This window comes from Cetobacterium sp., assembly GCF_977044495.1.
In genome coordinates this window covers 1-57671 of the sequence record NZ_CDRRQU010000006.1, presented here as the reverse complement: position 1 = coordinate 57671, position 57671 = coordinate 1, and the positions used below count along the sequence as shown (strand labels likewise).

The following is a 57671-nucleotide window of genomic DNA, read 5'->3' as shown; positions in this document are numbered from 1 at the left end:
CCTTCAAACTATAAAATATCAATTCATTTAAGAACTCTAAAATGTCCTCTTTACTGGACTTTGTTTCACTAAATTCTCTTATTTCAAAAACTTCTCTTTTAAAGTAAATATTTTCTCCCATAAATCATCTCCTTTCAATTTTTAAAACTTTAAATTGAACCTTATTATCTGCTGTAGAAACTTTTACATACTTAATTAAAACTCGATTCTTATATGTTGTTGTAATCAGCACAACAGTAAAAATTATGGCTATTATAGGATAATTTTTTAATCTCATTACTCCTCCATCCATCCAACTCTATTTTGTCCATCCTGTGAATAATGGTACTTTAATATATTGTCATAATTAATCTCTTTTACAGCTCTATTTAGATATATATTTATCTTTAAAACCTTCTCTTTTTGAAATGTGTAAAATGCAACTCTATTTTCAACCTGACCTGTATATCCAAATATATACATAGTAAAAGCTTTACTTAAATTTCCATTTTTTGTTGTATCAACTTTAAAATTTTGATTTCTTCTATTGTCATAAATTATTTCGTACTTTAATTTTTCAGGTAGATACACCTTCTCTATAACGTCTGTATTCAATTTTTTTACAGTCAAATTTTTATCCAGCATATTAATTTCTAACTGATATTTATTTTTCTCATATAGAGATCGTACAGTATATTTTATAAAAAATGCCTGAATAATACGTCTACTTCTTTCTAAATCCATTTTTTCATTATATTTTATTTTTTTATAAAATAAAAAAGAGCTAACTATAAAAATAATAGCGACACACGCTATTGTCTCTAAAAAAGTTAGCCCTTTGTTCTTATTATTTTTGTTCATACTCACCTTCTCTTAAAGAAATTTATTTTATTTTTTTAAAAGATACATCAAGTTGATCAAAAGATGAAATATATTTTACTCCTATACTTTCTAAAAAATCATATGCTTTTTTAAAATCTTTTCCTAAATCTGATGCTTTATGTGAATCTGAACCTATTGTTATGATTTCTCCTCCAAGTTTGAAATAACGTTTTATTATGTCATCACATGGATAGAATCTATTTTCATTGTATCTTACCCCAGAAGTGTTGATTTCAATCCCTTTTCCTTTAGAAATAATGTTTTTTAAAATCTCATCAATCACCTCTTGATACCTTATATAATCTATAAAACCTTTTTTGTCAATACCTCCATATCGTGTAATATAATCAAAATGACCTTGAACACTAAATTCATTAAAATTTTTCACACTTTCCAATATTTCTAAAAAATATTTATCATGTGCTTCTTCCCTCGTTTTATCTTTCCAAAACTCTTTCTGATCCAAAAGTAATCCATCTACACTATGAACAGAAGAAATTATAAAATCAAATGGATATTTTCTTATAATTTCATCTCCTTTTTTACCTAAGTGTTTCTGTATCCCAAATTCCATTCCCAATTTTATATCTAAATCACTTTTATACTGGTCTTTCAATCTTAAAATAGTTGGAACATATTCATCTAAATTTAAGACAAAATCGCTACTATTAGATGTCCCCTCCACATCTAAATCCATATGGTCCGTTATTGCTATCTCTTTAATTCCCAGTTCTTTAGCTTTCTTACAGATTCTATCTAAATCCTCCACAGAATCTCCTGAAAAACTACTATGTATATGGTAATCACTAATAATCATTGTTTTCTCCTCCTAAATTTATTTTACAGTTATAAGTATAACAAAAAAAACTGCAAATACAAGTTATTTAACCTCCTATTTACAGTTTTTATTATTGTTCGTAGTACTATTTTTTTTTCAGAGTTGCTAAAAGTAATGCTATATCATTTCCTGTTACCCCACTTATTCTTGAGGCTTCCCCAATCGAAAGGGGCTTTATCTCTTTTAATCCCGCTTTGGCTATATTTGAAATACCAATTACAGTATCAAAATCAAAATCTTCAGGAATACCTAAAGCCTCTAATCTTTTAAATCTTTCTATCTGCTCTCTTTCTCTTTCAATAAACACTTCATATTTTATCATTGTTTCAATTTGATTTTTTACAAACTCTGGATATTCAGCAATATGTAATAAATGTGCCAAATCGTCATATGAAATCTCTTTAAATTTAAGAAGCTCATTAGCTTGAACTCCCTTGGTCAACCTTTGCTCCGCTCCCTTTTTTTCCAACAATTCATTGGCATCTTTCATAGAAACTTTTGCTTCTTTTATTCTTTCTACCTCTTTGTACACATCATCCCTACATTTTTTTAAATACTCAATTTTTTCTCTTGGAACAATTCCAATCTCCTCTGCTTTATCTAATAACCTCATAAAGCCATTATCAAATCTAAGTGTCAATCTATACTCTGATCTTGATGGTAACACTCTATAAGGCTCTGGAGTCTTTTTGTGAATAATATCATCAATCAATACACCTATATATCCTTCACTTCTATCAAAAATTACAGGAGCTTTATTCAAAGTTTTTCTTGCGGCATTAACTCCTGCAATAAATCCTTGTGTAGCTGCCTCTTCATAACCTGATGTCCCGTTTATTTGACCTGCAAAATATAATCCTTTTATTTTTTTACTTTCCAAACTTGGATACAGTTGTGATGCGGGTGCATAATCATATTCCACAGCATAACCATATCTCATTATTTTAGCATTTTCTAAACCTTTGATAGATTTTAACATGGCTTCTTGAGCAAATGGTGGCATTGCTGTTGTTAACCCATTCACGTAGAGTTCATTTGATTCACTTGATTCTAACTCCAAAAATATCTGATGATCATACTTATCTGGAAAATTTAAAACCTTTCTATCCAAAGATGGACAATGCCTTGGTCCATGTGTTTCAATTATTCCTGAAACTATTGGCGAATATTTTAACATCTTTTTTGTTACATTTAAAGTCTCCTCTGAAGTATGAGTTAACCATGTGGGAACTATATTATTTTTTTCTTTTTGTGTATATATAGAAAAGTATCTGGGATGCTCTTCCCCATAAAGTGGTTTCATAACAGAAAAATCCACTGTTCTCTTATCTATTCTTGGTGGTGTTGCAGTTTGATATCTCTCTAAATGTATTCCATTTTTTTGTAAACTATCCGATAACTTTTCAGCCGAATTCTCTCCCATTCTACCAGCAGGATATTTTACATCCCCTATAACTATTCTTCCTTTTAAAAAAGTTCCTGTAGCTAATATAACTACTCTAGAAAAATACTCTATTCCTAAAGCTGTTCTGACACCTTTTATATTTCCATCTTCCACCAAAATTTCATCTACACTATCTTGCATAATATCTAAATTCTCTGTTTCTTCAAGTAGTGCTTTCATCTTAGTTCTATATAAAAATTTATCTGCTTGCCCTCTTGTTATTCTAGCAGCAGGACCTTTACTTGTGTTTAAATGCTTTAACTGAAGATTGTATTGATCTGTATGTCTCCCCATCTCTCCACCTAAAACATCTATCTCTGCAACTAGATTACTTTTTCCAGGTCCACCTATCGACGGATTACAGGACATCATTCCTATATTATCTAATGCCAGAGTAAAAAGTAGTGTCCTTCTATTCAACCTTGCACTTGCTAGGGCAGCCTCTACTCCCGCATGACCTCCCCCAACAACAATCACATCATATTTAAAAGTCATATACTTCTCCTTTTATTTTTGTTCATATACATAAATAAATTAAAAAAATTATAGCCACAGATTTATTGTCTGTGGCTAATATCTTTTATTTTCCTACACAGAAATTACTAAAGATATGATCTAAAAGATCTTCATTACTAATCTCTCCCGTTACCTCTGACAATGAATCCAAAGCCTCTTTCAAATCTACAGCAATTAAATCCATTGGTAATCCCATCTCTATTGTTTCAAATATATTCTCTACCGCCTGTTTAGTTTTTTCCAGTGCTGACTTGTGTCTAACATTGGTAATAACTAATTTTTGTGAACTGTCTTCAATTTGACCAGAAATAACATAACTGTATATCTCTTTTTCCATTGAATCTATTCCTATTTTCTCCAGGGCAGAAATTTTTATCCACTTTTTTATTTTTGTTAATGGTGTTACATCCAGTTTAGATTCAATATCTGTTTTATTTATAAGACCAATAACTTTATCTGCATTAATTCTATCGTGAATTCTTAAATCCTCTTCATCTAATTCTCTTGAATTATCAACCACAAATAAAACCAAATCTGCCTTTTCGATAAGCTCTTTCGATTTTTCTACACCTATATTTTCTACTAAATCATCTGTTTTTCTTATTCCAGCAGTATCCACTAGCACTAAAGGGATTCCATTCAAGTTTACAACCTCTTCTATAACATCTCTAGTAGTTCCAGCTACATGGGTAACAATAGCTCTTTCTTCCCTTAAAACGGAATTTAATAGACTTGACTTTCCAACATTTGGTTTTCCAACAATAGCTGTTTTTATTCCCTCTTTAATCATTTTCCCTTTATTATATGATTTGATTAAAGCATCAGTTGTATTAACGACATTGTGTAAATTATCTACCAAATCATGTGGTAATGGATCGTCTATTCCCTCTTCAGGATAATCTAAAACTACATTGACGTGTGCTGATACATCTAAAAGTTGTTTCTTCAATACATCAATTTGTTCTCTTAAATCTCCTCTAAGTTGATTTAAAGATAGAGATATACTTTTATCAGTTTTTCCATGTATTAAATCTATAACAGCCTCGGCTTGAGTTAAATCTAGTCTTCCATTCAAAAAAGCTCTTCTTGTAAACTCACCTAATTCAGCTATTCTAGCTCCATTTTTTAAAACTAATTCTAAAACTTTTTCTGTGATTAAGAAACCACCATGACAATTAATCTCTACGATATCCTCTTTTGTATAAGTATTTGGTCCTTTCATTATTGAAACTAATACTTCATCTACAAGTTCCTCTTCATCATAAAGATGACCATAGTTAATACTAAAATTTCTAAGTTCACCAACTTCTTTTTTGGATATAGGTTTAAATATTTTTGTTAGTATACATAAGGAATCGCTTCCTGACATTCTAACAATACCTATTCCGCCTTCTCCTCTTGGAGTTGAGATGGCAGCGATAGTGTCAAACATATAACTCACCCCTATTTCTTTCTTCTAATAACAATATATCTTTTAGGGTCTTTTCCTTCGCTATAAGTATCTAATTCTAAATATTTATTAACAACTTCATGTATAATTTTTCTTTCTCTTGGTGGCATTGGATTTAATTTTATAGGTTTAGTAGTTTTCATGGCTTTTTCTGCCATTTTTCTAGCCAAATCTCTCAATGTTACATTTCTTTTTTCTTTAAATCCTTCTACATCAACATCTATTCTAACATCCTTTATTAGAGTGTTCAATAGATATTCATAGCTATTTAATGTCTTTCCTTTTTTTCCAATAATTATTCCATTATCTTCACCATAAAGGTTTATAACACAATTTCTACCCTCTAATCTTAAAATTTCAACTTCTAATTCAAGTCCCATTTTATTCAATAGCTCTTGAGATGCCTCTATTATCTCTTTTTCTCTATTTTCTTTTACTTCTTTTTTTATCTCTATTTTCTCTTGCTCTGCTTCTACATCAATTTCTGATATTGGAGTAGTTTTTGCTACTTCATCTTTTTGTAAATCTGAAATCTTATTCTCTTCAGCTTCCACTTCTCTACTAATTTCAACTCTATATAATCCATCTTTAGCAAAAAAACCAAAGAACGATTTAGGCTTCTCTAATTCAGTAACTTGAACTACTTGATCAGCAGTAACCTCCAATATTTTTATAGCTCTAGCAATAGCAACTTCTCTACTACTCGCTTTGATTTCAATTATATTTTCCATAACTCTAGTCTTAGTCTCCTTTTTTCATTATGAAATATTGTTGTACTATTCCCATAAAACTTGATGTTAACCAATAAACTTGTAATCCAGCTGGCATTTTATAAGAAATAAATACCATCATCACTGGAAATATATACATCATTTGTTTCATTTGTGGATTACTATCTGTTCCTGTTAATTTTTGTTGAATGAATGCAACAACACCATTTAAAACAGGTAATATATAATAAGGATCCGGTTGTAACAGATTCATCCATAGGAATGACTCAGAAGGAACGATACCTCTTTCAGCTCTCAAAACACCAAACAGTGCCCATAAGATAGGTAGTTGAATCAATAGTGGTAAACATCCTCCAGCCGGATTTACATTTTTTTCTTTGTAAAGTTCCATTGTTTTCTGGTTTAGTAAATTTTTATCATGACCATATTTTTCTTTGTATTGCTCCAATATTGGTTGTAGCTCTTTCATTTTTTTCATTGACTTATCTTGTTTCAATGTCAGTGGTAATAATACTATTTTTATTAATATTGTTAATCCTATTATGGCTAAACCAAAGTTTCCTGTAATTCCATTTATAAATAGCAATATTTGTTCAAATATTTTGTATAAAAATTCCATTTTATTTTTTTCCTCCGTATTTTTTAACTGGTGGCACAGGGTCATATCCCCCTTTAGAATATGGATGACACCTTAAGATTCTTAATATTCCCAAATACACTCCTTTAAAAACTCCATGCATCTCTATTGCATCATACATGTATTTTGAACAAGAAGGTTGAAATATACAGTTTCTCCCCAAAAATATTGAAATATATTTTTGATAAAATCTTATAAAATTTAAGATTGTTTTTTTCAAGATATATACTAAGCTATTTTTTATATAGTTTAGAATTTTTAAGAACACGGTCAAGATCTTTTTTCATCTCCTCAAAACTTAAAGTTTTAAATTTTTCTCCTGCTGTTCTTTTAGCAACAAAAATTATGTCATAACCTGTTATTAGATTTTTTTCATTTAAACGACAATACTCTCTAAATAATCTTTTTAATCTATTTCTACAAACTGCATTTCCAGTTTTTTTACTTACGACAAAACCAAATTTATTTTCATTTGTTTCATTTGCTTTAAAAAAAATAAGAGAGTAATATCCAAATGATTTTTTTCCGTAATTATAAACATTTTGAAACTCCCTATTTTTTTTTAAATTAATCATAATTTTTAACTCCCTAAAATAGTCCTTAAATCTTTAAAAACCCGGTGTTTTGAATCACCGGGTTTTATGCTGATAATACTTTTCTTCCTCTTGCTCTTCTTCTTTTTAATACTTTTCTTCCGTTTTTAGTTGCCATTCTAGCTCTAAATCCATGATCTTTCTTGTATTTTCTGTTATTTGGCTGATAAGTTCTTTTCATTTTTTCACCTCCTAAAAATATCTATATTTCAGATAAATATTTTAGAAGAAATTTTGAGTTTTGTCAAGTAAATTCTGATAAATAAAAAATTAATAATTAAATTTAAAGAAAAATATTAAGGATGATAAATTTAGATGCTTATAGTTGTTTTTTGTTTTTTGTATAATGTTATATGTACAGACTAAGTTACAAAAAATATATAGCTTAGAGTATTGATTTTAAAGAGTTTATGTTAAAAAAAATATTATTGATGATATACAAATCTATAAAGGTTGATTTTGTTGAATATGTAGACTAAAAAAATAATATAAGTTCAATTAAATCAATGAGTTTCGAATATTATTGATAATATACACAAAGAAAAGTCTCAAATTTAAAGGGATTATAAATTTTTTACTCTTTGGAACTTTAGTTAAATCAATGGTTTTATATAAAAAATAAATATTATTGACTATATACATGAAAGAAAGTCTTATTTTACTTAAAGAGAGGTAATCAAAAAAAGAGAAGAACTCAATAAAAATCAAGTGTTCAGTAGATTGAAAAAATATTATTGTAGATATACATAAAATAAAGTGTTTATTTATAGGCATTTTATAGCTACATAAAAATAGAGATTACTCATTTTATGGGAAGATTAAAAAACAAAAAAATATTATTGTTAATATACAGAAAAAATGGTATATTATGTTACGCTAGATATATTTATTATTGTTAATATACATATTTAGTATTATAAAATGATGGAGAGGTTTTTAATGGAAAAGAAGGTGAAAAAAGAAACAGATAATATTGTGGAGAATTTTAATATAACATCTACAGGATCATTATTAACAGATATAACAAAGATCGATATAAGACTAAATCAATTACCAGATATTGAAGTCAGAGAAGTTATAATAAAAGAAACTGGAAATTTTTTAAATTTGAAAGATAATGTAATAAATATACCTGTCGAAATGATTGTTTTTCCATTTTTTACTCCTCAGAAACAAAATAAAAGAGTAAACTTTCAATATTCTTTCGAAGATTTAGGGGTTACTATGTATTGTACATTGGTAGCTAAAGATTCACGAGATAAAGTGTTTCAACCCTCAATTTTTGAAGAAAAAATATATACATATTTAATTTCTACCTATGAAGCTAAAAAAGATTTGAATGATGAGTATGAGTACATAGAATTTGAAATTTCAGATTTTATAGTTCATTTTTTAGGGAATAAAATGAATAGAACTTATTATACGAAAGTTGAACAGGCATTAAAAAATTTAAAAAATACAGAATATCAATTTGTTGTTTCTAATCATACTAAATTAGGGAAATATAAATTTGAAGATGAAGAGTTTAAACTTTTAACTTATCAAAAATTAAAAAAAGGTAAAAAAATATATTATAGAGTTACTCTTAATAAGAATATACGAAAAAAAATTAGTGATAAGAGATATATAAAATATAATTCCAAAGCTTTGATGGAGATTTTGGCAAAAGATCCTATAGCTGGAAGAATTTATAAATATATTAGTAAGATTAGATATGAAAAGCAAGAAGATAGGATAAATCTTAGGACAATTGCAGCAATTATTCCATTAAAAACAGAACAAACAACTGAAAGAGTAAACAAAAATGGAGACACAAAAACTTATGTTCTTTGTAGAATGAAACAGGTTTTAAAAAGAGTTGAAAAAGCTTATGATGTGCTGGTTGAACTGGGCTATGTGGAGTATTATAAGGCGTATCAAGACAAAAATGAGGACACATATTACATAGTTTATAAGTTTAATAGTAAAAAGGATGGAGAGTGCCACGTATCATCATTTATAGAGAGTTCAAAATCAAATAAAGTTAAGGAGATTGTTTACTCGAAGGAAAAAGAACAGTATACTGAGAAACCTAGTTTTAATTCCGAGGAAATAGAGGAAGCCGAAATTGTTGAAGTCACTGAGACAAGTTCTCAAGAAGAAATGAAGATAAAAGTGGAGAATAAAAAAGAAGTAAAAAAAGCTCCAATAAAAAAGATTGAAAAAAATAATGAGTTTATTTATCCTGATGAAGTGATAAAAAATATTCAAAAAGCTAAGAAAAATATATATGTTTCGAGGTCTTGGGATAAAAGAACAGATACTAAAGTAAAGAAGATATTTATAGAAGAGGGAGAAATTGTTTTAATTGAGGTTTTAAAAATAATATACAAAAATCTAAACTCCAATATAAAAACAACTTTAGTGCAATATATAAATGGTGTTTTAAAAAATCTTTTAAGTCAGGAGAAAGATGTTTCAAAACAAAACTTGACTTTATTTAACAATATAGTTAAAGAAAAAGGTTTGATAAGTAAAAAGAAAATTAATCAAGCGAGAAGAACGGTGAAAAAACCAGTTATAAATAGTTTGAAAGATTTAATAGATGAAACTGATATATCCGTAGATATTTTAAAGGTTTTTGATGAATATGATGAATATGAAAAATTGAAAATAGAGGAGCAGGCAATCAAACTTTGTTCTCTTGAAGAAAATATTGATGTAAATTTCTTACTGACTATGAAAAGAAAATCAAAAAAAATCTATTTTAATACAATAAAAAAATATATTGAAAGAGTTATTAATGAGTAGATTTAACAAAAAGTTAAATATGTTAAATCAGGGTGAATAAAAGAAATGATATAGAGGAAAAAGTGTGGTAAAAGACTTAAAAATGAACGTTTTATGACAAAAAAACAATTCAAAATAAAAATTGACAAAATTTTGAAAATTAAGTATTCTATATTAGAATGATAGATTTAAACTTTATGTTTTTATATAATAATAAACAATAAATGTAGAAAGGTGAGTAGGATTATGGTAAGTAAAACAGTTGAAATTAAAAATGAAACAGGACTACATACAAGACCTGGTAATGAATTTGTAAGTTTAGCAAAAACATTTACATCTCAAATTGAATTAGAAAATGAAGAAGGAAAAAAAGTAAAGGGAACATCTTTATTAAAATTACTTTCTTTAGGAATTAAAAAAGGTGCAAAAATAACAGTTCATGCTGCAGGAGAAGACGAAAATGAAGCAGTTGAGAAGTTAGCTCACCTACTTGAAAATCTAAAGGACTAAGAATAGGACGATAGTTTGAAGTGTGAGAAGGATGGGGGTAACTCTATCCTTTTTTTTGTCAAAAAATAAAAGTATTGGGAGCGATAAAATTATGAGAAAATTTGTAAAAGGTATAGACGCATCTCCAGGGGTAGCAGTAGGAAGAGTATTTTTATATAAAGAAGAGGAGCTTTTTATAGATAAAAGTGAGTGTTCAAACATTGAAGTTCAAAAAGAGAAGTTAATTGAAGGAAGAGAAAAAACTAAGGAACAACTATTAAAGATTAGAGAAAAAACAGCTAGACAATTAGGAGAAGATAAAGCCGCGATATTTGATGGACATATAACTCTACTAGAGGATGAGGATTTGTTTGATGAAGTTATAGAGCTGATTGAAGATGAAAAAATAACGGCAGAAAATGCCTTAGAGCAAGGTATTAGTGGTTATTGTGATATGTTAGCAAATTTGGAAGATGAGTATCTAAGGGAAAGAGCGGCTGACTTGAGAGATATAGCTAAGAGATGGCTGTATAATATCGTGGGGATAGATATTGTTGATTTGTCTTCACTTCCTGCAAATTCAGTTGTAGTGGCAAGAGATTTGACACCATCAGATACGGCTCAATTGGATTTAAAAAATGTTGTAGCATTTATAACTGATATTGGAGGAAAGACAGCACACTCATCTATTATGGCTAGATCACTAGAGATACCAGCAGTGGTTGGAACAGGAAATATAACTGAATTAGTGACAAATGAAGCTCCAATAGTAGTGGACGCTTTAACTGGTGATGTCATAATAAATCCAACAGATGAAGATATTGAAAAATACTCTAAAAAAAGAGAAAAATATTTAGAAGAAAAGGAATTATTAAAGCAATTAAAAGATAAAACAGCAACATCAAAAGATGGAATAACTGTTGGAGCTTGGGCAAATATAGGATCTCCAAAAGATGTAGCAGGTGTTTTAAGAAATGGTGCTAATGGAATAGGACTTTATAGAACGGAGTTTCTATTTATGGCAAATGACAGATTCCCAACAGAGGATGAGCAATTTGAAGCTTATAAATTTGTTGCTGAAGCAATGAAAGATAAAAATGGAAATCCATACCCAGTGACAATTAGAACAATGGACATAGGTGGAGATAAGTCACTACCGTATATGGAGCTACCACATGAGGAGAATCCGTTTTTAGGATGGAGAGCTTTAAGAATATGTTTAGATAGACCAGAAATCTTAAAAACACAGTTTAGAGCACTTTTAAGAGCATCAGCATTTGGATACATTAAAATAATGTTACCTATGGTAATTTCAATAGAGGAGTGTAGAAAATCAAAAGCTTTATTAGAAGAGTGTAAAGCTGAATTAAGAGCTGAAGGAATAAAGTTTGATGAGGATATTCAATTAGGAATTATGATTGAAACTCCAGCTACAGCATTTAGAGCTAAATGGTTTGCACAAGAAGTTGATTTCTTCTCGATAGGAACAAATGATTTAACTCAATATACATTGGCAGTAGATAGAGGAAATGAGAGAATATCTCACTTATATGATACGTATAACCCAGGAGTTTTGGCAGCTATTAAAGCGGCAATAGATGGAGCTCATGAGGGTGGAATATCGATATCTATGTGTGGTGAATTCGCTGGAGAAGCTAGAGCAACAGCTTTACTATTTGGAATGGGATTGGACGCTTTCTCAATGTCGGCTATTTCGGTTGCAAGAGTAAAGAAAAATATAATGGCAATAGATAAAGTTTCAGCAGAGGCTCTAGTTGAAAGAGTGATGTCAATGAGTACAACAGAAGAGGTATTAGCAGAGATAGATAGATATAACGAAGAGATGTTAGGATAATATTTTTTAAAAAGGTGAAACAAAATTTCACCTTTTTTCATTTTTAGAGTATACTATTCTAAAAAAAGTAATAGAGAGGTTGTTATGGGGTTAAAAGATTTTAAAATAAAAGTTTCAAAAGAAAACATTTTACATAACTATCACTATTTAAAAAAATTCAGAAATAAAGATATAATTGCCGTGGTGAAAGCCAATGCTTATGGTCATGGGATAGAGAATATAGTTAAATTTTTATCAGAAAATGGATGTGAATATTTTGCAGTAGCTAGAGAGTGCGAAGCCGAAAAGATATTGAGTTTAAAAATAAAAGATATAAAGATTATTATTTTAGAAACCGTAGATGAATTAGAAATTTTAAAAAATAACGAAAATATTCATATGGTGGTAAATAGTTTTAATGATCTTTTAAACCTTTTAGATAAAGGGGTTTCAACGGAACAGTTACATATAAAGTTGGACTTTGGATTTGGAAGAAATGGAATTTTAGAAAAAGATTTTTTTAAATTAAAAGAGCTGATAGAGAATAGAAATTTAAAATTTAAAGGTCTTTGTACTCATGTATTTGCTGCGGATTATGATGATTTAATTTCAATAGAAGAGAGATTTTCTAAAATATTAAAAGAATTAGGAAAAGATAGGTTTGAGATTGTTCATATGCAAAATAGTGCAGGGGTTATGTCAGTAGAAGGAAAATTTTGTACTCATATAAGATGTGGAACAGTTTTATTTGGACTGCAGGAGATAGGATATTACATTCCGTCTATAAAAAGATCTTTTAGACTAGATGGTAAAATATTAGACGTAAAAAGTATAGATGACTTAAAGTATATAGGATATGAAAAAAAAGAAAACTTAAATATAGGAAAATATAAGAAAGTAGCAAAAATTAGGTTAGGTTACGGAGATGGATTTTCAAAAAGAAGTGAAGGGATTATGTCTATAATCAATAATAAAAAATTTAAAATAATTCATATAAGTATGGATAGCTCGTTCATTCTTGTAGATGATTCGGTGAAGGTTGGAGATGAGGTAGAGATATTTCATGACTTAGAGGAGAGTATAAATCATTTAAAAGTTCCTCATTATGAGTTTTTATCATGTATAAATGATAGGATAAAGAGAGAGCTTATATGACTACGAACAAAAATAATTTTTGTGGATATAAAACTCATTTTTTTATTTTAAAAACAGCTCTTTTCTTAGTTACAAATAAATGATATAATAAGTTATTTCTTATTACAAAAGTAAAGAATTATTTTTGATAATATACATATATAAACAACATGAAATAAAGGGAGTATAATGAAGACAGATTTATTAGTGATAAAGGATGAGTTAAAAAAATATGCAAAAACAATATCTAAGTTATTCGCGATGGATGTTGGAATTTGCGATAAAAATCTTGTAAGAATAACAGGAAGTGGACCTCAAAAAATAGGTGAAAAAATAAAGGGAAGAGCTAATAAAAAAACGTTAGAAACCAAAGAAACAACAGTTATTTTAAACCCGAGAGAGGATGAAATTTGTAATGGTTGTTCAGAGAAAGAATGTTGTTTAGAAGTACTTGAAATATCAACTCCAATAATGTATGAGAGGAAACTGATAGGTTTAATAAGTTTAGTATCTTTTGATGAAAGTCAAAAGAAGAGAATTCTAGAAAATTTAAAAAACTATTTGGATTTCGTTGAACAGATGGCTGAATTAATAAGTATAAGATTTGTTGAACACAATGAAAGTTTAGAAAAAACAGAAAGAGAAAATGTTCTTACAACAATATTAAATACAATTCAAAAAGGTGTTTTAAGATTTAACAGTGAGGGAGTAATAACAAGTATTAATAATTTTGCTTTAAAAAAAATAGAAGTGGACACAAAAATAATTGGAAAAGAGATACACCTAACTTCACAGAATGATTTTCTGATGGAAGAGGAGATATATAGGTTAAAGGTTCAAAATAAAGAGTTAACTGTTCTTGGAAAAATATTGCCTTTTGAAGCATTTGGAAAGAATGAAAAAATTTTTATTTTTGATGATATGAATAAAGTAAATGACGGTATCAGAGGGCTTGTTGAGACATCAAATAGCGTTTCGTTGGGAAATATAATAGGGGATTCCCAATTCACTAAGTTATTGAAAGAAAGAATAAAGCATGTTGCACCTTCAAAGTCAACAGTGCTAATAACAGGGGAAAGTGGAACTGGAAAAGAGTTAGTGGCAAGAGCCTTACATTATCATAGCTCGAGAAGAAATGCTCCTTTCGTTGTTATAAATTGTGCGGCGATTCCTGAATCACTTTTAGAGAGTGAACTATTTGGATATGTGAGAGGAGCATTTACAGGGGCTGATAAAAATGGGCGTATGGGGAAGTTTGAGTTAGCAAATGGAGGTGTTATATTTTTGGATGAAATTGGAGATATGCCTTTATATTTGCAAGCTAAAATATTAAGGGTTCTTCAAGAAAGAAAAGTGACAAGAGTAGGTTCAAATAGAGATATAGAGTTGGATATTAGAATTATTGCAGCAACAAATGTAGATTTGGAAAAAAAGATTCTTGAGAAAAAATTTAGGGAAGATCTTTATTATAGATTGAAAGTTATTCCTTTCGAGGTAGCTCCTTTGAGGGAGAGAAGAGAGGATATTTTACCAATAACTAAAAATCTTATAAAAAAGTATAATAGAATAACTGAGAAATATGTAAGTTTTATTGATATTGAAGTTGAAAAATTATTTTTAAACTATTCATGGCCGGGAAATATAAGAGAGTTGGAAAATGTAGTAGAGTTTATGTTTAATCTTTCGGATAATAGTGATATTTTAAGCTTATCTACAGTTCCTGAAAAATTATTAGAGAATAAAAGAGTGGACAGTAAAGTTGATGTGGAGAGAATAGAGTTAAAAAATATATCTCATATAGAGGATTTTCAAGTAGTAGAAAAAAACTATATTGAAAAAGCATTCAAAATTTTTGGAAAGGATACAGAGGGAAAGAAAAAAATAGCAAAAAAAATGGGAATAGGATTGACGACTTTATATAGAAAAATACAAAGATATAATATTTAATTTTCAAAATGAAAAAATAAATTTTCAAAATGAGAAATTTTTCAAAATGAAAATTTGTGAAATTGAATTTTTGTAAAAAATGTTAAATTATATTTGAAAAATGTAGAAAATAACACAAAAAAATATAAAAAAATACAAAAAAATAAAAAAATATCTATTGGAATGAAAATTGCTTATTATATACTTGTATATTATAAAAAATCGAGTATTAAGTGGAGGAATTGAAAAGTTATGATAGATAAAATTTTAAATATTTTGAATGAAGAAATAGTCCCAGCAGAAGGGTGTACAGAGCCGATAGCTTTGGCGTATATAGGAAGTAAGTTGACATCAATATTGGGTGGCGTTCCAGAGAAAGTAGATATTGCTCTATCTGGAAATTTAATAAAAAATGTCAAAAATGTTAAAATACCAAATTCAGAAGGTATGGTAGGGATAGAAGCAGCGGTAGCTCTTGGAACAATTTTGGGAGATTCTAGAAAAGAGCTAATGGTTATATCAAATGTGGATAAATCAAGGTTGCATGAGGTTAGAGAATATCTTGATAATAAGAGAGTTGTAGCTACTAAAATAGAGGGAGATGTAAAGCTTCATATGAGAGCTACAGGAGTTTTGGGAGAAGATAGTGCTACAATAGAGATTAAAGATTATCATACAAATATTGTTAAAATAGAAAAAAATGGTGTGATCGTAAAGGGAGCATCTTGTGATGAAGTTGTTTCTGGAGATGCAATGACAGATAAAAGTTTTTTAACTGTTGAATTGATTCATGATTTGGCTAAAACTATAGATTTATCTTTAATAGCGCCAATTTTTGAAAAAGTTATATCCTATAACTCAGCCATAGCTAATGAAGGATTAAAAAATGATTACGGAATAGGTATGGGTAAAAGTTTGTATGAAGGGATGCAAGAGGGTGTTTACGGAAAAGATTTAAAAAATAAAATTGTCAGTTTTGCAAGTGCCGGAAGTGATGCGAGAATGAATGGGTGTTCTATGCCTGTAATGACAACAAGTGGAAGCGGAAATCAAGGAATGTCAGCATCTTTGCCAGTTATAAAGTATTGTGAAGAAAAGGGACTAACACATGAGCAACTAATAAGAGGATTATTTTTCTCACATCTGACAACAATTCATATAAAATCAAATGTTGGAAGATTGTCGGCTTACTGTGGAGTAGTTTGTTCGGGTGGAGGAGTAGCTGGTGCATTAGCATTTTTAGATGGATTACCTCTAGATAGAATAGATGCGGCGATTGAAACAACTTTAGCGACATTATCAGGAATGTTGTGTGATGGGGCAAAAAGTTCTTGTGCAACAAAAATAGCAAGTTCTATAGCTATGGCATTTGATTCATACTACTTATCTAAAAAGAAAAGGAATTTTGAATACGGTGAAGGAATCGTAGGAAAAGATGTGGAAGCGACTTTAGCTAATGTAAAAGTATTAGCTCATGAAGGTTTAAGGCAAACAGACGAAGTTGTTTTAGAGATAATGTTAAATAACTAGTTTTAATATATAGTTTTAGGAGGAGAGATGAAAATAGTAATTATTGGTGGAGTTGCGGCAGGAATGTCAGCTGCAGCTAAAGCAAGTAGGCTCAACAAAGAGGCGGAGTTAGTGATTTATGAAAAAACAGAGATTGTTTCATGGGGAGCTTGTGGTCTTCCATATTATGTTGGAAACTTTTTTGAGAGTCCAAATAATATGATAGCTAGACCTGTGGAGAAATTTATAGAAGCTGGAATGAATATAAAAATAAAACATGAAGTTATCGGTATTGATGTAAATAAAAAGGAGATAACTGTAAAAAATTTGGTAACAGGGGAAACTTTTATAGATAAATATGATAGATTGATGGTGGCGACAGGAGCTCATGCAATTATGCCACCAATCAAAAATTTATCAACTAAAGGTGTATACACTTTAAAGGAATATGCAGACGGTATTATTTTAAAAGAAGAGATGTTAAAAGATGAGAACCAAGATATAGTTATAGTTGGAGCTGGATATATTGGTCTTGAAGTAGCTGAGGCCGCTAAACATTTGGGAAAAAGAAGTATTAGAATAATACAGTTAGGTGATAGGGTTCTTTTAGAAAGTTTTGACAAAGAGATAACTGATGTTATGGAAGAGGAAATAAGAGCTCATGAGGGTGTGGAATTACATCTAGAGGAGATTGTGCAAGAGATTGTAGAAAAAAATGGAAAAGTTGTAGGGGTAAAGACTAATAAGGGAGAATATCCAGCAGATGTTGTAGTTATTTCAACAGGAGTGAGACCAAATACTGCTTTTTTAAAGGAAACAGGGATTGAGATGTTAGGAAACGGAGCTCTAGTAATAGATACTCATGGAAGAACAAGTATTGATTCGATATATTCGGCGGGAGATTGTGCAACGGTACCTCATTTAGTGAGAAAAGAGAATGTGTATATTCCCCTTGCAACAACTGCTAATAAGATTGGTAGAATAGTTGGAGAAAATTTGGCTGGGGTAGAGACTGAGTTTCAAGGAACATTGGGATCAGCTGCAGTAAAAGTTATGGATATAGAAGCTGGAAGAACTGGAATAACAGAAGCGGAAGCAATAAAAATGGGAATAAATTATAAAACTGTGTTTGTAAAGGACAAAAATCAGACGAATTACTATCCGGGTAGAGAGGATATATTTGTAAAATTAATCTATGATGCGGATACAAGGGTTCTTTTGGGAGGTCAGATTGCAGGTAAAAAGGGTGCAGTTTTAAGAGTGGACGCATTAGCAACGGCAATATACGCAAAATTAACGGTGGATGAGATTGGGATGATGGATTTTTGTTATGCTCCACCATTTGCTAGAACTTGGGATGTAATGAACGTGGCTGGAAATGTAGCAAAATAAGATAGGCTTCAAAAAAAATAAAATATAGAAACGGGAGAAAAAAAACAATGAATAGTGTATTTTTTGAACAATTTTTAATGATTAGCAATTTGAAAACTGTAGGATTTTTGGTAGCTTTATTAGTAATTTTATTTCTAATAAATATGTTACCAAAGAAAAAATTTAACTTTTCAGCAAAGGTTATGTTTGCAACAGTCGTAGGTTTAATTTTGGGATTAGCAATTCAATTTGCAGCTGGATTTCCTGAAAATCCAATGAATGTAACGTTTGTAAAAGAAACAACGATATGGTATAGCTTACTTGGTGGAGGATTTATCTCTTTAATTAGAATGTTGGTTATTCCGTTGGTTATGGTATCCATTATACACGTTATTATCAATATGAAAGAGGATGCTAATTTAGGTGATTTGGTAAAGAAAAGTTTAATTATTATTTTGGTAATGGTTGCTATTTCTGTAGGTGTAGGATTACTTTTAGGGAATTTATTTGAAGTTGGAAAGGTTTCAAATGGTGCAGTACAAGCTGTAACAGTAGAGGGTGGAAGAAAAATCAGAGAGATTACTAATATTGTTGATACATTAAAAGCTCTTATTCCTTCAAATCCAGTTGAGGCAATGGTTAACTTAAATATCGTTGGATTGGTTATATTCTCTGCGATTGTTGGAGTGGCAACAAAGAGAATGTCAAAGAAATATTTAGATATAGTAAAACCGTTTTCTGACTTTATAAATGCTTCTCAGAAGATTATCGTATCAATGGCAATGAGTATTATTAGATGGATGCCTTTAGCAGTGGTACCATTATTGGCAAATACAATTGCACAAAAAGGTATTGGAGCGATAGCGGAAGTAGGAAAATTCATTGTAGTTTTATATTTAGCAACAGCAGTTATGTTTATAATTCAGATGATAGCGGTAGCGTTCTTTGGACTAAATCCGTTTACATATGTTAAAAAGAGTATCTCTCTAATGATTTTAGCATTTACGTCTAGATCAAGTGTAGGATGTTTACCAGTAACAATTTCAACATTGACAGATAAATTGGGGGTTAGTGAATCAACAGCGAGTTTCGTTGCAAGTTTTGGTACAACGGCAGGGATGCAAGGATGTGCAGGAATATTCCCAGCGTTGACAATTGTGTTCGTAACAAACATGAGTGGACAGCCAATGGATGCGACACTGATTGTAATGTCTATAATTGTTGTGTCAATCAGTTCGTTGGGAATCGCAGGAATTCCAGGAACAGCGACAATGGCAGCTTCAGTTGCACTATCTGGAACAGGATTAGCATCTATGTTTCCTTTAATAAATCCTATTTTAGCTATCGACCCGATTATTGATATGCCAAGAACAATGTTAAATGTAACTGGAGCGGTTACAAGTGCATTGATGGTTGATAAGAGCTTAGGAAATTTAAATCATGAAGTTTATCAAAATGCAGAAGCAGGAAGTGAAGTAAACTCTTCTGATGTTGAATAATAAAAAAGGTCACCTTTAGGGTGATCTTTTTTTATCGTAAAAATTTTTTAAGTAGAGTTTTATCACAGCTATGTTTTACTATCTATAGTTCTAAATGTCTCTATTTTCTCTTTTGTAAGTAATTTTTTAATTTCCTATTTTTAACAAAAAATTGCATTATAATTTACTAATAAAAACTTGTTTATGGATTCTAATTATAGTCAGTCTTTATAATGTTTTATTATAAAAATATAAAATTATAATTAAAAATCATATTTGACAAAAATAAAAAAATGAAGTATTAACTATTAAACATTTTCATTTTTTATATAAAATAATAGCTCGAAATATATTTTTTTGGAAAATATAAAACCTAAATAAAACATATAATAAGAGATATAAAATTTTTATTTTCAATAAAATTAATTAATTTATTAAATATAAAAGGGATGATAGTTAATAATATTTTTAATAAAATGAAAGAAGAGCAATTAATGCAAATTTTAGAAGTTGAAAAAGCATCTTGGGATACGGATTTAGAGGCAACATTAGATTTAATAAAAGAAAGATATAAAATACACCCTAAAGGATATTGGGTAACAGTAGAAAACCAAAAAATAGTGTCTTTTATATATTTTATGAGATTGAATGAAAAAGATATAGAAAAAAAACAAGGATGGGATGAAATAACATCACAGGGAACTTGTCGAGAACACAATGAAGAAGGAGATGTTTTATTTGGTGTAACTTTAAGTAGCAATAAGGCTAATGCTGGAAATTTTTTGATAAAAGAAACTTTAAAAATGATAGATCAAGGATTTTATATAGGAGTAAAAAAAATTTATGCTTGTTGTCGAATTCCGACATTAAAAGAAAAAAAAGACTTAACTATAGAAAAAGACCCAACAGTTAAGTTATTTAAACAACATAATTTTGAGATTGTGAAATTGGAAAAAAATGGGTACAAAAAAGATGTATCGTCTTTGGGGTATAGTTTATTAATGAGCAGGAATGTTTATGAATAGAGGTTATGATATAGTATACAAAGTTGATGATTTAAAAAAAATGGAAAATTATGATTATATGATGTTGGAATCTTCATATTATTATAACATGGCAATGAATAAAATAAACTCTTTTTTAAAAGTAAATTTTTTAGAAATAGAGGATTTAATTATTCCGTATTTTTATCTAGATAAAATTCAACTAAAGGAGAGGTCTGGATGGGTAAATGATATTTTAGAATATACAGTGGGAGAGATAGGCAGAAAAGAAGTAGTTCAACAAATAAAAAACAAAGAGGGATTGTTATTATTTAATTTTCCTTTAAATTTAGATGATAAAAAGGTAAACAATATTATCAATAATATTTTTTGTAACCTTCCATTAAAATATCAGTTTTCTGTAATCGCATTTGTAACTGAAGCCATATTAGATGAAGAATTTTTTATTAAGTCAGTTCAAAAACCATATGCCTACTACGATGTTAATGAAAATTCATTTGAAAAATTTTTAAGTAGATTAAAAAAAGAAGAACGAAAAAAAATAAATTATGATATAAAAAAATTAAATCAGTTGAAAATAGATACAAAAGAAATAGAAATTTCGAATTATGAAGAAGCTATAAAAAATATTTGTTTAAAAAATAAATATTTTTTTGACTGGAATTATATAAGCGAAATTTTAAAAATTAAAGATGTTAAAACTATTGGATATTTTAAAGACTTTGAATTATATCAATTAAATAGTTTTTTAAAAAGTGGAAATAGTTTATACAATTTATTGATAATTATCGATGAAGAAAAGAAGGAATTGGGAACTTTATTTCATTCATATATAAATCCGATTGAATATTGTATAAAAAATTCTATAAGGAGGTTCTATCTTGGATATTCTGCAATCGATGCAAAAAAATTTAGAGGAGCAAAATACATTGAACGAACAGTTTATATTAAAAAAATTTGAAGATGTCTCTTCTAAAGAATTTTTATTTCAACAATTTAAATTTAGGGAACTACATATTGATTATTTGAATATTTTGAATACTTCAGATGAAAATAATTTTAATTTTTTAGTTTATAAAAAAAATATACTTATTCCTTTTCTTGATAAGAACGATTCACATTTGAAAGGGGAAAACTTTGAATTTTTATATAAATTATATCCAGAAGCAATTGGAAAAAAAATATTTTTTTTAGACCATTTAACTGTAGATGAATTTATTAAAATAGTTAAAAAGTTACAGAAATCATTTAAAAGTAATATATATATATGTAATGAGTTGCAAAAAAAAATTATAAAAGATAGACTTGAATTAGTTAGCTACAATACATATCTTTTATTAAATGGAGAAGAAATTGAGGATAAATATGTAAAATCCACATCTAAAATTAGAACAGAATTTTATCGTTGGGAAAGAACTTTTAAAAAAATAGAATCTTTAGAAATAAAAAAAATAGATTTAAATGAAAATGGAATTATTGAAGAAATGAAAAATTTATATAATGAATTTTCTAAAAAATTTGAAAATTTTTTAGAAGACGATAGTTTTTGGGAAATGATAAAATTCAAAAAAAATGTAAATTTTTATGGTATATTTTATTTTAATAAATTGATTTGTTTTAGTGGACTTTGGTATTTTAAATTTCATAATTTATTTTCTATGATTGGAAAAGATGAAAAATATGAAGAACTTTTAAAAAAATCAAATTCGTATTTTTTATTTAATTTATACGCTGCAAAATTAAGTAAAGGAAAAGAAAAGATTTTTTATGGCTACGGGAACTATAATTTAAAAAAACAATTATTGATGGATATAGAAAATTTATACATAGGATATTTATAGATTGATAAAAAATAGCAACAATATTTGTTCTTAAAAATTTTGATAAAATAAAGAAATTGGAAAAGGAGGAAGTGTTGATAAATAATATGGATAGATATTTATTTATCAATACAAATTTATATGAAAAAAAATATATTAAATAATGAAAATTTATCACTTAGTTATATCAGAAAAATGGGGAATTTTAAAACAAAAAAAATGGAAAAAGAATTAATTATTTTACTTCCAGTAGGATGTTATTGGGTACGAAAATACGGAGGATGCTCTTATTGTGGCTATCAACATCTAGTAAATGAGCTTCAAAATGAATATTATTATGATTTATTAGAAATAGTAAAAAATGAATATGAAAAAAATAAAAATAAAAATATTACTAGAATAAGTTTTTTTGTTGGAGGATCATTTTTTGAAATAAATTCAGATATTCAAGAAAAAATAATAAAATATATTATAGGTCAAGAAAGTATAAATGAAATTTTTATTGAAAGCAGACCGGAATTAATCACAGATTCTAATTTAGTAAAATTAAAAAATTTAATGGGTAATAGAAAATTAACTATTGCTATTGGATTAGAAACATCTAGTGAAACGATTAGAAATTTAGTACATACAAAAGGAATTACAAACAAGAGTTATGAAGAAGCTATGAAAAAATTAACTAATAATAAAATAGATTCTTTAATATATATATTTATAAAACCACCCATAAAAAATTATTCTGATCAAGAAGCGTATGAGGAGGCTGTCACAAGTATAGAATATGCCATAAAACATGGAGCAACTTCGCTTGAACTAGAAAGTGGATATATTGTAGAAAATTCAAAAATGCATGAACTTTATGAACAAGGATTGTATACTCCTTTAAATTTATGGACGATTAATCAGATATTATTAACGGGAATAAAAAAGCATCCAAACATTCCAATAAGATTAGCATATTTTACAGATACTCCTGAACCAATTGATGGACCAAAAGGATGCATAGACTGCGATACTTTTTTAAAAAACAAATTTCAAGAATATAGAGAATCTTTAGATATGGAAATATTAATAAAAACATCCTCTTGCAAATGTTCGTTAATTTAAATATTTATATTAAATAGGAGGAACAAGTGGCTAATTTATATTTATTTTCAATATCTTTGTTTATGAGAAATTTTAGCTTAGGTATATTTTTTTTACTGTTTAATTTATATATAAAGCAATTAAGTATATCTTATGAATTTCTAGGATTATTTTTGGCAATTGGAAATATTTCAATGTCTGCATTTAGCTATATTAGTGGAGTTTTAATTGATAAATATAATAAAAACAATCTGCTCAAATTAAGTATAATTTTAAGTGGAATTACATTTATTAGTCAGATAATTATAGAAAAAGAATTTATTCTTTATATAATTTCCTTTTGTTATGGAATTGGATTTATTTTTATTTTAAATTTAGAATATGTTTTTTCTGCGAAGCTTAATAATACTTGTAATATTAATGTTTTTAATTTAGAAAAAGGAATTGGATTAAGTGCTCTCTCTTTGGGATCAATACTTGGAGGGAAAGTAGCTGAATCAACTTTATTTAGTTTTAAATTTATTTTATTTATTTCTGCTTTAATCTACTTATTTTCAGTTATTCCTATTTTTTTTCTAAATATTAATTTTGAAAAGAATGAGTTGAAAGAAACTGTTCCAAAGCATCAGAATAAAAATATTTTTTTTAGATTTATTCCTATTTTTTTAATTTTTTTATTTCTAGGAAATACTGTTATGTTGAGACCATTTTATAATCTTTATTTGGAGGATAGATTTCAATTTAATTTAATCTATATAGGAAGTATTTTGGCTATTTTTCAAATAGCTTCTGTTTTTATTAATTATTTAAATTTAAAAAAGAATAAAAATGAGTTGAAATATATTTATATTTTAATATTTTTACTTATAATAGGATATCTATCTTTAATAAAAACTACAAACACTTTAATCAATATTTCTCTATTAATTTGTATTACTTCTCTTTATAATCTTTTAAATCCTAAGTTGGTTGGGTTCATTTTAAACAAATATCCTCAAAATATACATGGGAGGATTTCAGGTATTTTAAATACAGCATATAATTTAGGAGATTCTGTCAGTACTTATGTAGGAGGTATTTTAATTTTTACAAGGAGTTATACATTGTTGTTTATTTTAATTAGTGCTTCTTATTTTTTTACAGGATTATTTTTAATTCTTTTTTTTGATAAAAAAGACGTTAAAGGAGTGGAAGTAAAAAAACTTCAATATTTTTTAGAAAGCTATATTTTTTCTGAATACGAATCTTTAAGAGATAAAAAATCAAACATCATAGATTGCTTTATTCAAAAATATGAAACTATTCCATATATTTTTTTAAAAAAGAATCCACTAAGAAATAACTTTATTATTGCAACATGGTATATGGTTATTTACGAAAATATTGAACAAAAAAAAGATTTTGAATCTTTGATGATTTTGTCTTTCGAAAGGTATATAACATCTAACCTATTAAAGCGACTTCAATTAAAACTCTTGTCTAAATATTTTTTTTCTAAATTGAATATTCGAAGCATACAAAAAATTGCAAATTTAAAAGAAGGAGATAAGAAGTATTTAGGATTTAGTTCTGAATTTATAGCTACTACATCAAATCAGACAGATTTTAAATTAAATACATACGCTTGTCCTTTATATGATTTTTTTGAAAAATATAAAATGTTAGATGCTTTAAAATATATTTGCAAATTGGATTTTATTAGAAGTAAATATTTAAAATCAAATTTAATAAGGACTAAAACTTTGGCTGATGGTGATGAACTTTGTGATTTTAGATGGAGAAAAGAGATAATTTAAGAACTTGATATAGAAGTTTTTTTATTAGTAAGTTTAATGTTCAGTAATACTTAAATTACACAGATATTGTCTGCGTAATTTAAGTATTACTTTCTAATTCCATGATACAATCTATAAAATTTACCTTTCAGTTCTAAAAGTTCATTGAAAGAGCCGGATTCAATAATATTGTCATCACCGAGTACATAGATTTTATCAAAATCTTCAAGGATACTTAATCTATGAGTTATTGCGATAACAATTCTATCGTCATATATCTCCTTAATATTTTTTAAAATAGATTTTTCATTGATGATGTCTAAAGCATTAGTTGCTTCATCTAAAAGTATCAAGTCAGGACTTTTTAAAAATAACCTAGCCATAGCAATTTTTTGTCTTTGACCTGAACTCACATGAACTCCCCCCTCACCAATAATAGTATCCTCTTTTTGAGGGAATTTATCAAAAATTTCGTATACATACGATTTTTCAATTGCAAAGTTTAATTCTTCGTCGGTACAGTTTTCTTTAACAAGAGTGATATTGTCTATTAAACTTCCATTTATAATATAATCACTTTGGTCTACAATTCCAAGTCGTTCCAAATACGTCTTAAAGGTGATTTTATTTAAAGGAATATCATTGATTAAAATTTCCCCACTTGTGGGAAGCAAAGCTCTTTTTAGAAGAGCTGCAGTGGTGCTCTTTCCAATTCCACTTTCGCCTACTAAAGCTATTTTTTCACCTTTTTCTATTTTTAAATTAAAATTTTGTAAAACAGATTTTTCGTCATAGAAAAAACCAATATTTTTAAATTCAATAGAGGTAATAGGTTCTGTTAGAGGTATATCCCCATCTGCTCTATCATTAAGATTTATTATTTCAGTAAATCTATTGACACCAGAAATACCTTTTTGATATATATCAACAAGTCCAACCATTCTCATAATTCTAAGCCTAAAACGATCAACTAGAAGTAAAAAAGATAAAATAATTCCCATAGTGACCCCATCTTTTATATATAGGTAACCTCCAGCAAGAATGATAATAAGTTGGGTTATATTTGAGTAAAAAGTTACCCCTGAAACAATTAAACTAGAGGGAGTCATATTTTTCTTTTCACTTTCTAAAAGTGTATCATTTTTTTCAAAAAATCTTTTTTGTGCGTAGTCTTCTAAATTGTTGTCCTTTAAAAAAAAGATAGTTCGTAAAATGTCGTGAAGATTGGCAGATAATAAGCCTGAATTCTTTCTAACATTTCTGTGACCTAGTTTCATTTTTTTATTTTCTCTATAAACAAATATTAGTGTTAGAGGCAGAGGAAAAAGAGTAATTAGTGAAAGTTTTAAATCAAAGTCCATCATTATAATAATAGATGCGATAATAGTTATAACAGAAAATATAAAATCCTCTAGTCCTCTATGGCAAAGGGTTGATACGCTATCTAAGTCATTGATAACTCTAGATATTAAATCTCCACTTTGATTTTTTTTAAAAAATTCACTCGGTTGATTTAAAAGTTTTTTTAGTAAATCGTTTCTCATATTTTGTTTTATCTTACTACCCATTAATTTCCCATTTGCTTGAGAGTTTACCGCAAAAATCAGACGCAAAATATAAAGGATAATCAATACGATAGAAAATTTAAGTAATAGATTAATATTTTTAGAGGGAAGGGCATCATCTATTAAATTTTTTATTAAAAGTGGAGAGTATACGTCGATAGCGGTCATAGCTAATCTTACACTTAAAAATAGAATTAGAAGTTTACTTTCTTTTTTTAAATAGTAAATAAGAGTTCCAAAAGATGTTTTTTTCATAAAAATTTCTCCTTAATATACATTTATTTCTAAATCAATAGTAACTTTTTTTTTATATAAAAGTCAATACTTCTAGATATAAATAATATAAATAATAGATGATTATGTTATAAATTTTAGATAATTTGATTGAAATTTGTACTATAAAATGTTAAGATTAGTTAGATAAAAATGTAATGGTTCGATTTGATTAAAAGGGAATTGAGTGGAAATCTCAAACGGTCCCGCCACTGTATAGAGGATGAAAACAGTATTACCACTGAGGATAAAAACCTTGGGAAGGGCTGTGAGTAGGATGAATCTAAGTCAGGAGACCTGCCATTATTTAATTCTGCGAGGACAGAGAAGGTAAAATTTTTACACTTCTCTTTTAGTATTTACAAAAGGGAGGTTTTTTTTATTGGTGAAGAATTTTTTATTTAAAATAATATAGAATAAGATAAAATAGGGAGATTGGAGATGAATTTTTACAAAAATATGCAAAAAGGCGCCATTGTAGCAGCGCATTTTGGAACAACGCATGAGGACACAAAAGAAAAAACAATAGATATAATAAATAAAAAGTTAGAAGAAGAGTTTAAGCAACTTGATTTTTTTCAAATTTATACCTCAAGAATCATAAATAGAATACTTTCGAAAAGTGGCAAAGAGAAGTTAGATACAACTCAAATTTTGGAGAGATTGATAGAGCAAGGGTATCAACATGTAATTATTCAACCTACATATATAATAAATGGTACAGAAATGGAAGCTTTAAAAAGAGAGGTGGAGAAGTTTTCTGACAAATTTGAAGATATTAGAGTTGGAACTCCATTGTTGACGGAAATGGAAGATTATTTTAATCTGATTGATGTTATAGAAAAAGAGATAGGCCCTTTAAAAGAGGATGAAGGTGTAGTTATGATAGGACATGGGACAGAACATCCGGCATTATCAGCATATCCTATGTTAGCTTATATAGTTAGAGATTTAGAAAAACCTATATATATCGGAACAATTGCAGGTTATCCGGGAATAGAGAATATTGTGAGAGAATTAAAGAGAGACAATAAGAAAAAAGTGACTTTGATGCCTCTTATGTTTGTAGCTGGAGATCACGCCAAAAACGATATAGCTAAAGAATGGAAAGAGGATTTAGAAAAGAGTGGATTTGAGGTAGAGATAAATTTGAAGGGGTTAGGAGAGATTGAATCCATTCAAAATATTTTCATAGAAAAAGCAAAAGTTTTAGAAAATTGCCAACCAGAAGATATACTGATAAAAAAAGCTGAGTATGCTAGAGGAAGAAAAGCTTCTCATTAATTTTGGAAAGGAGAAAGTATGAAAAAGCTATTACTACTACTCTTATTGATAACTTCTTTAAGTTTTTCTAAAGAAGATATAAGAGCGGTTTCGACATCACAGTTTACAACAGAAATTTTATTGGCTATAGGAGTGGAAAAGCAACTCTTAGGAACAGCTTTTTTAGATGATGAAATACTTCCAGAATTGAAAGAGAAGTATGATAAGATACCAGTTTTATCAAAAGGAGCCCCAACGAAAGAGCAATTTTATGCTTTAAATCCCAACTTCTTAACAGGCTGGAAATCGATAGCGACACCTAAAAACTTGGGAACAATAGATGAATTAAGAGGGAATGGTGTAGAAGTAGTTTTTACAAAATCTCAAGATAGCTCTAAAATTGAAGATGTATATGATGATATATTGATGTTTGGAGATATTTTTGATTTAAAAGAGAGTGCTAAAAGTGTTGTCGAAAATATGAGAAAAGATATTGCTAAAGTCAAAGAAAATAAAAAAAATGGAAAAAAAATAAAAGTGTTCGCATACGATAGCCAAGAATCGGCACCATTTGTGGTTGGAGGAAGTGGAATTGGGAATACTATAATTGAGATTGCTGGTGGGAAAAATATTTTTGAAGATACAAATTTTTCTTTTGGTGTTGGAACATGGGAAAAAGTATTAGATGAAAATCCGGAAGTTATTTTAGTTATAGATTACGGAAATACCCCCTATGAAGAAAAAGTAAAATATTTAAAAAATAGTTCTCCAATCTCTCAATTAGAAGCTGTAAAAAGGGAGAAATTTTTACGAGTTCCTTTGAGCTACATATCACCGGGAGTAAAAATTAGTAAAGGAATTGAAATGATTTCGAATGGTCTGAGAGAGGAGAAAAAGTGAAAATAAAAGATAGAAATATAGTTATAATATCTTTCACTTCGATTATAATTTTGGGAACAATTGCAGTTACAATAGGAAGTGTCTCTTTGTCTTCAGTTCATGTTTGGAAAATATTAATAAATAAACTATTCAATAATAATTTTTTCACTGTTGATTGGAAAAAGTCAACTGAGATGATTGTTTGGAATCTGCGAGTTCCAAGGGTTATTTTAGCTTTACTAGGAGGAGCAGGGTTATCACTAGTTGGAATTTTAATGCAGGCGTTGACTAAAAATTCGTTAGCTAGCCCTTATATTTTAGGAATATCTTCAGGAGCTAGTACGGGTGCGGTTATTTCAATAGTATTGGGAAATTTTTGGGGAGTATCTTTTTCTCCTGGTATTGGAGCTTTTATCTTTGGAACTTTTACAGCATTTTTGGTATTCTATTTAGCTGGAAATGGCGGTTATTCAAGTACTAAACTTGTTTTAATAGGCGTGGCTGTATCCTCTTTATTTTCTGGAGTTACAACATTTTTAGTAACCACAGCTAAAAATGAGTCACAACTGAGAGGAGCTATGTTTTGGATTTCGGGAAGTTTAGCAGGAGCCAGATGGGAGAACTTGATGACGCTATTTTTGGTTCTATTGATGTCGACAATTTTAGTCATAATTAGGTATAGAGAGTTAAATATTTTAATTGCCGGTGACGAATTAGCTGAAACTTTGGGTGTGGATGTAAGGAGATTGAGGTTTTTTATAGTAGTTATATCCACTTTTCTAACTGGGTTTATAGTTTCTGCAACAGGTGTAATTGGTTTTGTAGGATTAGTAATTCCTCATATATCTAGAGGATTAGTTGGGAGTAATCACAAAAGATTGATTCCATGTGCAATAGTTTTAGGTGCTTTATTTTTATTAGGAACAGATACTTTAACAAGAATGATATTTAAGACACAAGAAATCCCAATAGGAGTTGTAACATCTATGTTAGGTGCTCCATTTTTTATGAGTATGTTAAGAAAAAATAGTTATAATTTTGGAGGATAATTGTGATAAAAATAGATAGTTTAGATTTTAAAATAGAAAAAAGGGATATTTTAAAAAATATTAGATTGAACATAGAAGAAAAAAAATTTATAGGTATAATTGGCGAAAATGGATGTGGAAAGAGTACACTTTTAAAAAATATCTATAGAAATTATATTCCTAAGAAAAATAGTATTTATGTGGATGGCATAGAGTTGAATGATTACTCTGTGAAAGAGTTATCTAAAAAAATATCTGTTTTAAGCCAAAATCAAAAAATTATTTTTGATTTCACGGTTAAAGAGATAGTTGAGATGGGAAAATATAATAAAAGTTCTTTATTTTCAAAAAGAGATTATGAAAAAGATATTGATGAAGCTTTGGAAAAGGTTGGAATGAAGCATTTAAAAGATTTTAGTTTTTTAACTCTTTCTGGCGGGGAGATGCAAAGAGTTTTAATAGCTAGATCTATAGCACAAGAGAGTCAAGTGCTATTATTAGATGAACCAACAAATCACTTAGATGTAAGGTATCAATACCAGATTATGGATTTAGTAAAAAGCCTTGATAAAACTATAGTTGCAGTAATTCATGATATAAATATAGCAAGCCGTTATTGTGATTATATTTTTGCCATAAAAGATGGTGAAATAAAGTATGAAGGAACACCAGAAGAGGTAATTGTGCCTGAAAAAATAAAGGAGATATTCCAAATAGAGGTAGAAGTGATGAAGCATCCTTTAAATAACAAGCCAATAGTTATTTTTATGTAGATTATATACTGAATTAGAAAGATAGGAACTTAAAAAATACAAAAAAATAAAAACTAGACTTAAAAGACAAAAATATGGTAAAATTTATAAAAATTTATAAAAATACTAAAAATGAGGAAAAGAATGGTGAGTTATGAAAAAAGGAAAAAAATTAGTCATAGGTATTTTAGTCTTTTTAGTAACATCAATTTATTATAGAGAATTTACGTTAAAAACTAATGAGTCTAAAAATAGAGAGGTAATTGAAAATAACGAGTTAGCAAAGAGTGAGGAAGTTATTGAAACTGAAATTGCTACAGCGGAAAAAGTTAAAGTTTTAAAAAATGATACAGAGAAAGAAGTTGTTGTTGCTAAACAAGAGTCAGTCACTGAAAGTCCAGTCCAAGAAGGGATATCTAAAGACTTAGAAGAGAAAGTGACAGAAATTTCAATAGAAAATTCAGAGAGCTCTACGATAGAGGATCTAGAATTAGAAAATAAAATTGCTAAAGAGTGGGATGACCAAGAGGGACAAGAGTTAGCGGATCTTGACCAGAGTATTGATTTAGAAGAAAAAGTAGTATTAGAAAATATGGAATATGTGATTAAAAAAGGAGATACTATTTCAGATTTATCTAAGGAGTATAAGATAAAAACTGACTATATATACGCAAATAATATTGATAAAAATTTAAGAGTTCTTCAAGTAGGAAAAAAAATAAATATTCCAACAGAACCTGGAATATTTTATTCAGTAAAAAAAGGGGATACTTTTGAGGGGTTGTCAAAAAGATTTGAAGTAGATATTAAAACAATCAAAGAGGACAATGAGATTGATAGACTTTTGATAGGAGCAAAGATTTTTTTGAGAGAGCCTAAAGTTTCAAGGTATCTAAGTAGTTTTAAGCAAGAGTATGTTAAAAAAACAAATTTGGGAACTTTTTCTAATCCTTTAGTTGCTATGAGTTTAACTAGTAGTTTTGGTTCAAGAAATCATCCAGTTCTTAAGAAAGTCTTAAATCATGCTGGTGTAGATTTAAGAGCTAAAATCGGTACAAAAGTTGTTTCAGCAAGAGAGGGTGTTGTTACTTTTGCTGGAAGAGCTAGTGGATATGGAAATTTAATTATAATAAAGCATTCAGATGGCTATGAAACAAGATATGCTCATCTTAGTCAAATAGATGTGAGAAAAGGTGAAAAAATATCACAGAATCAACACATAGCCTTAAGTGGAGCCACGGGAAGAGTGAGTGGTCCTCACTTACATTTTGAAATAAGAAAAAATGGGAAAATAGAGAATCCATTGACATATTTAAAATTTTAATAAGATAAAAAATCCCCCGAGTAACTTTGGGGGATTTATTTTTTGAATAAAGGATAAAAGGAGTAGAACAATGATTTCAAAAAATAAAGATATAGCCATATTTTCAGTTGGAGTTTTAATTTTTCTTTTTTGTTTTTCTCTTTTCATAGGAAACTATGAAATAAACTTCATTAAAGGACTAAATTTACTTTTGGGAAATGGAGATACGGGTTCATTAGAGCATAAAATAATTTGGAATTTGAGAGTACCAAGAGCAATTATGGCAATAGTAATTGGAATGCTATTAGGGAGTAGTGGCGCTTTAACTCAAACACTTTTTAGAAATTCAATGGCGGACCCATATATAATTGGAATATCAGCTAGTGGTACTTTCGGAGCAGTCATAGCATTCTTGTTAGGATTTTCAGAAATATATTTTGGAATTTTTGGTTCTATATTTTCTTTTATAACATCACTAATAATTTTTAAACTTTCTAATAGTAGAAGAGGAAGTTTAGATTTGTCTACTCTTTTGATAATAGGAATAGCTATTTCAGCCCTATTGAGGGCGTTAATATCTTTAGTGATGTATCTTGTAGGTGAAGATAGTTTTAGAGTTGTTCTTTGGACTATGGGTTATCTGGGTGGTGCAGATTGGAAAAAAATAGCAATTTTATTAGTTCCACTTTTATTTTCGTTGGTGTACTTTTATTTGAATAGGTATAATTTAGATATAATTTTACTTTCGGATGAAGAGGCTCATAGTTTAGGAGTAGATATAAAAAAATTTAAGTATAGGGTGTTAATGATTTCTACATTTATGGTTGGGTTTTCAGTAGCTTTTACAGGAATGATAGGTTTTGTGGGGCTTATAATACCACATCTAGTTAGAATTATATTTGGAAGCAGTAATATAAGACTAATACCTTTATCAATGCTGTATGGAGGATTATTTTTATTGCTATGTGACACTATTTCAAGAGGATTATTGACGACTATGGAAATGCCAATAGGGGTTGTAACAGCTATATTTGGAGCTCCGTTTTTTATATATTTGGCTTTTAAAAATCGAAGAGGTGTATGATGAAAATTTTAAAATTAAAAAATTTAAAATACTCATATGGAAATTGTGAAGTTTTAAGTGATATAAGCTACAACTTTTTTCCGGGTGAACTTGTTGGTATATTAGGAGCGAATGGATGTGGAAAAAGTACTCTCTTAAAAGTTATAATGGGGTTTTTAGAAAAAGAGAAGGGTGAAATTTTTTTAGATAATTTAGAGGCTGAAAGGCTTTCAAGAAAGGAGTTCGCTAAAAGAATATCCTTTATAGCACAAAAATCTAATCAGAACTTAAATTTTACAGTATTAGAGGTACTAAAGTTAGGAAGAGTACCTCATATGAAAAATAGCTTTAAAGGTTTAAATTTAGAGGATGATAAGATAGTGGATGGAGTTGTTAAAAAACTAAATTTGCAAAATTATTTGAATAGAGATATAAAAAGTTTGAGTGGAGGAGAGTTTCAAAGAGTTTTGTTAGGGAGAGCATTTATTCAACATAGCGAAGTTATTTTATTGGATGAACCTACTTCAGCGTTAGATATAAACTATTCTTTAGAATTTCTAGAACTATTGAAAGAAGAGATTAGAATAAAAAAAATGATTGGAATAATTGTGATTCATGATATAAATTTAGCTTCATTATTCTGTGATAAAATTCTTTTTATAAAAGATGGGAAAATAGCAACTTCAGGCAAACCAAAAGAAGTTATAAAAAAGGAGTGGTTAGAAAAAATCTATAATTTTACACCAAAAATTTTAAATTTGGAAAATGATATATATGTGCTACCTAAGCGAGGTGAAAAATGAGAAGATCAATTTTGTTATTTTTAGTATTGTCCTTAAAAATATTTTCTCTGGATATAGTTGGCGACTATGTTTTGGGTGAAAATAATGAAAAAATTTTGTTGAAAGAGTATAAAAGAATAGTTGTATATAACTTTGGAGCGGTAGAGATTTTATATGAATTGGGAGCAGATAATAATATCGTGGCTATTGCAAATCATAGTAAAAAAATTTGGCCACAGGAAAAAACTGAAAAATTACCTTTAGCTGGAAGTGTATCTAAACCTTCATTGGAAAAAATTTTATCTTTTAAACCAGATTTAGTTATTTTTAATGTTATGGGAAGTGAAAAAAATGGATTAGAAAAATTTAATATACCATCAATAACTTTTTCAAATAAAAATTTGGATGATATTTTAAAAAATACATTAATTTTGGGGAAGTTAGTAAATAGAGAAAAAGAGAGCAAAGAACTTGTGGAAAAGTTGAATAGTAAACTGGAATATATAAGAGAAAATTTTAAGTTACAAGGAAAAGCTGTAGTTTTATATTCCGATTCTCCACCTACATCTTTTGAAAAAAACTCTCTTCCTGTAGAAATTTTAGAAACTTTAGGATTAGATGTAATAGTTCCAAAAGTAGGGAAAAAACCAATTGTATCCTCAGAGTATATTTTAAGAGAAAATCCAAAATATATTATAGGAACTAGAGGAGTAAAAAATATTGAAGGGATAAAAAATAGTTTGCAGTTAATTGAAGAAACAGATGCTTATAAAAATAAAAATATATATATCATCGATTCTAGCGAGATACTTAGAGCCTCCCATAGAGTTTTTGATGAGATTGAAAAAATATATGAAGAATTAAAGAGATAAAAAAGTCAAAAAAATATTTTTTGCCATATTTTAGCCATAAAACTTTGTTAATATGTTTGTGTAAAGAGAAAACTTAGGAGGTATAAAAAATGAAAAAATTTTTATTAGTATCTATAATGGCTTTAGGATTAGGAACAGTAGCAATGGCAAAGGGAAACAATGGGCACAGAATGTCAGTTGATGGAATGGGACATAACAATGGCGGAAAAATGATGATGGGTAAGTGTCAAACAAGTGAAGAAAAAGCTTTAATGAGAGAGAAAATGAGAACAAACCCAAAGCTTCAAGAGGGAAGAATTAAACTTCAAGAAAATAAAGTGGCTATGATGAAGGAAATGGCTAAAGAGAATCCAGATTTTTCAAACATTGAAAAAATCAATAAAGAAAGAGCTAATATTCAAGCTGAGATGAAAACAGAGCAGATGAAAATGAGATATGAGATGTTAAAAACAAATAAAACTACAAATTAATTATTGAAGAGCAAGGTATTAACCTTGCTCTTTTTCATTGAATAATATATACTTTAACTATAGATATTATTAAAATTTGGAGGATGGGATGTTATATTATATAAAAGCTGGAGGACCGATACTTTATATATTACTTATTTTATCAGTGGTTTCTTTAGGGGTAATTTTAGAAAGATCTTTGTGTTTTATAAAAAATAAAATATCAGTGGACTCTATGTTAAAAAAAGAGATAAAAGAATTTTTAATAGAGGGAAAGTATAGTGAGGCGATAGAACTTTCTAAGAAAGAGAAAGGTGTTGTTGGAAAAACTTTGACAAAATTTTTAATTCGTTATTGTCTAGTTGGAGATTATAAAAATAGTGATGAACTTTTGAGAGAAATAGAGTTAGAGGAAATGGATATATTGGAACGAAATACATATATTTTAGGAATTATTGCATATACCGCTCCTATGATTGGGCTTTTAGGGACTGTTACGGGAATGATTGAAGCATTTGGTAAAATTGCAGTTTCTGGAACGGGAGATCCAAATGCTATAGCTGGTGGAATATCTCAAGCTTTGTTAACAACTGCAGGGGGATTAATAATTGCGATACCTTCAATAATAGCTTATAATATATTCAATAAAAAAATAGAGAAAATGAGTTTAGAAGTGGAAAAAACAGCCACATTTATAGTTAATATAGTGAAGAGGTAAGGGGATGAAAAGAAGAACAAAGAGAAGAAATTTAGCGACTCCGGATTTAACACCATTAATTGATGTTGTATTCCTACTTTTGATATTTTTCATGTTAGTTACAACTTTTGATAGATATAGTGGATTTAAGTTGGAACTTCCCAAAGGGGATATGATTTCTGAAACATCCAAAGCTATGTATGAATTGGTTATAGATAAAGATGAAAATCATTTTTTATTGGTGGATAAGGTTTCTAATCCGATTACGTTGGAAACGATTGGGGAGAAAGTTTTAAATGTAGAGAAAATAACAATAAGTGCAGATAAAAATTTAAAATATGAAGCTGTAGTAAAAGCAATAAGTACATTGAAGAATAATGGTGTGGATAAGGTGGAGCTGAACTTTTATGAGTAAATTTTATATTTTATCAGTTATTTTACACGGTATAGCTATATTTTTTTTATTTGGTTTTACAAAAGATGAGGAGATAAAATTTAAGGAAAAAAATACAGTGGTGGTATCGGTGAAAAATAGGAGAGCAGTTAGTGATAATACCGATATTAGTTCAATAAAAGAGAGTGAAAAAAAGGAGGAAACAGTCGTATCACAAGAGAAAATAGTGGAGAAAGAAGTAATGAAGGAAGAAAGAAAAGAGATAGAGAAAAAAGAGGTAATTACAAAAAAAAAGGTAGAAGTTAAAAAACAGGAAAAAAAAGAACAAAAGAGTACCAAGGCAGAAGAAGTCTATAATGAATTTAAAGATCAAAATAGATTTTTGCAGGGAGAGGATGGTATATTTACTGCGACTTCTCAAGACGGAATAGAGTATGAAATATTGAAAGAAATAGATCCTCAATATCCTATAAAAGCGAAAAAAATAGGGTATAATGGAGTTGGAATTGTCAAAGTTAAATTTCTTGTAGATATTGATGGAACAGTAAAAAAGATAGAGTTTATATCCGGTGAAAGCAGATTTGGCTTTAGAGAAGAGGTAGAAAAAGTTTTAAAAAAATGGAAGTTCAAACCAATTATTTATAAAGGAAAAGTAATTAAAGTTTATTTTGAAAAAGAGTTTAAATTTAAAAAAAGCTAATAATTAGGTAGAGTGTAAATAGATTTAGACTCTACCTCTTTTATATCTCGAAAAAATAGGGGGAGCTATGGATTTTAAATTGGGGTTAGATCAAAGTTTAAAGTTAAATCTTTCTATGGAAATGAAAATATCTATAGAGATTTTAACAATGGGTCTAAAAGAATTAAAAAAGTATTTAGAAAAGGAGAGCATAAAAAATTCAAATATAGAGCTTGTTTTTCCAAAATCCTCTTTTTCTAGAAGTGAGGAATATGAAAACTATATAGAAAATATAGGGGAGGAGAATGAAAGTTTAATAGATTATTTGGAGGAACAGATAAGTTACTTGGAACTAAAAAGGGAGATTAGAGATATTTTAGAGTATTTAATAAATAACTTAGATGAGAGAGGTTATTTAGCTTCAAGTTTAGAGGAGTTAAGGAAAAGTGGTGGTTTTAAGCCAAATCTGTTTAAGGAGAGTGTAAAAACTTTATATACTTTAGAACCCATAGGGGTTGGTGCCACTAATCTTGTAGAATGTTTAAAAATTCAACTTAAGAATAAAGGAATTTTGACAGCTACATTGTCAGACATTCTAGAGAGAAATTTAGAGGATATTGCAGATGAGGAATTTAAAAAAATTTCTCTAGAGAGAGGCATACCTCTTTCTAAGGTAAAGGACTATGTGAATATAATAAAAAAATTAAATCCCAAACCCGCAAGAGGATTTTATGTGAACAGAAAAATAAACTATATTGTTCCTGATTTAATTGTGGAAACATCTACTGGTGAAATTGTCGTAAAATTAAACGAAGCTGAAATTCCAAAAATAAGGTTAAAAAGTGACAATAGAAAAGATCAGATGTTGGCTTTAGCTCTCGAAAAAGGTTTGTTAAAAAGACAAAATACACTTTTAGAAGTTGGAAAATATGTTTTAAATTACCAAAAAGACTATATTCTTTTTTCTAAAAATTTAAAAACTTTAAAAGTTAAAGATATCGCATTTGCTTTAAATCTTCATGAATCAACAATTTCGAGAGCACTAAGAGATAAATTTATAAGAATAGATGGTAAAATTGAAGGTTTAAAAAAATATATCATTTTGGATAGTAAAACTGAATTGGTAAAAAAAGAGATTTTAAAAATTATTGAATCCGAAGATAAAAATAATCCACTATCGGATGAAAAAATCTTATTAAAACTTAGAGAAAAAAACATTTCAGCTCAGAGACGAACGATAGGAAAATATAGAGAGGAGCTTGGAATTTTATCCAGTAAAAAAAGAAAAATAGATAATAAAAAAGTGTTTATGTTATAATAGGAATTAAAGATTATTTTTTGTATTAAATATATAAATTTTAGAGTTGAAGAGGTGTACCTTAAATGAGAAATCTAAGTGATTTACAAAAAAAAGATTTAGAACATATCTTCCATCCTTGTTCGCAGATGAAAGATTATGAGCAGCTTCCTCCTATGGTGATAGTAAAGGGAGATGGGATATATGTAGAGGATGAGTTTGGAAATAGATATATGGACTGTGTTTCAAGTTGGTGGGTTAATTTATTTGGACATTGTAATTCAAGAATAAATGGGGCCATAAAAGAGCAGATAGATAAATTAGAACATATAATTTTTGCAAATTTTTCTCATGAAGCGGCAATTGAATTGGGAGAAAGATTAGTAGCTGTTGCACCAGACGGACTCAATAAACTTATTTTTACAGATAACGGATCTTCAAGTACTGAAGTGGCTATAAAATTAAGTTTTCAATATCATGCACAAACTGGAAATCCACAGAAAAATACATTTGTTTCGATAGAAGGTGCCTATCATGGTGAAACTATAGGTGCACTAGGCGTTGGGAATATGGATAGATTTACGGATATATATAAGCCTCTTTTAAGGGAAGGGATAAAAGTGAAAGGACCAGACTGTTTTGGATGTTCTTTTGGCAAAGAGCGTGAGAACTGTGATGCCGAATGCTTTATTTATATGGAGGATTATTTAACAGAAAATAGTGCTAAAGTTTCAGGTGTAATAATTGAATCAATGGTTCAAGGTGTTGCTGGAATGAAAATATATTCACCAATATATCTTAGAAAGCTAAGGGCATTGACAGAAAAATTAAATATTCATTTAATTGTAGATGAGATAGCAATGGGGTTTGGAAGAACTGGTAAAATGTTTGCGATAGAACACGCAGGAGTTAGTCCTGACATTATGTGTATTGGAAAAGGATTAACAGCTGGATATTTTCCAATGTCCATAGTTTTAATAACAGATAGGTTATACAATGCTTTTTACGCTGATTACTCGGAAGGAAAGTCATTTTTACACTCCCATAGTTATTCAGGAAATCCAATAGGGTGTAGAATAGCTGTAGAAACATTGAAAATTTTTGAAGAGGAAAACATATTGAAGGTTATAAAAGAAAAAGGTGATTATTTAAGAAGCGTTGCAACAGAGAGATTGAAGGGGATTCCTTATTTTGGAGAGTATAGACAAATAGGATTAATTGGAGCTATTGAATTGGTTGGAATTCCAGGAGAGAGAGCTGGATATGAAATATATAAAATAGCTTTAAGAAAGGGAGCTATTTTAAGGCCATTGGGAAATATTGTATATTTTATGCCACCATACATAATTACAAGAGAAGAGATAGATAAAATGTTAGATATTTTTGATGAATCACTTAGAGAATACCTAGAGACAATTGAATATAAAGGGGAATATGATGGTTATAAAAAAGAAAAAATCAATACGTGAACAAGTGTATGATTATTTGAAAGATGAAATTGTAAATGGAAAGATAAAAGAGGGAAGCAGAATAGTAGAAGAAGAGTTTGCAGAAAGGCTTAACATAAGTAGAACACCCTTAAGAGAAGCGATTAGAATGCTTGAACTGGAAGGTCTTATAGAGGCAAGGGAGAAAGGTGGAGTAACAGTACCAAAAACTACTAAAAAAGATGTGGAAGAGGTAGTAAAAATCAGAATAGCTTTAGAAACAGTTATATTTGAGGAGTTATTTGAAAAAATAACAGAAAAAGATATTGAAAGATTAGAGGAAAATGTAGGAAGGGCAGCAGCTATAATTAACGATAGAGAGAAATCTTTAGAAGTTTTTAAATACTTCTCTGAGTTTAATAAAATACTCTATAATATTTCAGATCTTCCAAGAGTAGTGACTTTAATAAATAATTTGAATCTGTATTTGAAAAAATTTAGAAAAATATCAGCCGAAAATAATGATAGAAGATTGAATGCCCATAGAGATCATGCTAAGATAGTTGAGTTAATAAAAGCTGGTAAAAAAGAGGAGGCTATAGCTATAAATAGAAGACATCTATTGGAAGCTAAGGAGTTCTTAATAAAACAAGTTGAAAGTTAAAATCAGAAGAAATTCTGATTTTTTTTTAGAAAAGTAGTTCAAATTGTACTAAAATTATATTTTTTATTATATTAAACATACAAAAAATAATTTGACAAAAATAAAAAATATTGTATACTCTAATGTAGATAATAAATTGTATACAGAATACGGGACACCGAATACCAAGGAGGATATTTTGAAAAATAAAGTTAAAATAACAGAGACTTGTCTAAGAGACGGACATCAATCTCTAATAGCTACAAGGTTGACAACTGCAGAGATCCTTCCAATTGTAGAAAAAATGGATGAAGTAGGATACCACGCATTAGAAGTTTGGGGAGGAGCCACTTTTGATGCTTGTATTAGATTTCTAAATGAGGATCCTTGGGAGAGATTGAGAGAGATAAAAAAGAGAGCTAAAAATACGAAATTGCAGATGCTATTGAGAGGTCAGAATCTTTTAGGATATAGACATTATGCTGATGATATAGTGGAGGAATTTGTAAAAAAATCGATAGAGAATGGTATTGATATAATTAGAATATTTGATGCATTAAATGATACAAGGAACTTAAAAGTAGCGGCGGAAGCTACTAAAAAATATGGTGGACATTGTCAACTTTCAATCGCCTATACAATAAGTCCTATTCACACAACGGAGTACTACAAAGAGTTAGCAAAAGAGATGGAAAGTATGGGAGCTGATTCAATTGTTATAAAGGATATGGCAGGGATATTATTACCTGAAACAGGATACAATTTGATACGAGAGATTAAATCGGTAATCAATGTGCCATTGGAGTTACATACTCATGCAACAAGTGGAATAGCAAGTATGCTTTATTTAAGAGCTGTAGATGCGGGGATAGATATTATTGATACATCAATTTCAACTTTTGCTGGGGGAACTGCACAACCTGCAACAGAATCTATGGTTAGAACTTTTGAGGGTGGGGAAAGGGATCCAGAACTCAATTTATCGCTTTTAAAAGAGATTGCAGAATACTTTAAGCCAATTAGAAAAAAATATATGGATGAAAAAATATTAAATATGCAAGCTTATTTTGTTGAACCAAGTATTTTAGAGTACCAATTGCCAGGTGGAATGTTATCAAATCTGGTTTCTCAATTGACAGCTCAAAAAGCAGCAGATAAGTATGAGGACGTTTTAAAGGAGATTCCGAGAGTCAGAGAGGACTTGGGATATCCACCGTTAGTAACACCGTTGAGTCAAATGGTAGGAACTCAAGCCGTATTTAATGTGTTGACTGGGGAAAGATATAAGATGATACCAAAAGAGATAAAGGATTATGTGAAAGGCCTTTATGGAAAATCTCCAGCACCGATATCTGAAGAGATAAAGAGAAAGATTATTGGAGATGAATCAGTATTTACAGGAAGACCTGCAGATCTTCTAAAACCTGAATACGCTGAGATTGCAAAGGAGATAGGTGGATTGGCAAAAAGTCCAGAAGATGTTTTGATGTATGCTATGTTTCCACAAATTGCTAAACCATATTTAGAAAACAGAGGTAAATCTAAAGAGGAAAAAGAGTATAGAAGTATAAATATAATTTTTTAGTTGAAAGGAGAATGATTTATAAGAATGTTTAAAGGGGCAATATCACTTATAACATCTTTTGAAATAACTTTGATAAGTATGTTAGTTGTGTTCATAATATTAGCTATATTAGCTTTTGTTCTTTCTCTGTTTAAATATATCCCAGCAGAAAAAAATCAAGAGATAAAAAAAGTTGTACCAACGGCAAAAAAAGTTGAAAGAGAAAAGTTTGATCCATCTAAAATAACAAGTGAAGAGATGAGAGTAGCAATGATGGTAGCGTGTATAGAGGCAGCTGGAGAAGATAAAGATGCCAATGTAAGAGTTATAGGGATAAAAGAATTAAATTAAATTAAATTAAATTAAATAGGAGTGTAACTAAAGATGATAAAAGTATATAAAGTTAAAATTGGAGAAAAAGTATATGAAGTAGAAGTAGAATCAGTTAGGGAGATAAACGGGACAATAACAACACCTCAATCGACAACTACAGCAGTACCTACTTCAGTGGCTACGCCAACAGGAAGTGGAACAAAAGTTGAAGCACCTATGCAAGGTTTAGTGGTATCGATAGAGGTAACTCCAGGAACTAGAGTAAAAGCAGGGGACACTTTATTAGTATTGGAAGCTATGAAAATGGAAAATCCAATTGTTTCGCCAGTTGATGGAGTTGTAGAATCAATTACTGTAAGCAAAGGTGATACAGTTGATGGTGGAGCATTAGTAGCAACAATATCTTAATAAAATGAATGAATTAGAGAGGAGTTAAAATGGAGTTTTTAAATAACCTATTTGCAACAACGGGAATTGCAATGATAGCACTAAATCAAGGAATTATGATATTAGTTGCTCTATTCCTATTGTTTTTAGCAATAAAAAAGCAATATGAGCCATATCTTTTACTTCCGATAGCTTTTGGAATGTTACTAGTGAACTTACCAGCACCAATTAGCGAAGGGATAATGGACAAAGATGGACTTTTAAATATTTTATATCAAGGGGTTAAATATGGAGTTTACCCTCCACTAATATTTTTAGCAATTGGAGCAAGTACGGATTTTGGTCCGTTGATTGCAAATCCTAAGAGTTTGCTTCTTGGAGCAGCAGCACAACTTGGAATTTTTGGGGCTTTTGTAGGAGCAGTTTTATTGGGGTTAAATGGTAATGAAGCAGCATCAGTTGGAATTATAGGTGGAGCAGATGGACCAACAGCAATCTATTTAACTTCAAAATTAGCACCACATATGTTGGGACCAATAGCGGTAGCTGCATACTCATACATGGCATTAGTACCTGTAATTCAACCACCTATAATTAAATTGTTGACAACTAAAAAAGAGAGACAGATAAAAATGACTCAACTTAGAAATGTAAGTAAAAGAGAAAAAATACTTTTCCCAATAGTGGTTACAATAGTAGTGACATTAATAATTCCATCCTCAATTCCTTTGGTGGGAATGCTTATGTTCGGAAACTTAGCTAAAGAGTGTGGGCTTGTTCCAAATTTAGTGGAACACATAAAGGGAGCATTGATGTATATAATTACAATATTTATAGGGCTGACAGTAGGAGCGACTACGAATGCAGAAGCATTTTTGAATCTTGCAACAATAAAGATAATAATTTTAGGACTTTTTGCTTTCTCTTTTGGAACGGCAGGAGGAGTAATCTTTGGAAAGGTTATGTGTAAGTTTAGCAAAGGGACGTTAAACCCTATGATAGGAGCAGCGGGAGTAAGTGCTGTACCAATGGCGGCTAGAGTTGTCCAAAAAGTAGGACAAGAGGAGAATCCAAGTAATTTTTTACTGATGCATGCTATGGGACCAAATGTAGCGGGAGTTATTGGTTCAGCGGTAGCAGCGGGAGTGTTATTAGCAATGTTTAAATAAAAATAAAGTGGAGGCCAGAAGATGGAAATCAAAGTGAAAGCAGTGGCAGGTACTCTTGAATCGAGCGATATGTACGTAATAATTGAGCCAAATGCTACAGGAATTGAATTAGAGATTGAAAGTGTTGTAATGGGACAGTATGGAGATGATGTCAGAAGGGTGATTTTGGAAAGTTTGAAAGAGCTTGGAGTCACTTCGGCTAAAATTTTAGTTACTGATAAAGGGGCTATTGAGCCAGTGATTAAAAGTAGAATCCAAACAGTTGTTACAAGAGCAGCTCAACAAAAATTTACTTGGAAGTAGGAGGAAGAAATGAAATTAAGACGTTCAATGCTTTTTATTCCAGGAAATAATCCAGGGGTAATAAAAGATGTACATATATATAGACCAGATTCAATAATGTTTGATTTAGAGGACGCTATTGCTGTGACAGAAAAAGATTCAGCTAGATTTTTAGTTTACAATATGCTAAAAAAAATGAAGCCAATATATAAGAGTTTAGATATAGAAACGGTTGTGAGAATCAATGCTTTGGATACAGAATATGGGGTAGAGGATTTGGAGTTTATCGTAAGAGCTCAACCAGATATTATAAGAATACCTAAAACTGATACGCCAAAAGATGTTTTAGATGTAGAAGCTCATGTAGAAAGAATTGAAAAAGAAGCTGGAATTCCAGTTGGAACAACAAAGTTGATGGTAGCTATAGAGAGCCCTTTAGGTGCTTTAAATGCTTATCAGATTGCAACTTCTTCAAAGAGGTTAGTTGGAATGGCTATTGGTGGGGAGGATTATGTAACTAATTTAAAAACAAATAGGTCTCCAGAAGGAGTAGAGCTATTTACGGGAAGAGGACTAATAGTAATGGCAGCTAGGGCAGCTGGAATAGATGCTCTAGATTCTGTTTATTCAGATGTAAATAATGATGAAGGATTTATAAAAGAAGCAACAATGATAAAGCAGATGGGATTCTCAGGAAAATCTTTAATTCATCCAAGACAAATTGAGTTACTTCATAAAGTGTATACACCTTCAGATATTGATATAAAAAAAGCTAAGAAAATTGTAGATGCGACAAGAGAAGCTTTGGAGCAAAATAAAGGTGTATTTACAGTTGATGGAAAAATGGTAGATAAGCCAATTATTGAAAGAGCCGAGCATGTTTTGAGATTAGCAAAGGCAGCTGGAGTAAGATTAGGAGGAGACGAGTAATATGACAAATAAAAGAGTTGACGAAAATCTTTTAAAAACAATAAAAGGTTACGGAGAAAGAAAAGCATATAAAGCTCCATTTACTAATCAACCTGAAGGGTCTGTTAATAAAAATACAGAATCTTTAAAAGGTGCTATAAAAAGAACTAAAGTTGTAGACTCTTTAGAAGAAGCAATAAGAAATTCAGGATTAAAAGATGGGATGACGATATCTTTTCACCACCATTTTAGAAATGGAGATAAAGTTTTACCAATGGTTTTAGATAAATTGGCTGAGATGGGATTTAAAAATCTTAGAGTGGAGGCTAGTTCATTCACTAAAGCTCATGAAGGGATTGTAAAGCATATTAAATCTGGAGTAGTAAATAGATTAGGTTCAAGTGGATTGAGAGGAGATTTAGCAAAAGAGATATCCAATGGAATGTTAGGAGATTATCCGGCAGTTATAAGGTCTCATGGAGGAAGAGCAAGAGCTATTGTTGAAGGAGATATAAAAATAGATGTGGCATTTTTAGGGGCCTCTTCATCAGATTGTATGGGAAATGCTAATGGCGTGAAAGGAAAGTCACTTTGCGGATCTTTAGGGTATGCAAAAGTGGATGCAGCCTACGCTGACAAAGTGATAATAATAACAGATACTTTAGTTGACTATCCAAATAGTCCAATGAGTATTCCGCAGACACAAGTTGATTATGTAGTAGTGGTTGATGAAATTGGGGATCCTAATGGAATAATGTCTGGAGCTACAAGGTTCACATCAAATCCTAAAGAACTATTGATGGCTAAGAAAGTTTTAGATGTAATGTTAGCGTCAGGATATTTTAATGATGGATTTTCAATGCAAACGGGTTCAGGTGGAGCTTCATTGGCGGTAACAAGATTTATAAGGGAAGAGTTGCTAAAAAGAAATATAAAGTGTAGCTTTGGTTTGGGAGGAATAACAAAAGCCTTTGTTGATTTATTAGAAGAAGGATTGATGGGACAACTCTATGATACACAATGTTTTGATTTAGCAGCGGTTGAATCAATAGGAAGAAATGAAAAGCACGTAGAAGTAAGCGCTGATTTTTATGCAAACCCATTTAACTGTTCACCAGCTGTAAATAAGTTAGACTTTGTTATTTTAAGTGCTTTAGAAGTGGATAAAGACTTTAATGTCAATGTTATATCGGGTTCAGACGGAGTTATAAGAGAGGCTTCTGGAGGACATTCAGATACCGCAGCTGCTGCAAATGTATCAATTATAGTTGCACCATTGACAAGAGGGAGAATACCAACAATAATTGATAAAGTGACAACGGTTGTAACACCTGGAAGTACAGTAGATGTAGTTGTAACTGACTATGGAGTAGTTGTAAATCCAACTAGAACTGATTTATTAGAAAAATTCCAAAGAGCTGGAATAGAGCTGGTAACTATGGATAAATTACGAGAGTTGGCAAATTTTATTGTTGGAGAACCGAAAGAGATAGAGTTTGAAGAACAGATTGTAGCTGTTGTTGAATACAGAGATGGTAGCATAATTGATGTTGTTAGAAAGATAAAAAGATAGTACAGTGCAATAAGTAAAACAAAAAAATATACATAAATTTAGAGGGATAAGGGGAGAAAAAATGGCACAAAAAAATTTCAAAGAACTGTTTGATCCAAAGCAGTCAAAGTGGAGCGGATTATCGATTCAAATGTTTCTAGGACTATTAGCAATAGTTGCATTAACTGTGTATGTACCTTTTGGTGGAAAAGAAGCAGCTTTTTTAAGAGGTAATTTTCTAGTGATATTTAGCATATTGGCAGTATTTGGTATTTTATTTGGTGAAATTGGAGATAGAATTCCAATATGGAACGACTATATTGGAGGAGGGACGGTTTTAGTATTCTTTGCCTCAGCGGTAATGGGGACTTATAATTTAATTCCAACAAAAGTTTTAAAGGCGATTGATGTTTTTTACGGTGAGCAACCAGTGAACTTTTTAGAGTTATTTATCCCAGCTTTAATAGTTGGTTCAGTTTTAACAGTTAATAGAAAGACTCTTCTTCAATCGATAGCGGGATATATTCCATTGATATTAATTGGAGTAGTTGGGGCTACATTAGGTGGAATAGGAGCAGGACTTTTATTTGGAAAAGAACCTTTAGATATTATTATGAACTATGTTTTACCTATAATGGGGGGAGGAACTGGAGCAGGAGCTATCCCTATGTCAGAGATGTGGGCACAAAAAACTGGTGGAAATCCGAAGGATTGGTTCGCATTTGCAATCTCTATATTAACAATTGCCAATGTTATCGCTATTTTTACTGGAGCATTTTTAAAAGAGCTTGGAAAGAAGCATCCAAATTTAACAGGAAATGGAAATTTAATATTGGATGATACGAAAGAAGCGGTAAAGGAGGAGGCGGGACCTAAGGTAGTAGTTACAGCAAAAGACCTTGCGTCAGCATTTGCTTTTATCGGAGTTTTATTTATGTTTTCTCATATATCAGGAGTAATATGGACTTCGTTAGGATTTCCTTTTGAAATGCATAGATTAGCTTTTTTAGTAATTTATTCGATTGTTTTAAATATATTAAATATCGTTCCTGCAGCGATAAAAGCTGGGTCAAAAGAGATTCAAGCATATTTTTCAAAATATACTATTTGGGTACTAATGGGGGCAGTAGGATTTGGTACAGATGTACAAGAAATTATAAACTCTCTATCTATAGCTAACTTAGTGATTGCTTTAGCAATAGTTTTAGGAGCAGTTCTATTGATTATGTTAGCGTCTAGAAGAATGAAATTCTATCCAGTAGAGGCAGCTATTACAGCTGGATTATGTATGGCTAATAGAGGTGGGTCTGGAGACATTGCGGTTCTTGGAGCGGCAGATAGAATGGAGCTTATTTCTTTTGCACAAATTTCATCAAGAGTGGGAGGAGCAATGATGCTTATTCTAGGGTCTATGGTATTTGGATTCTTTGCATAATTTAGCTCTAAAGTTATTTTAAGTTATATACATGAAAGGAGATTGAAGTGATTCAATCTCTTTTTCTTTTAATTTAGGATAAATAATGTATAATAAGGATAAAATGTAAAAGAATTAGGAGGCATATTATGTTCAGAAAAGATATTCCCAAATTTTTAATAGATAATAAAAATAGTGTGGTGTATATAGGATCCTCTAATAAAAATATAGATATTTATTTTGAAAACATAGTTGAACAGCAGGAGATTGATTTAATTGAACTTTCAAATATTCAAGAAGAGGATGACTATTATAGAGTAAATTATCAGCTTTTAGAAAGTTTAAAAAATAATAGAAAATTGATAATTTTAACATCTTTAGAAGGTATTTTGACCCATTATTCCTTAAATAGTGATATTTTGACTCTGTCATTAGGAGAGGGGATAACAAGAAAGGAACTCATAGAACTTTTAGAAAAAAATGAATATAAAAAAAATTATTTAGTAGAAGAAAGAATGGAGTTTTCAGTTAGGGGGGATATTGTAGATATTTATCCCTTGAACGGGGAGCACCCAATTAGAGTGGAGTATTTTGGGGACGAGATTGATAGAATAACGTATTTTTCTATTATGGATCAAAAAAGTTTTGAAAAAATAAGTAGAGTAAATATGTATATAAACAAAAATAATTTAGAAAAAATAGATTTTATAGAACTTTTAGAGAGGATAAGGAAAAATAGAAACTGTGATACTTATTTAGAGAATGCTGAAATAGTCAGATATAAGTTGGAAGAAGCCATAGTTAGAAAAAGAGATGAAGAGAATGAAATCAGGGAACTGTATGAAAAGATAGAAAATATTTCCAAAAAAATAGATGTAATTAAAAGCGAAGGAGACACAGAGAAGATAAAGTCGTTAAGTACAAAAGATGGCGTAAAATATGAAAATATCTCACAAATTAGAGAAGGAGACTACATCATTCATGAAAATTATGGTGTTGGAATTTATTTAGGAATCCAAGAGATTGATGGAAAGGATTACTTGGCTATAAGATATGCTGATGAAGATAGACTATTTGTACCGATTGAAGGATTAAATAAAATAGAAAGATTTTTAGTCTCAACTGGTAAAACACCTGAGTTATATAATTTGGGAAGAAGAGGATTTAAAAGAAGAAGAGAAAAGTTAGAAGAGGATATGCTTAAATTTGCCAAGGAGATTGTAGAGATTCAAGCTAGAAGAGCTCTCCATACAGGTTATAAGTTTTCACCAGATACAGTTTGGCAAGAGGAATTCGAAGAAAAATTTCCATATATAGAAACAAGAGATCAAAAAAATGCTATAAAAGATGTTAAAAGAGATATGGAGTCCTCAAAAGTCATGGATAGAATTGTCTGTGGGGATGTGGGCTATGGAAAAACAGAGGTTGCTATAAGAGCAGCTTTTAAGTGTGTTATGGATGGAAAGCAAGTTTTGATAATAGCTCCAACAACAGTTCTAGCCCAGCAACACTATGATAGGTTTGTGGAAAGGTATAAAGAGTATCCGATAACTCTTGAATTGTTAAGTAGGTTAAGTGGAGATAAGGAGCAAAAAGAAATAATAAAGAAAGTTGAAAATGGGAGTGTAGATATTGTTATTGGGACTCATAGAGTTTTATCAGGAGATTTAAAATTTAAAAATTTAGGGCTTATAGTAGTTGATGAAGAACAAAAGTTCGGAGTAAAAGATAAAGAAAAATTAAAAAAAATGAAACATAATGTAGATATGTTAACTTTAACAGCTACCCCTATCCCTAGAACTTTAAATTATGCACTATTGGGTATTAGAGATATTTCCGTTATAGAAACTGCACCAGAGGGAAGAACACCCATAGAAACAAAATTTATAGGTGATAATAAAGAAGAAATTAGGGAATCTATCATGAAAGAGATAGCTCGTGAGGGACAAGTTTTCTATATATTCAATAGAGTTAAAAGGATAGAAGATAAATTAAATGATTTAAAAAAGATACTTCCTAAATTTGTAACTGTGGATTATATTCATGGAAAAATGACACCTAAAAATATAAAAGAGAAATTAAAAAAATTTCAAGATGGAGACATTGACATTTTATTGAGTACTACGATTATAGAAAATGGAATTGATATAGAGAATGCAAATACTATTTTGATAGAGGGACTAGATAAATTAGGACTTTCGCAAGTTTATCAACTTCGTGGAAGAGTAGGAAGAGGAAAAAGAAAAGGTTACTGTTATCTAATAGTTGATAAAGATAAAAAATTGGGTAAAAAAGCTTTAGAGAGGGAGGTAACTTTAAAAGATATTGGAGAATTTGGAGGGGGTTTTAAACTTTCGTTGGAAGATATGAGAATAAGAGGGGCTGGTGAGATATTAGGAGATAAGCAACATGGTGCCTTGGAAACTTTTGGATATAACCTTTATACTAAACTTTTACAGGAAGAGGTGGCTAGAGTAAAAGGGGATTATAAAGAAGATTTTGAAACAAAAATTATTTTGAAAGAGGATTCCTATATTCCAAAAGATTATATAGAAGGTGACGAAAGATTAATAATCTACAGAAGATTGGTTGATACAAGGGATTTAAACAAATTGTTTGAAATAAAAATGGAGATGGTAGATAGATTTGGTGCGTTACCCGAAGAAGTAATAAATTTATTGAGGTATTTAGAGGTAAAGATATTAGCTAAAGATTTGAAAATTGAGGAGATAATAGAAAAAGAGGGAGAATATTTTTTAAAATTTGATAATAATTATGTAAACTTTGAAAAATTACTAAAGCTTATTGAGGACAAAAAAGCTAGATACTCTCAAAAAGAAGGGGGAGTATATTACTTTGAGGATATTTTAAAATTTTTATATTGGTACAGAGGAGATGACGATTTGAATGAAAAAATTTGATGAGTTGATAGAGATTATAAAAAAATTGAGAGAACCTGATGGTTGTCCTTGGGATAGAGAACAAACTTTAGAAAGTCTAAAACCCCATCTACTGGAAGAAACGTATGAGGTTTTAGAAGCTATGGATGAAGGTGGTGAAAAACTAAAAGGTGAATTGGGAGATTTATTGCTTCAAGTAGTTTTTCAATCCAATATATGTGAAGAACAAGGAGAGTTTAAGATAGAGGATGTGATTGATACTATTTCAAAAAAAATGATTAGAAGACATCCTCATGTATTCGGAAAAAAAGTAGAGATTAAGACTTCAGATGAGGTTTTAGTAAATTGGGAAAAGATAAAAAAAGAAGAAAAGGAACACGCAGAAAGAGCTTCAATTTTAGATGGGGTTCCAAAGGGGATGCCAGCACTTTTAAGAGCTGAAAAGCTTCAAAAAAAGGCGTCTAAAGTAGGATTTGATTGGTCAGAAGTTCATGGAGTTATAGATAAAGTTGAAGAGGAAATCGGTGAACTGAGATACGAAATTATGTCTGGGGACGAAGAAAAAGCTAAAGAGGAGTTAGGAGATTTGTTTTTTGCCTTGGTTAACTTATCTAGGCATTTGGGCGTAAATCCAGAACTTTGTCTAAATGAAGCATCCAATAAATTTGAGAGACGTTTTAGATATGTTGAAAAAAATTGTGATTTGGAAGAAGCAACTCTTGAACAGATGGATAGACTTTGGGAAGAATCTAAAAAATAAAAATATTTTTCAAAACTATTGACTTATGAAAAAAATAAGGTATATATAATATTACGAAAAAGGAAGGGACAGGATGAGATTAGATAAATTTTTAAAAGTGAGCAGAATAATAAAAAGAAGACCAATTGCTAAAATAGTGGTAGATGGTGGAAAAGCGAAATTGAATGGTAAAGTAGCAAAGGCCAGCACAGAAGTTAAGGTGGGAATGGAATTGGAACTTGAGTATTATAATAAATATTTTAAATTTAAAATATTAGAAGTTCCTGAAGGAAATGTGGCAAAAAGCAAAACATCTGAGCTAGTGGAATTGTTGGATAGCAAGGGTATAGTTGTTGATTTAGATAGTGAGGAGGATATATTTTAATGAAAATATTCAATCTTCAGTCAAATGCTAAAATAAATATTGGCTTAAATATAGTTGGTGTTTTAGAAAATGGTTACCATCTTTTAGATATGACTATGATTCCGATTGATTTGTGCGATAATTTAATAATAAAAATTGAAGATAAAAATGGAGATTTGAAAATAGAGACAAATAAAAAGGATATTCCAGTAGATTCGAGTAATATTCTTTATAAAATATACGAAAAGTTTTATGAAAAAACAAAATTAGCACCTTTAAAAATAAAAGTTTTTTTAGAAAAAATTATTCCTCATCAAGCAGGATTGGGAGGAGGGAGTTCTAATGGTGCGACATTTTTAAATTTTTTAAATAAATTTCATGGGGATATTTTATCCATTGAAGAGTTATTGGAATTAGGAAAAAGTGTAGGATCAGATATTCCTTTTTTTATATTGAATAAATCGGCAAGAGTTCAGGGAATCGGTGAAAAATTAGAGGAGATTCAAAATAATTTGAAAGTTTCTTTGGTTGTACTTAAACCACCTTTTGGAGTTTCGACTGCTGAAGCTTATAAACAAGTAAAGAGTGCAAAAAATCTAAAAAAAGCAGATATAGAGAATATAATAGAAGGTTTAAAAAATGGTAATTTGCCATTGGTCGAAAAATATATTGAGAATAATTTAGAGGAAGCACTGTTGAAATCAGATGAAACTTTGATTGAGTTTAAAAGACGTTTAGCAGAAATAGAGGAATTAAAGTTTTTTATGTCAGGAAGTGGAAGTGCATTTTATGCATTTTTGACAGAGGACATTGATAAGAGAATTAGTAAACTAAAACACAGATTTAACGATTGCGAGATATATCTTTGCAATTTTAAATAAAACTACTAAATCATAAGGAAGGTGCATTTAGAATGAGAATTACAGATGTAAGATTGAGAACAGTGAAAAATGAGAACGAACTTAAGTTAAAAGCTTATGTAGATGTTACTTTTGAAGAATGTTTTGTAATTCATGGATTAAAAGTAATTGATGGTCAAAAAGGAATGTTTGTTGCTATGCCTTCAAGAAAAATGCCTGATGGTGAATACAAGGATATAGCTCATCCGATAACACCAGAACTTAGAAAGGATATAACAGATTCAGTTATAGCTAAGTATAAAGAGGTTATGTCACAGGAAATAACACCAGTAGAAGTAGTAGAAGAAGAAATTGTAGAAGAATAAAAAATCGTTGACAATGTCAAAAAAAAATGATATTATTTTATTGATGTTGGGGTGTCGCCAAGCGGTAAGGCAACGGACTTTGACTCCGTCATGCGTTGGTTCGAATCCAGCCACCCCAGCCATTAAAATAGTATTTAACGGGAACTTGTATGTTCCTGTTTTTTTTTATTCTATGAAAAAAATATCTCTTTTAGATTTTCTAAAAGAGATATTTCGAGTTTATAATTTACAGTAGTTTTTAGCAATTTCAGAAGCTAACTTAGCATTGTTGAAAACTAGTTGAATATTAGATTCTAAACTTTTTCCTTTTGTTATATCCTTAACTTTAGCAAGTAAGAATGGAGTGCTGTCTTTTCCTTTTATGCCTTTTTCTTCAGCTTCAGCAACAGCATTATTTATAGCGGTAGTAATAGTATCAAAGTCCATAGCAAACTCTTCGGGAATTGGGTTTGTAATTACAACTCCACCTTTTAGATTAACATCCCATTTAGCTTTTAAAGTTTTAGCAATTTGCTCAGGAGTATCCATTTTATAATCTACTTTAAATCCACTTTTTCTAGTGTAGAAAGCAGGTAATTCCTTAGTTTGGTAACCAAGAACAGGAACACCTTTTGTTTCTAAAAATTCAAGTGTTAAACCGATATCAAGAATTGATTTAGCTCCAGCACAAACAACCGCCACATCAGTCATAGCTAACTCTTCCAAATCAGCAGAGATATCCATTGTTGTTTCAGCACCCCTGTGAACTCCACCAATACCTCCAGTAGCAAATACTTTAATCCCGGCAAGAGCAGCGATAATCATAGTAGATGCAACAGTTGTGGCACCATCATCTTCAGAAGCTAATATAGCAGGAATATCTCTTCTACTAGCTTTAGTAACTTCTAATCCTTTTTTACCTAAATAGTCAATCTCCTCTTTGTTTAAACCAACTTTAAGTTTACCATTTAAGATAGCAATAGTAGCCGGTACAGCACCGTTTTGTCTAACAATTTCTTCAACTTTTAAAGCTGTTTCAACATTTTGAGGATAAGGCATACCGTGAGATATAATAGTTGACTCAAGTGCAACAACAGGTTTATTGTTCTCTAATGCTTCCTTAACTTCTTTTGAAATTTCTAAATATTTTGCCAAATTCATAAATTTTCCTCCTTGATTCTATTGATATTCTCTAAAGACATATTATCACTTATTGTTTTTTCACTTGAAATAGCTATTGCAGCACATGCAATGCCGTTTTTACAACTTTCAATAATATCTAAATTTTCCAGATAACTATAGGCGATACCAGACATAAAAGCGTCGCCAGCACCAGTGGTGTTCACAACTTCTGTTTTAAATGGTTTCATATGACCAGATGTTTCACCATTGGAATAGAACACACCTTTTTCACCTAGAGAAATAAAAACTTGTTTAACTCCCTTTTGAATAAAGAAATTAGCACATTTTTCTAATGAATTTTGATCTATAATATCTATACCAGAAAGGATTTCAGCTTCAATTCGATTGGGCTTTATAGTGTGGAACTTCCCTATAAAGTTTTTTATTTTTAAAGCCTTAGTTGTAGAAACACAATCTAAAAACAGTGGAATCGAAAAATTATCAACAATATATTTTATAGTTTCTTCTGGAATATTAGTATCGATTATACACAGCTTAGATTCATCCAAAATTTCTTTTTTAGATTTGATAAAGTCTATAGTGAGGTTATCGTATAAATCCATAGCGGAGATAGCTAATTTCATATCATTATTATCATCCAAAATTGATATATAGGTTGAAGTTGGAGAATTTGGAATCATTAGAGAATTAGATATATTAATTCCTAAAGATTTACAATTTCTTTTAATTTCTTCACTGTTAAAATCATCACCTAATACTGTTATCAGCTCGACGTCTTGATCTAATCTAGATAAATTATCAGCGATATTTCTCCCAACTCCACCAAAAGAGGTATTAACTTTTCCAGGATTGGAGTCATAATCTCTTAAGGACGAGTAAGACTGAGCTGAAATATCAATATTTGTTCCGCCAATAACAGAAACAAAAGATTTTTTTTGTATGATATATCCCTTTCCAATTATTTTTCCTTTTTTTATCAAATTAGAAATATGTACTGCAACGGATGAGCGAGCAATATCAGCCTTTTCTGCCAATTCAGATTGAGATATAAAGGGATTTTCTTCAATCCATTTTAAAATTTCTTTCTCTCTATTAGTCATAAGCACCTCCCTTTTAAACAATTGTTTATATAAATAAACTTTTGTTTAAATAGTATCATTGAAGCACTGGAAAGTCAATGGATTTATATATAAAAAAATTGATTTTTAATGGAAAAAATATTAAAATTTTAATAGAGAATTAAAAGGGGTGATAGATTGGATAATTTTAAAGGAAATAGAAGTAAGAAAATTTGGATTTTAATAGAGATTGTCGCAGGGATACTTTTTGCCACATTCGTTTATTTTGTTTTGCGAGGAAAAGAGAATGTATTAGGAGGATTTATAAGAATTTTAACATCTCCAACAGTATTAATAACAGATTTTTTAGTTATTGGTGGAATGGGAGCTACATTTTTAAATGCTTTTTTAATTTTTATATTTAACTACACTTTGATGAGACTTCTAGGAACACCGTTGAATGGTATAGCAATAGCATCATTTTTTACAGTGTTTGGTTTTTCTTTTTTTGGAAAAAATATACTAAATATTCTTCCATTCTATGTGGGTGGAATTCTTTACTCAAAGTATGAGCATATAGAGTTTAGGGATATTTTAGTAACAATATCGTTTACAAGTGCACTTGCACCATTTATTAGTGAAGTTGCTTTTAATATTCATGTACTAAGTGAGTATGCGTATATAAATGCAATTGTTTTGGGAATTGTGATAGGTTTTATTGTGACACCGTTAGCTAAAAAAATGGCAGGATTTCATGAAGGATTCAATCTTTATAACTTAGGATTTACGGGTGGAATACTGGGAGCTGTAATAGCTTCGGTTTTAAAACTTTATCAGTTTGTAGTTGTTCCTCAAAGAATAATTTCAATAGAACATGATTTAGAACTGAAAGTCATAGCTAGTGGAGTCTTTTTATCATTGATATTTATAGGATATTATATAAATAACAAAAGCTTTACAGGATATAAAATTTTATTAAAAGATACAGGATTAAAAAGTGATTTTGTTATAAAATATGGGTATGGACTTACATTTATAAATATGGGAATTATGGGATTTGTAGCTATGATGTATCCTATTTTACTGGGGCAAACTTTAAATGGACCACTGTTGGCAGGAATATTAACAGTGGTTGGCTTTTCAGCTTATGGAAAAACAATTTTAAATATAACACCGATATTATTAGGAGTATTTATAGGTAAATTTGGAAGTACAACAGATGGCTTTACAATAGCATTATCTGGATTATTTGGAACATCATTGGCACCAGTAGCTGGTGTTTATGGGCCTTTGTGGGGAATTGTAGCGGGGATGCTTCATATTGCAGTTGTACAGAGTATAGGAGTAATTCATGGAGGTTTAAATCTTTATAACAATGGATTTTCAGCTGGAATTATAGCTGGATTTTTACTGCCAATAATAAATACAACAAAAGAGAGTGTAAATAAAAGAAGAGCTAAGTATCTTCAAAGACAAAAAGCTTTACACGATTTGATTAGAAAAACGGAAGATGATCTCAATGAAAGATTTTAAAGAAAATAAATTTGTTTTATTAAAATAAAAAAAGTTATTGACTTAGATTAAAAATTATGATACTATAATTCTTGTCAGCGGGAAACACCGCCGACAGGAATTATTGAAGGACATTAGCAACCGAATAGAGAAAATAGTCAGAAGTTATGAAAATAACAGATACCAGAAATGGTAAACCAATAAATGGTGTAAACGTAAAGTCTTTGGACTTTAAATATATTTGAATGAAGAGTTTGATCCTGGCTCAGGATGAACGCTGACAGAATGCTTAACACATGCAAGTCGATTCGAGTTACTTTCGGGTAACAAGGATGGCGGACGGGTGAGTAACGCGTAAGGAACTTGCCTCTTGGTCTGGGACAACTGTTGGAAACGACAGCTAATACCGGATATTATGAGGTTCTCGCATGGGAAACTCATGAAAGCTATATGCGCCAAGAGAGAGCCTTGCGTTCCATTAGCTAGTTGGTGGGGTAATGGCCCACCAAG

56 protein-coding genes, 1 tRNA gene, 1 rRNA gene and 1 riboswitch (1 of these 59 running past the window's edge) are annotated in these 57671 nt (G+C 29.8%); of the genes, 44 read left to right on the top strand and 14 right to left on the bottom strand.

The genetic code is table 11. The annotated features are described in order from the left end of the window. The 11 genes from ACWI69_RS02730 to rpmH form a co-directional block, all read right to left on the bottom strand. A protein-coding gene (locus tag ACWI69_RS02730; protein WP_448820324.1) for a GspE/PulE family protein crosses the window boundary here: on the bottom strand, positions 1-121 show its start. 1025 nt of this gene lie to the left of the window's left edge; 121 of the gene's 1146 nt are visible here — the first part of the coding sequence; it begins with the start codon at positions 119-121; its stop codon lies beyond the left edge, outside the window. 3 nt (positions 122-124) lie between these two features. Further along, positions 125-277: a hypothetical protein gene (locus tag ACWI69_RS02725; RefSeq protein ID WP_448820323.1), complete on the bottom strand. Its 153-nt coding sequence runs from the start codon at positions 275-277 to the stop codon at positions 125-127. After that, positions 277-840 (bottom strand): hypothetical protein, encoded by a 564-nt coding sequence (locus ACWI69_RS02720; protein WP_448820322.1) that lies wholly within the window; start codon positions 838-840, stop codon positions 277-279. The genes ACWI69_RS02725 and ACWI69_RS02720 overlap by 1 nt, the downstream gene beginning before the upstream one ends. A 22-nt stretch (positions 841-862) precedes the next feature. Continuing rightward, positions 863-1678, bottom strand: coding sequence for a histidinol-phosphatase HisJ family protein (locus ACWI69_RS02715; protein ID WP_448820321.1), 816 nt, complete (start codon positions 1676-1678; stop codon positions 863-865). Between the two features lie 106 nt (positions 1679-1784). After that, positions 1785-3638 (bottom strand): tRNA uridine-5-carboxymethylaminomethyl(34) synthesis enzyme MnmG, encoded by a 1854-nt coding sequence (gene mnmG / locus ACWI69_RS02710; RefSeq protein WP_448820320.1) that lies wholly within the window; start codon positions 3636-3638, stop codon positions 1785-1787. An 85-nt stretch (positions 3639-3723) separates the two neighbouring features. Then, positions 3724-5091, bottom strand: a complete 1368-nt coding sequence (gene mnmE, locus ACWI69_RS02705; protein ID WP_448820319.1) for a tRNA uridine-5-carboxymethylaminomethyl(34) synthesis GTPase MnmE — start codon at positions 5089-5091, stop codon at positions 3724-3726. Positions 5092-5102: 11 nt separating this feature from the next. Beyond that, positions 5103-5840: a Jag family protein gene (locus tag ACWI69_RS02700; protein WP_448820318.1), complete on the bottom strand. Its 738-nt coding sequence runs from the start codon at positions 5838-5840 to the stop codon at positions 5103-5105. Between the two features lie 10 nt (positions 5841-5850). Next, complete coding sequence (locus ACWI69_RS02695; RefSeq protein WP_448820317.1) at positions 5851-6459, bottom strand: YidC/Oxa1 family membrane protein insertase; 609 nt, start codon at positions 6457-6459, stop codon at positions 5851-5853. Position 6460: 1 nt separating this feature from the next. Beyond that, positions 6461-6697 (bottom strand): membrane protein insertion efficiency factor YidD, encoded by a 237-nt coding sequence (gene yidD, locus ACWI69_RS02690; RefSeq protein WP_448820316.1) that lies wholly within the window; start codon positions 6695-6697, stop codon positions 6461-6463. A gap of 13 nt (positions 6698-6710) precedes the next feature. Beyond that, on the bottom strand, positions 6711-7052 hold the full coding sequence (rnpA, locus tag ACWI69_RS02685) for a ribonuclease P protein component (RefSeq protein WP_448820315.1): 342 nt from the start codon (positions 7050-7052) through the stop codon (positions 6711-6713). 64 nt (positions 7053-7116) lie between these two features. Next, a complete protein-coding gene (gene rpmH, locus ACWI69_RS02680) occupies positions 7117-7251 on the bottom strand; it encodes a 50S ribosomal protein L34 (RefSeq protein ID WP_023050045.1) in 135 nt (44 codons plus the stop codon). 758 nt (positions 7252-8009) lie between these two features. On the opposite strand from rpmH, the gene ACWI69_RS02675 reads away from it, so the two are divergent. From ACWI69_RS02675 to ACWI69_RS02615, 13 genes are all read left to right on the top strand, one after another. Beyond that, complete coding sequence (locus ACWI69_RS02675) at positions 8010-9860, top strand: replication initiator protein A (protein WP_448820314.1); 1851 nt, start codon at positions 8010-8012, stop codon at positions 9858-9860. Between the two features lie 225 nt (positions 9861-10085). Beyond that, positions 10086-10349, top strand: a complete 264-nt coding sequence (locus ACWI69_RS02670; protein ID WP_023050032.1) for an HPr family phosphocarrier protein — start codon at positions 10086-10088, stop codon at positions 10347-10349. Positions 10350-10440: 91 nt separating this feature from the next. Continuing rightward, entirely contained in the window at positions 10441-12183 is a 1743-nt protein-coding gene (gene ptsP, locus ACWI69_RS02665) for a phosphoenolpyruvate--protein phosphotransferase (RefSeq protein WP_448820313.1), read from the top strand. 84 nt (positions 12184-12267) lie between these two features. Then, entirely contained in the window at positions 12268-13317 is a 1050-nt protein-coding gene (locus ACWI69_RS02660) for an alanine racemase (protein WP_448820312.1), read from the top strand. A 168-nt stretch (positions 13318-13485) separates the two neighbouring features. Continuing rightward, entirely contained in the window at positions 13486-15243 is a 1758-nt protein-coding gene (locus tag ACWI69_RS02655; protein ID WP_448820311.1) for a sigma-54 interaction domain-containing protein, read from the top strand. Positions 15244-15474: 231 nt separating this feature from the next. Continuing rightward, positions 15475-16752 carry an L-cysteine desulfidase family protein gene (locus ACWI69_RS02650; protein ID WP_448820310.1) on the top strand — a complete coding sequence of 426 codons (1278 nt, stop codon included), beginning with the start codon at positions 15475-15477 and terminating at the stop codon, positions 16750-16752. A gap of 27 nt (positions 16753-16779) precedes the next feature. Beyond that, positions 16780-18123, top strand: coding sequence for a CoA-disulfide reductase (locus ACWI69_RS02645; protein ID WP_448820309.1), 1344 nt, complete (start codon positions 16780-16782; stop codon positions 18121-18123). A 47-nt stretch (positions 18124-18170) separates the two neighbouring features. Further along, positions 18171-19601 (top strand): cation:dicarboxylate symporter family transporter, encoded by a 1431-nt coding sequence (locus tag ACWI69_RS02640; RefSeq protein ID WP_448820308.1) that lies wholly within the window; start codon positions 18171-18173, stop codon positions 19599-19601. A gap of 455 nt (positions 19602-20056) precedes the next feature. Continuing rightward, positions 20057-20605, top strand: coding sequence for a hypothetical protein (locus tag ACWI69_RS02635; protein ID WP_448820307.1), 549 nt, complete (start codon positions 20057-20059; stop codon positions 20603-20605). Continuing rightward, positions 20598-21545: a hypothetical protein gene (locus ACWI69_RS02630; RefSeq protein WP_448820306.1), complete on the top strand. Its 948-nt coding sequence runs from the start codon at positions 20598-20600 to the stop codon at positions 21543-21545. Before ACWI69_RS02635 ends, ACWI69_RS02630 begins: the two co-directional genes overlap by 8 nt. After that, positions 21466-22425 (top strand): hypothetical protein, encoded by a 960-nt coding sequence (locus ACWI69_RS02625; protein WP_448820305.1) that lies wholly within the window; start codon positions 21466-21468, stop codon positions 22423-22425. The genes ACWI69_RS02630 and ACWI69_RS02625 overlap by 80 nt, the downstream gene beginning before the upstream one ends. Positions 22426-22623: 198 nt before the next feature. Beyond that, positions 22624-23511: a radical SAM protein gene (locus ACWI69_RS02620; RefSeq protein WP_448820304.1), complete on the top strand. Its 888-nt coding sequence runs from the start codon at positions 22624-22626 to the stop codon at positions 23509-23511. 26 nt (positions 23512-23537) lie between these two features. Then, positions 23538-25286, top strand: coding sequence for an MFS transporter (locus tag ACWI69_RS02615; protein WP_448820303.1), 1749 nt, complete (start codon positions 23538-23540; stop codon positions 25284-25286). A gap of 86 nt (positions 25287-25372) precedes the next feature. Here the strand turns inward: ACWI69_RS02615 and ACWI69_RS02610 are convergent, their stop codons facing one another. Beyond that, positions 25373-27085, bottom strand: coding sequence for an ABC transporter ATP-binding protein (locus ACWI69_RS02610; protein WP_448820302.1), 1713 nt, complete (start codon positions 27083-27085; stop codon positions 25373-25375). Positions 27086-27245: 160 nt separating this feature from the next. Next, positions 27246-27422, top strand: a riboswitch (cobalamin riboswitch). Between the two features lie 122 nt (positions 27423-27544). Between ACWI69_RS02610 and ACWI69_RS02605 the strand changes: the two genes are divergently transcribed. The 29 genes from ACWI69_RS02605 (at position 27545) to ACWI69_RS02465 (ending at position 53591) form a co-directional block, all read left to right on the top strand. Next, a complete protein-coding gene (locus ACWI69_RS02605; RefSeq protein ID WP_448820301.1) occupies positions 27545-28387 on the top strand; it encodes a sirohydrochlorin cobaltochelatase in 843 nt (280 codons plus the stop codon). An 18-nt stretch (positions 28388-28405) separates the two neighbouring features. Beyond that, positions 28406-29266 (top strand): ABC transporter substrate-binding protein, encoded by an 861-nt coding sequence (locus ACWI69_RS02600; RefSeq protein ID WP_448820300.1) that lies wholly within the window; start codon positions 28406-28408, stop codon positions 29264-29266. Next, positions 29263-30294: a FecCD family ABC transporter permease gene (locus ACWI69_RS02595; RefSeq protein ID WP_448820299.1), complete on the top strand. Its 1032-nt coding sequence runs from the start codon at positions 29263-29265 to the stop codon at positions 30292-30294. Before ACWI69_RS02600 ends, ACWI69_RS02595 begins: the two co-directional genes overlap by 4 nt. 2 nt (positions 30295-30296) lie before the next feature. Further along, positions 30297-31046, top strand: coding sequence for an ABC transporter ATP-binding protein (locus ACWI69_RS02590; RefSeq protein WP_448820298.1), 750 nt, complete (start codon positions 30297-30299; stop codon positions 31044-31046). A 133-nt stretch (positions 31047-31179) separates the two neighbouring features. Then, positions 31180-32349 carry a peptidoglycan DD-metalloendopeptidase family protein gene (locus ACWI69_RS02585; RefSeq protein WP_448820297.1) on the top strand — a complete coding sequence of 390 codons (1170 nt, stop codon included), beginning with the start codon at positions 31180-31182 and terminating at the stop codon, positions 32347-32349. A gap of 70 nt (positions 32350-32419) precedes the next feature. Further along, positions 32420-33412: a FecCD family ABC transporter permease gene (locus ACWI69_RS02580; protein ID WP_448820296.1), complete on the top strand. Its 993-nt coding sequence runs from the start codon at positions 32420-32422 to the stop codon at positions 33410-33412. Then, positions 33412-34194 (top strand): ABC transporter ATP-binding protein, encoded by a 783-nt coding sequence (locus ACWI69_RS02575; RefSeq protein ID WP_448820295.1) that lies wholly within the window; start codon positions 33412-33414, stop codon positions 34192-34194. The genes ACWI69_RS02580 and ACWI69_RS02575 overlap by 1 nt, the downstream gene beginning before the upstream one ends. After that, the gene (locus ACWI69_RS02570; RefSeq protein ID WP_448820294.1) at positions 34191-35045 is read left to right on the top strand and encodes an ABC transporter substrate-binding protein; all 855 of its coding nucleotides are present in this window, start codon (positions 34191-34193) and stop codon (positions 35043-35045) included. Before ACWI69_RS02575 ends, ACWI69_RS02570 begins: the two co-directional genes overlap by 4 nt. Before the next feature lie 89 nt (positions 35046-35134). Then, a complete protein-coding gene (locus ACWI69_RS02565; protein ID WP_448820293.1) occupies positions 35135-35515 on the top strand; it encodes a hypothetical protein in 381 nt (126 codons plus the stop codon). A gap of 88 nt (positions 35516-35603) precedes the next feature. After that, positions 35604-36212, top strand: a complete 609-nt coding sequence (locus ACWI69_RS02560) for a MotA/TolQ/ExbB proton channel family protein (protein ID WP_448820292.1) — start codon at positions 35604-35606, stop codon at positions 36210-36212. 4 nt (positions 36213-36216) lie between these two features. Continuing rightward, positions 36217-36606, top strand: a complete 390-nt coding sequence (locus ACWI69_RS02555; protein WP_448820291.1) for an ExbD/TolR family protein — start codon at positions 36217-36219, stop codon at positions 36604-36606. After that, complete coding sequence (locus ACWI69_RS02550; protein WP_448820290.1) at positions 36599-37285, top strand: energy transducer TonB; 687 nt, start codon at positions 36599-36601, stop codon at positions 37283-37285. Before ACWI69_RS02555 ends, ACWI69_RS02550 begins: the two co-directional genes overlap by 8 nt. Before the next feature lie 67 nt (positions 37286-37352). Next, positions 37353-38582, top strand: a complete 1230-nt coding sequence (rpoN, locus tag ACWI69_RS02545) for an RNA polymerase factor sigma-54 (RefSeq protein WP_448820289.1) — start codon at positions 37353-37355, stop codon at positions 38580-38582. A 65-nt stretch (positions 38583-38647) separates the two neighbouring features. Then, the gene (gene bioA, locus ACWI69_RS02540; RefSeq protein ID WP_448820288.1) at positions 38648-40030 is read left to right on the top strand and encodes an adenosylmethionine--8-amino-7-oxononanoate transaminase; all 1383 of its coding nucleotides are present in this window, start codon (positions 38648-38650) and stop codon (positions 40028-40030) included. Continuing rightward, complete coding sequence (locus tag ACWI69_RS02535; protein ID WP_448820287.1) at positions 39999-40652, top strand: GntR family transcriptional regulator; 654 nt, start codon at positions 39999-40001, stop codon at positions 40650-40652. The genes bioA and ACWI69_RS02535 overlap by 32 nt, the downstream gene beginning before the upstream one ends. A 178-nt stretch (positions 40653-40830) precedes the next feature. Continuing rightward, positions 40831-42216 carry an oxaloacetate decarboxylase subunit alpha gene (locus tag ACWI69_RS02530; protein WP_448820286.1) on the top strand — a complete coding sequence of 462 codons (1386 nt, stop codon included), beginning with the start codon at positions 40831-40833 and terminating at the stop codon, positions 42214-42216. A 24-nt stretch (positions 42217-42240) separates the two neighbouring features. Continuing rightward, on the top strand, positions 42241-42546 hold the full coding sequence (locus ACWI69_RS02525) for an OadG family protein (RefSeq protein ID WP_448820285.1): 306 nt from the start codon (positions 42241-42243) through the stop codon (positions 42544-42546). A gap of 33 nt (positions 42547-42579) precedes the next feature. After that, on the top strand, positions 42580-42936 hold the full coding sequence (locus ACWI69_RS02520) for a biotin/lipoyl-containing protein (RefSeq protein WP_448820284.1): 357 nt from the start codon (positions 42580-42582) through the stop codon (positions 42934-42936). Between the two features lie 29 nt (positions 42937-42965). Continuing rightward, positions 42966-44084, top strand: coding sequence for a sodium ion-translocating decarboxylase subunit beta (locus ACWI69_RS02515; protein ID WP_448820283.1), 1119 nt, complete (start codon positions 42966-42968; stop codon positions 44082-44084). Between the two features lie 21 nt (positions 44085-44105). After that, the gene (citD, locus tag ACWI69_RS02510; protein WP_448820282.1) at positions 44106-44387 is read left to right on the top strand and encodes a citrate lyase acyl carrier protein; all 282 of its coding nucleotides are present in this window, start codon (positions 44106-44108) and stop codon (positions 44385-44387) included. Between the two features lie 9 nt (positions 44388-44396). Beyond that, positions 44397-45296, top strand: coding sequence for an aldolase/citrate lyase family protein (locus ACWI69_RS02505; protein ID WP_448820281.1), 900 nt, complete (start codon positions 44397-44399; stop codon positions 45294-45296). A gap of 1 nt (position 45297) precedes the next feature. After that, on the top strand, positions 45298-46848 hold the full coding sequence (gene citF / locus ACWI69_RS02500; protein WP_448820280.1) for a citrate lyase subunit alpha: 1551 nt from the start codon (positions 45298-45300) through the stop codon (positions 46846-46848). Between the two features lie 61 nt (positions 46849-46909). Then, positions 46910-48262 carry a 2-hydroxycarboxylate transporter family protein gene (locus ACWI69_RS02495; protein ID WP_448820279.1) on the top strand — a complete coding sequence of 451 codons (1353 nt, stop codon included), beginning with the start codon at positions 46910-46912 and terminating at the stop codon, positions 48260-48262. A 128-nt stretch (positions 48263-48390) separates the two neighbouring features. Continuing rightward, positions 48391-51162: a DEAD/DEAH box helicase gene (locus ACWI69_RS02490; protein ID WP_448820278.1), complete on the top strand. Its 2772-nt coding sequence runs from the start codon at positions 48391-48393 to the stop codon at positions 51160-51162. Next, positions 51149-51901: a nucleoside triphosphate pyrophosphohydrolase gene (gene mazG, locus ACWI69_RS02485; protein WP_448820277.1), complete on the top strand. Its 753-nt coding sequence runs from the start codon at positions 51149-51151 to the stop codon at positions 51899-51901. The genes ACWI69_RS02490 and mazG overlap by 14 nt, the downstream gene beginning before the upstream one ends. Before the next feature lie 73 nt (positions 51902-51974). After that, positions 51975-52265, top strand: coding sequence for an RNA-binding S4 domain-containing protein (locus ACWI69_RS02480; protein WP_448820276.1), 291 nt, complete (start codon positions 51975-51977; stop codon positions 52263-52265). Beyond that, positions 52265-53125 (top strand): 4-(cytidine 5'-diphospho)-2-C-methyl-D-erythritol kinase, encoded by an 861-nt coding sequence (gene ispE, locus ACWI69_RS02475; RefSeq protein WP_448820275.1) that lies wholly within the window; start codon positions 52265-52267, stop codon positions 53123-53125. The genes ACWI69_RS02480 and ispE overlap by 1 nt, the downstream gene beginning before the upstream one ends. Positions 53126-53157: 32 nt before the next feature. Continuing rightward, the gene (spoVG, locus tag ACWI69_RS02470; protein WP_448820274.1) at positions 53158-53469 is read left to right on the top strand and encodes a septation regulator SpoVG; all 312 of its coding nucleotides are present in this window, start codon (positions 53158-53160) and stop codon (positions 53467-53469) included. 47 nt (positions 53470-53516) lie between these two features. Further along, a tRNA-Gln gene (locus ACWI69_RS02465) sits at positions 53517-53591 on the top strand. Positions 53592-53688: 97 nt separating this feature from the next. Here ACWI69_RS02465 and ACWI69_RS02460 read toward each other — a convergent pair. Further along, complete coding sequence (locus ACWI69_RS02460; protein WP_448820273.1) at positions 53689-54609, bottom strand: pseudouridine-5'-phosphate glycosidase; 921 nt, start codon at positions 54607-54609, stop codon at positions 53689-53691. Beyond that, the gene (locus ACWI69_RS02455) at positions 54606-55691 is read right to left on the bottom strand and encodes a carbohydrate kinase (RefSeq protein ID WP_448820272.1); all 1086 of its coding nucleotides are present in this window, start codon (positions 55689-55691) and stop codon (positions 54606-54608) included. The genes ACWI69_RS02460 and ACWI69_RS02455 overlap by 4 nt, the downstream gene beginning before the upstream one ends. 156 nt (positions 55692-55847) lie before the next feature. Between ACWI69_RS02455 and ACWI69_RS02450 the strand changes: the two genes are divergently transcribed. Then, on the top strand, positions 55848-57182 hold the full coding sequence (locus ACWI69_RS02450) for a DUF1576 domain-containing protein (protein WP_448820271.1): 1335 nt from the start codon (positions 55848-55850) through the stop codon (positions 57180-57182). A gap of 221 nt (positions 57183-57403) precedes the next feature. After that, a 16S ribosomal RNA gene (locus tag ACWI69_RS02445) occupies positions 57404-57671 on the top strand; the annotation flags it as partial.

Bases quoted from the DNA above. Each gene is read 5' to 3' on its own strand.
- ACWI69_RS02725 (WP_448820323.1), bottom strand. From the start codon at position 277: ATGAGATTAAAAAATTATCCTATAATAGCCATAATTTTTACTGTTGTG.
- ACWI69_RS02720 (WP_448820322.1), bottom strand. From the start codon at position 840: ATGAACAAAAATAATAAGAACAAAGGGCTAACTTTTTTAGAGACAATA.
- ACWI69_RS02715 (WP_448820321.1), bottom strand. From the start codon at position 1,678: ATGATTATTAGTGATTACCATATACATAGTAGTTTTTCAGGAGATTCT.
- mnmG (WP_448820320.1), bottom strand. From the start codon at position 3,638: ATGACTTTTAAATATGATGTGATTGTTGTTGGGGGAGGTCATGCGGGA.
- mnmE (WP_448820319.1), bottom strand. From the start codon at position 5,091: ATGTTTGACACTATCGCTGCCATCTCAACTCCAAGAGGAGAAGGCGGA.
- ACWI69_RS02700 (WP_448820318.1), bottom strand. From the start codon at position 5,840: ATGGAAAATATAATTGAAATCAAAGCGAGTAGTAGAGAAGTTGCTATT.
- ACWI69_RS02695 (WP_448820317.1), bottom strand. From the start codon at position 6,459: ATGGAATTTTTATACAAAATATTTGAACAAATATTGCTATTTATAAAT.
- rnpA (WP_448820315.1), bottom strand. From the start codon at position 7,052: ATGATTAATTTAAAAAAAAATAGGGAGTTTCAAAATGTTTATAATTAC.
- rpmH (WP_023050045.1), bottom strand. From the start codon at position 7,251: ATGAAAAGAACTTATCAGCCAAATAACAGAAAATACAAGAAAGATCAT.
- ACWI69_RS02675 (WP_448820314.1), top strand. From the start codon at position 8,010: ATGGAAAAGAAGGTGAAAAAAGAAACAGATAATATTGTGGAGAATTTT.
- ACWI69_RS02670 (WP_023050032.1), top strand. From the start codon at position 10,086: ATGGTAAGTAAAACAGTTGAAATTAAAAATGAAACAGGACTACATACA.
- ptsP (WP_448820313.1), top strand. From the start codon at position 10,441: ATGAGAAAATTTGTAAAAGGTATAGACGCATCTCCAGGGGTAGCAGTA.
- ACWI69_RS02660 (WP_448820312.1), top strand. From the start codon at position 12,268: ATGGGGTTAAAAGATTTTAAAATAAAAGTTTCAAAAGAAAACATTTTA.
- ACWI69_RS02655 (WP_448820311.1), top strand. From the start codon at position 13,486: ATGAAGACAGATTTATTAGTGATAAAGGATGAGTTAAAAAAATATGCA.
- ACWI69_RS02650 (WP_448820310.1), top strand. From the start codon at position 15,475: ATGATAGATAAAATTTTAAATATTTTGAATGAAGAAATAGTCCCAGCA.
- ACWI69_RS02645 (WP_448820309.1), top strand. From the start codon at position 16,780: ATGAAAATAGTAATTATTGGTGGAGTTGCGGCAGGAATGTCAGCTGCA.
- ACWI69_RS02640 (WP_448820308.1), top strand. From the start codon at position 18,171: ATGAATAGTGTATTTTTTGAACAATTTTTAATGATTAGCAATTTGAAA.
- ACWI69_RS02635 (WP_448820307.1), top strand. From the start codon at position 20,057: ATGAAAGAAGAGCAATTAATGCAAATTTTAGAAGTTGAAAAAGCATCT.
- ACWI69_RS02630 (WP_448820306.1), top strand. From the start codon at position 20,598: ATGAATAGAGGTTATGATATAGTATACAAAGTTGATGATTTAAAAAAA.
- ACWI69_RS02620 (WP_448820304.1), top strand. From the start codon at position 22,624: ATGGAAAAAGAATTAATTATTTTACTTCCAGTAGGATGTTATTGGGTA.
- ACWI69_RS02610 (WP_448820302.1), bottom strand. From the start codon at position 27,085: ATGAAAAAAACATCTTTTGGAACTCTTATTTACTATTTAAAAAAAGAA.
- ACWI69_RS02605 (WP_448820301.1), top strand. From the start codon at position 27,545: ATGAATTTTTACAAAAATATGCAAAAAGGCGCCATTGTAGCAGCGCAT.
- ACWI69_RS02600 (WP_448820300.1), top strand. From the start codon at position 28,406: ATGAAAAAGCTATTACTACTACTCTTATTGATAACTTCTTTAAGTTTT.
- ACWI69_RS02585 (WP_448820297.1), top strand. From the start codon at position 31,180: ATGAAAAAAGGAAAAAAATTAGTCATAGGTATTTTAGTCTTTTTAGTA.
- ACWI69_RS02580 (WP_448820296.1), top strand. From the start codon at position 32,420: ATGATTTCAAAAAATAAAGATATAGCCATATTTTCAGTTGGAGTTTTA.
- ACWI69_RS02575 (WP_448820295.1), top strand. From the start codon at position 33,412: ATGAAAATTTTAAAATTAAAAAATTTAAAATACTCATATGGAAATTGT.
- ACWI69_RS02570 (WP_448820294.1), top strand. From the start codon at position 34,191: ATGAGAAGATCAATTTTGTTATTTTTAGTATTGTCCTTAAAAATATTT.
- ACWI69_RS02565 (WP_448820293.1), top strand. From the start codon at position 35,135: ATGAAAAAATTTTTATTAGTATCTATAATGGCTTTAGGATTAGGAACA.
- ACWI69_RS02560 (WP_448820292.1), top strand. From the start codon at position 35,604: ATGTTATATTATATAAAAGCTGGAGGACCGATACTTTATATATTACTT.
- ACWI69_RS02555 (WP_448820291.1), top strand. From the start codon at position 36,217: ATGAAAAGAAGAACAAAGAGAAGAAATTTAGCGACTCCGGATTTAACA.
- ACWI69_RS02550 (WP_448820290.1), top strand. From the start codon at position 36,599: ATGAGTAAATTTTATATTTTATCAGTTATTTTACACGGTATAGCTATA.
- rpoN (WP_448820289.1), top strand. From the start codon at position 37,353: ATGGATTTTAAATTGGGGTTAGATCAAAGTTTAAAGTTAAATCTTTCT.
- bioA (WP_448820288.1), top strand. From the start codon at position 38,648: ATGAGAAATCTAAGTGATTTACAAAAAAAAGATTTAGAACATATCTTC.
- ACWI69_RS02535 (WP_448820287.1), top strand. From the start codon at position 39,999: ATGGTTATAAAAAAGAAAAAATCAATACGTGAACAAGTGTATGATTAT.
- ACWI69_RS02525 (WP_448820285.1), top strand. From the start codon at position 42,241: ATGTTTAAAGGGGCAATATCACTTATAACATCTTTTGAAATAACTTTG.
- ACWI69_RS02520 (WP_448820284.1), top strand. From the start codon at position 42,580: ATGATAAAAGTATATAAAGTTAAAATTGGAGAAAAAGTATATGAAGTA.
- ACWI69_RS02515 (WP_448820283.1), top strand. From the start codon at position 42,966: ATGGAGTTTTTAAATAACCTATTTGCAACAACGGGAATTGCAATGATA.
- citD (WP_448820282.1), top strand. From the start codon at position 44,106: ATGGAAATCAAAGTGAAAGCAGTGGCAGGTACTCTTGAATCGAGCGAT.
- ACWI69_RS02505 (WP_448820281.1), top strand. From the start codon at position 44,397: ATGAAATTAAGACGTTCAATGCTTTTTATTCCAGGAAATAATCCAGGG.
- citF (WP_448820280.1), top strand. From the start codon at position 45,298: ATGACAAATAAAAGAGTTGACGAAAATCTTTTAAAAACAATAAAAGGT.
- ACWI69_RS02495 (WP_448820279.1), top strand. From the start codon at position 46,910: ATGGCACAAAAAAATTTCAAAGAACTGTTTGATCCAAAGCAGTCAAAG.
- ACWI69_RS02490 (WP_448820278.1), top strand. From the start codon at position 48,391: ATGTTCAGAAAAGATATTCCCAAATTTTTAATAGATAATAAAAATAGT.
- mazG (WP_448820277.1), top strand. From the start codon at position 51,149: ATGAAAAAATTTGATGAGTTGATAGAGATTATAAAAAAATTGAGAGAA.
- ACWI69_RS02480 (WP_448820276.1), top strand. From the start codon at position 51,975: ATGAGATTAGATAAATTTTTAAAAGTGAGCAGAATAATAAAAAGAAGA.
- ispE (WP_448820275.1), top strand. From the start codon at position 52,265: ATGAAAATATTCAATCTTCAGTCAAATGCTAAAATAAATATTGGCTTA.
- spoVG (WP_448820274.1), top strand. From the start codon at position 53,158: ATGAGAATTACAGATGTAAGATTGAGAACAGTGAAAAATGAGAACGAA.
- ACWI69_RS02460 (WP_448820273.1), bottom strand. From the start codon at position 54,609: ATGAATTTGGCAAAATATTTAGAAATTTCAAAAGAAGTTAAGGAAGCA.
- ACWI69_RS02455 (WP_448820272.1), bottom strand. From the start codon at position 55,691: ATGACTAATAGAGAGAAAGAAATTTTAAAATGGATTGAAGAAAATCCC.